Source organism: Chryseobacterium kimseyorum, assembly GCF_025971945.1.
GTDB classification, from domain to species: domain Bacteria; phylum Bacteroidota; class Bacteroidia; order Flavobacteriales; family Weeksellaceae; genus Chryseobacterium; species Chryseobacterium kimseyorum.
This window is the reverse complement of the sequence record NZ_JAPDHW010000002.1, coordinates 286,471-343,561: the sequence shown is the minus strand read 5'-3', so window position 1 is coordinate 343,561 and position 57,091 is coordinate 286,471. Positions and strand designations below refer to the sequence as shown.

Annotated in this window: 60 protein-coding genes (2 of these 60 running past the window's edge); 28 read left to right on the top strand and 32 right to left on the bottom strand. The window is 36.4% G+C overall.

Translation table 11 applies throughout. From position 1 onward, the window contains the following. Positions 1 to 260: the beginning of a BaiN/RdsA family NAD(P)/FAD-dependent oxidoreductase gene (locus tag OMO38_RS04185; protein WP_264748963.1), read on the bottom strand. The gene continues 943 nt to the left of window position 1, outside the view; only the first 260 of its 1,203 coding nucleotides appear in the window; the start codon lies at positions 258 to 260; the stop codon falls past the left edge of the window. A gap of 497 nt (positions 261 to 757) precedes the next feature. Here OMO38_RS04185 and OMO38_RS04180 point away from each other — a divergent pair, with 497 nt between their 5' ends. From OMO38_RS04180 to OMO38_RS04160, 5 genes are all read left to right on the top strand, one after another. Continuing rightward, positions 758 to 1,252, top strand: coding sequence for an acyl-CoA thioesterase (locus OMO38_RS04180; protein ID WP_264748962.1), 495 nt, complete (start codon positions 758 to 760; stop codon positions 1,250 to 1,252). A gap of 76 nt (positions 1,253 to 1,328) precedes the next feature. Next, a complete protein-coding gene (gene thiL, locus OMO38_RS04175; RefSeq protein ID WP_264748961.1) occupies positions 1,329 to 2,393 on the top strand; it encodes a thiamine-phosphate kinase in 1,065 nt (354 codons plus the stop codon). Between the two features lie 241 nt (positions 2,394 to 2,634). After that, positions 2,635 to 2,856, top strand: a complete 222-nt coding sequence (locus OMO38_RS04170; protein ID WP_264748960.1) for a hypothetical protein — start codon at positions 2,635 to 2,637, stop codon at positions 2,854 to 2,856. Beyond that, complete coding sequence (locus OMO38_RS04165; RefSeq protein WP_264748959.1) at positions 2,857 to 3,483, top strand: hypothetical protein; 627 nt, start codon at positions 2,857 to 2,859, stop codon at positions 3,481 to 3,483. A gap of 164 nt (positions 3,484 to 3,647) precedes the next feature. Then, on the top strand, positions 3,648 to 4,040 hold the full coding sequence (locus tag OMO38_RS04160; protein WP_264748958.1) for a hypothetical protein: 393 nt from the start codon (positions 3,648 to 3,650) through the stop codon (positions 4,038 to 4,040). A 12-nt stretch (positions 4,041 to 4,052) separates the two neighbouring features. On the opposite strand, the gene pepT is transcribed toward OMO38_RS04160, so the two are convergent. Next, positions 4,053 to 5,300: a peptidase T gene (gene pepT / locus OMO38_RS04155; protein ID WP_264748957.1), complete on the bottom strand. Its 1,248-nt coding sequence runs from the start codon at positions 5,298 to 5,300 to the stop codon at positions 4,053 to 4,055. A 187-nt stretch (positions 5,301 to 5,487) separates the two neighbouring features. Here pepT and OMO38_RS04150 point away from each other — a divergent pair, with 187 nt between their 5' ends. From OMO38_RS04150 to OMO38_RS04140, 3 genes are all read left to right on the top strand, one after another. Then, positions 5,488 to 6,336, top strand: a complete 849-nt coding sequence (locus tag OMO38_RS04150) for a hydroxymethylglutaryl-CoA lyase (protein ID WP_264748956.1) — start codon at positions 5,488 to 5,490, stop codon at positions 6,334 to 6,336. A gap of 32 nt (positions 6,337 to 6,368) precedes the next feature. Beyond that, entirely contained in the window at positions 6,369 to 6,770 is a 402-nt protein-coding gene (locus tag OMO38_RS04145) for an OsmC family protein (RefSeq protein ID WP_264748955.1), read from the top strand. A gap of 86 nt (positions 6,771 to 6,856) precedes the next feature. Then, entirely contained in the window at positions 6,857 to 7,714 is an 858-nt protein-coding gene (locus OMO38_RS04140; protein WP_319804179.1) for a sulfurtransferase, read from the top strand. A 167-nt stretch (positions 7,715 to 7,881) separates the two neighbouring features. Here OMO38_RS04140 and OMO38_RS04135 read toward each other — a convergent pair whose 3' ends face one another. Genes OMO38_RS04135 through OMO38_RS04125 form a run of 3 tightly spaced genes read right to left on the bottom strand, consistent with a single transcriptional unit; the run spans position 7,882 to position 9,308 of the window. After that, positions 7,882 to 8,208, bottom strand: a complete 327-nt coding sequence (locus tag OMO38_RS04135) for an SUF system Fe-S cluster assembly protein (RefSeq protein ID WP_264748954.1) — start codon at positions 8,206 to 8,208, stop codon at positions 7,882 to 7,884. Between the two features lie 3 nt (positions 8,209 to 8,211). Further along, a complete protein-coding gene (locus OMO38_RS04130; RefSeq protein WP_264748953.1) occupies positions 8,212 to 8,913 on the bottom strand; it encodes a 3'-5' exonuclease in 702 nt (233 codons plus the stop codon). Positions 8,914 to 8,960: 47 nt separating this feature from the next. Next, positions 8,961 to 9,308, bottom strand: a complete 348-nt coding sequence (locus OMO38_RS04125; protein WP_264748952.1) for a tRNA-binding protein — start codon at positions 9,306 to 9,308, stop codon at positions 8,961 to 8,963. A gap of 124 nt (positions 9,309 to 9,432) precedes the next feature. On the opposite strand from OMO38_RS04125, the gene OMO38_RS04120 reads away from it, so the two are divergent. Continuing rightward, positions 9,433 to 10,968 carry a YifB family Mg chelatase-like AAA ATPase gene (locus OMO38_RS04120; RefSeq protein WP_264748951.1) on the top strand — a complete coding sequence of 512 codons (1,536 nt, stop codon included), beginning with the start codon at positions 9,433 to 9,435 and terminating at the stop codon, positions 10,966 to 10,968. A gap of 136 nt (positions 10,969 to 11,104) precedes the next feature. On the opposite strand, the gene OMO38_RS04115 is transcribed toward OMO38_RS04120, so the two are convergent. The 3 genes from OMO38_RS04115 to OMO38_RS04105 all read right to left on the bottom strand — a co-directional run bounded on the left by OMO38_RS04115 (position 11,105) and on the right by OMO38_RS04105 (position 15,370). Further along, positions 11,105 to 11,767, bottom strand: coding sequence for a hypothetical protein (locus OMO38_RS04115; RefSeq protein ID WP_264748950.1), 663 nt, complete (start codon positions 11,765 to 11,767; stop codon positions 11,105 to 11,107). A 616-nt stretch (positions 11,768 to 12,383) separates the two neighbouring features. Continuing rightward, a complete protein-coding gene (locus OMO38_RS04110; protein ID WP_264748949.1) occupies positions 12,384 to 13,082 on the bottom strand; it encodes a hypothetical protein in 699 nt (232 codons plus the stop codon). 86 nt (positions 13,083 to 13,168) lie between these two features. Beyond that, positions 13,169 to 15,370 (bottom strand): S46 family peptidase, encoded by a 2,202-nt coding sequence (locus OMO38_RS04105; protein WP_264748948.1) that lies wholly within the window; start codon positions 15,368 to 15,370, stop codon positions 13,169 to 13,171. Positions 15,371 to 15,455: 85 nt separating this feature from the next. Here OMO38_RS04105 and OMO38_RS04100 point away from each other — a divergent pair, with 85 nt between their 5' ends. Beyond that, positions 15,456 to 15,890, top strand: a complete 435-nt coding sequence (locus tag OMO38_RS04100) for an META domain-containing protein (RefSeq protein ID WP_264748947.1) — start codon at positions 15,456 to 15,458, stop codon at positions 15,888 to 15,890. A gap of 71 nt (positions 15,891 to 15,961) precedes the next feature. On the opposite strand, the gene OMO38_RS04095 is transcribed toward OMO38_RS04100, so the two are convergent. The 3 genes from OMO38_RS04095 to OMO38_RS04085 are packed head-to-tail and all read right to left on the bottom strand — an operon-like array spanning position 15,962 to position 19,405. Beyond that, positions 15,962 to 16,366 (bottom strand): hypothetical protein, encoded by a 405-nt coding sequence (locus tag OMO38_RS04095; protein ID WP_264748946.1) that lies wholly within the window; start codon positions 16,364 to 16,366, stop codon positions 15,962 to 15,964. A 7-nt stretch (positions 16,367 to 16,373) separates the two neighbouring features. Next, positions 16,374 to 18,920, bottom strand: a complete 2,547-nt coding sequence (locus OMO38_RS04090) for a beta strand repeat-containing protein (RefSeq protein ID WP_264748945.1) — start codon at positions 18,918 to 18,920, stop codon at positions 16,374 to 16,376. A gap of 5 nt (positions 18,921 to 18,925) precedes the next feature. Further along, the gene (locus OMO38_RS04085; protein WP_264748944.1) at positions 18,926 to 19,405 is read right to left on the bottom strand and encodes a T9SS type A sorting domain-containing protein; all 480 of its coding nucleotides are present in this window, start codon (positions 19,403 to 19,405) and stop codon (positions 18,926 to 18,928) included. 207 nt (positions 19,406 to 19,612) lie between these two features. On the opposite strand from OMO38_RS04085, the gene hflX reads away from it, so the two are divergent. From hflX to OMO38_RS04035, 10 genes are all read left to right on the top strand, one after another. Then, a complete protein-coding gene (hflX, locus tag OMO38_RS04080) occupies positions 19,613 to 20,845 on the top strand; it encodes a GTPase HflX (RefSeq protein ID WP_264748943.1) in 1,233 nt (410 codons plus the stop codon). Further along, positions 20,845 to 21,480 (top strand): DUF4919 domain-containing protein, encoded by a 636-nt coding sequence (locus OMO38_RS04075; RefSeq protein ID WP_264748942.1) that lies wholly within the window; start codon positions 20,845 to 20,847, stop codon positions 21,478 to 21,480. Before hflX ends, OMO38_RS04075 begins: the two co-directional genes overlap by 1 nt. Positions 21,481 to 21,492: 12 nt before the next feature. Beyond that, on the top strand, positions 21,493 to 22,779 hold the full coding sequence (locus tag OMO38_RS04070) for a cation:proton antiporter (protein ID WP_264748941.1): 1,287 nt from the start codon (positions 21,493 to 21,495) through the stop codon (positions 22,777 to 22,779). Positions 22,780 to 22,882: 103 nt separating this feature from the next. Beyond that, a complete protein-coding gene (locus tag OMO38_RS04065) occupies positions 22,883 to 23,311 on the top strand; it encodes a DUF4919 domain-containing protein (protein WP_264749124.1) in 429 nt (142 codons plus the stop codon). A gap of 142 nt (positions 23,312 to 23,453) precedes the next feature. Next, complete coding sequence (locus OMO38_RS04060) at positions 23,454 to 24,176, top strand: DNA alkylation repair protein (protein WP_264748940.1); 723 nt, start codon at positions 23,454 to 23,456, stop codon at positions 24,174 to 24,176. 80 nt (positions 24,177 to 24,256) lie between these two features. Next, positions 24,257 to 24,925 carry a hypothetical protein gene (locus OMO38_RS04055; RefSeq protein WP_264748939.1) on the top strand — a complete coding sequence of 223 codons (669 nt, stop codon included), beginning with the start codon at positions 24,257 to 24,259 and terminating at the stop codon, positions 24,923 to 24,925. Positions 24,926 to 24,939: 14 nt separating this feature from the next. Then, positions 24,940 to 27,006, top strand: coding sequence for a hypothetical protein (locus tag OMO38_RS04050; protein ID WP_264748938.1), 2,067 nt, complete (start codon positions 24,940 to 24,942; stop codon positions 27,004 to 27,006). A gap of 31 nt (positions 27,007 to 27,037) precedes the next feature. Beyond that, positions 27,038 to 28,264, top strand: a complete 1,227-nt coding sequence (locus tag OMO38_RS04045; RefSeq protein ID WP_264748937.1) for a hypothetical protein — start codon at positions 27,038 to 27,040, stop codon at positions 28,262 to 28,264. Positions 28,265 to 28,267: 3 nt separating this feature from the next. Beyond that, positions 28,268 to 28,606 carry a DUF6122 family protein gene (locus OMO38_RS04040; protein WP_264748936.1) on the top strand — a complete coding sequence of 113 codons (339 nt, stop codon included), beginning with the start codon at positions 28,268 to 28,270 and terminating at the stop codon, positions 28,604 to 28,606. A gap of 65 nt (positions 28,607 to 28,671) precedes the next feature. Continuing rightward, complete coding sequence (locus tag OMO38_RS04035) at positions 28,672 to 29,742, top strand: calcium:cation antiporter (protein ID WP_264748935.1); 1,071 nt, start codon at positions 28,672 to 28,674, stop codon at positions 29,740 to 29,742. Between the two features lie 42 nt (positions 29,743 to 29,784). On the opposite strand, the gene OMO38_RS04030 is transcribed toward OMO38_RS04035, so the two are convergent. Next, a complete protein-coding gene (locus OMO38_RS04030; RefSeq protein WP_264748934.1) occupies positions 29,785 to 30,165 on the bottom strand; it encodes a group III truncated hemoglobin in 381 nt (126 codons plus the stop codon). Between the two features lie 142 nt (positions 30,166 to 30,307). Between OMO38_RS04030 and OMO38_RS04025 the strand changes: the two genes are divergently transcribed. Beyond that, on the top strand, positions 30,308 to 30,796 hold the full coding sequence (locus tag OMO38_RS04025) for a YkgJ family cysteine cluster protein (RefSeq protein ID WP_264748933.1): 489 nt from the start codon (positions 30,308 to 30,310) through the stop codon (positions 30,794 to 30,796). A 113-nt stretch (positions 30,797 to 30,909) separates the two neighbouring features. Then, entirely contained in the window at positions 30,910 to 32,358 is a 1,449-nt protein-coding gene (locus OMO38_RS04020) for a hypothetical protein (RefSeq protein ID WP_264748932.1), read from the top strand. A 250-nt stretch (positions 32,359 to 32,608) separates the two neighbouring features. Here the strand turns inward: OMO38_RS04020 and OMO38_RS04015 are convergent, their stop codons facing one another. Then, complete coding sequence (locus OMO38_RS04015) at positions 32,609 to 32,977, bottom strand: iron chaperone (protein WP_264748931.1); 369 nt, start codon at positions 32,975 to 32,977, stop codon at positions 32,609 to 32,611. Between the two features lie 132 nt (positions 32,978 to 33,109). Between OMO38_RS04015 and OMO38_RS04010 the strand changes: the two genes are divergently transcribed. Next, on the top strand, positions 33,110 to 33,550 hold the full coding sequence (locus OMO38_RS04010; RefSeq protein ID WP_264748930.1) for a hypothetical protein: 441 nt from the start codon (positions 33,110 to 33,112) through the stop codon (positions 33,548 to 33,550). 149 nt (positions 33,551 to 33,699) lie between these two features. Here the strand turns inward: OMO38_RS04010 and gdhA are convergent, their stop codons facing one another. From gdhA to OMO38_RS03995, 3 genes are all read right to left on the bottom strand, one after another. Further along, complete coding sequence (gdhA, locus tag OMO38_RS04005) at positions 33,700 to 35,058, bottom strand: NADP-specific glutamate dehydrogenase (RefSeq protein ID WP_047443247.1); 1,359 nt, start codon at positions 35,056 to 35,058, stop codon at positions 33,700 to 33,702. Between the two features lie 191 nt (positions 35,059 to 35,249). Further along, on the bottom strand, positions 35,250 to 36,359 hold the full coding sequence (dprA, locus tag OMO38_RS04000) for a DNA-processing protein DprA (protein ID WP_264748929.1): 1,110 nt from the start codon (positions 36,357 to 36,359) through the stop codon (positions 35,250 to 35,252). Between the two features lie 37 nt (positions 36,360 to 36,396). Beyond that, on the bottom strand, positions 36,397 to 37,164 hold the full coding sequence (locus tag OMO38_RS03995; RefSeq protein ID WP_264748928.1) for a rhomboid family intramembrane serine protease: 768 nt from the start codon (positions 37,162 to 37,164) through the stop codon (positions 36,397 to 36,399). A 216-nt stretch (positions 37,165 to 37,380) separates the two neighbouring features. Between OMO38_RS03995 and OMO38_RS03990 the strand changes: the two genes are divergently transcribed. Further along, on the top strand, positions 37,381 to 38,298 hold the full coding sequence (locus OMO38_RS03990; protein ID WP_264748927.1) for a DUF3078 domain-containing protein: 918 nt from the start codon (positions 37,381 to 37,383) through the stop codon (positions 38,296 to 38,298). A 71-nt stretch (positions 38,299 to 38,369) separates the two neighbouring features. On the opposite strand, the gene sufD is transcribed toward OMO38_RS03990, so the two are convergent. The 4 genes from sufD to OMO38_RS03970 all read right to left on the bottom strand — a co-directional run bounded on the left by sufD (position 38,370) and on the right by OMO38_RS03970 (position 42,619). Then, a complete protein-coding gene (gene sufD / locus OMO38_RS03985) occupies positions 38,370 to 39,677 on the bottom strand; it encodes a Fe-S cluster assembly protein SufD (protein WP_264748926.1) in 1,308 nt (435 codons plus the stop codon). A 104-nt stretch (positions 39,678 to 39,781) separates the two neighbouring features. Then, positions 39,782 to 40,525: a Fe-S cluster assembly ATPase SufC gene (gene sufC / locus OMO38_RS03980; protein WP_047443242.1), complete on the bottom strand. Its 744-nt coding sequence runs from the start codon at positions 40,523 to 40,525 to the stop codon at positions 39,782 to 39,784. 249 nt (positions 40,526 to 40,774) lie between these two features. Continuing rightward, entirely contained in the window at positions 40,775 to 42,223 is a 1,449-nt protein-coding gene (sufB, locus tag OMO38_RS03975; RefSeq protein ID WP_264748925.1) for a Fe-S cluster assembly protein SufB, read from the bottom strand. Positions 42,224 to 42,289: 66 nt separating this feature from the next. After that, positions 42,290 to 42,619, bottom strand: a complete 330-nt coding sequence (locus tag OMO38_RS03970; RefSeq protein ID WP_264748924.1) for a HesB/IscA family protein — start codon at positions 42,617 to 42,619, stop codon at positions 42,290 to 42,292. 145 nt (positions 42,620 to 42,764) lie between these two features. Between OMO38_RS03970 and OMO38_RS03965 the strand changes: the two genes are divergently transcribed. Then, on the top strand, positions 42,765 to 43,601 hold the full coding sequence (locus OMO38_RS03965) for a GLPGLI family protein (RefSeq protein WP_264748923.1): 837 nt from the start codon (positions 42,765 to 42,767) through the stop codon (positions 43,599 to 43,601). A 41-nt stretch (positions 43,602 to 43,642) separates the two neighbouring features. Here OMO38_RS03965 and ypfJ read toward each other — a convergent pair whose 3' ends face one another. Continuing rightward, positions 43,643 to 44,497, bottom strand: coding sequence for a KPN_02809 family neutral zinc metallopeptidase (gene ypfJ, locus OMO38_RS03960; protein ID WP_264748922.1), 855 nt, complete (start codon positions 44,495 to 44,497; stop codon positions 43,643 to 43,645). 46 nt (positions 44,498 to 44,543) lie between these two features. On the opposite strand from ypfJ, the gene OMO38_RS03955 reads away from it, so the two are divergent. The 3 genes from OMO38_RS03955 to OMO38_RS03945 all read left to right on the top strand — a co-directional run bounded on the left by OMO38_RS03955 (position 44,544) and on the right by OMO38_RS03945 (position 46,488). After that, positions 44,544 to 44,891, top strand: coding sequence for a hypothetical protein (locus OMO38_RS03955; RefSeq protein ID WP_264748921.1), 348 nt, complete (start codon positions 44,544 to 44,546; stop codon positions 44,889 to 44,891). After that, positions 44,891 to 45,223: a hypothetical protein gene (locus tag OMO38_RS03950; protein ID WP_264748920.1), complete on the top strand. Its 333-nt coding sequence runs from the start codon at positions 44,891 to 44,893 to the stop codon at positions 45,221 to 45,223. Before OMO38_RS03955 ends, OMO38_RS03950 begins: the two co-directional genes overlap by 1 nt. A 104-nt stretch (positions 45,224 to 45,327) precedes the next feature. Next, the gene (locus OMO38_RS03945) at positions 45,328 to 46,488 is read left to right on the top strand and encodes a glutathionylspermidine synthase family protein (RefSeq protein ID WP_264748919.1); all 1,161 of its coding nucleotides are present in this window, start codon (positions 45,328 to 45,330) and stop codon (positions 46,486 to 46,488) included. A gap of 33 nt (positions 46,489 to 46,521) precedes the next feature. Here the strand turns inward: OMO38_RS03945 and ribH are convergent, their stop codons facing one another. The 11 genes from ribH to OMO38_RS03890 all read right to left on the bottom strand — a co-directional run. Then, the gene (ribH, locus tag OMO38_RS03940; protein ID WP_264748918.1) at positions 46,522 to 47,037 is read right to left on the bottom strand and encodes a 6,7-dimethyl-8-ribityllumazine synthase; all 516 of its coding nucleotides are present in this window, start codon (positions 47,035 to 47,037) and stop codon (positions 46,522 to 46,524) included. A 3-nt stretch (positions 47,038 to 47,040) separates the two neighbouring features. Beyond that, positions 47,041 to 47,748, bottom strand: coding sequence for a YfgM family protein (locus OMO38_RS03935; RefSeq protein WP_264748917.1), 708 nt, complete (start codon positions 47,746 to 47,748; stop codon positions 47,041 to 47,043). A gap of 140 nt (positions 47,749 to 47,888) precedes the next feature. Continuing rightward, positions 47,889 to 48,578 carry a hypothetical protein gene (locus OMO38_RS03930; RefSeq protein ID WP_264748916.1) on the bottom strand — a complete coding sequence of 230 codons (690 nt, stop codon included), beginning with the start codon at positions 48,576 to 48,578 and terminating at the stop codon, positions 47,889 to 47,891. A gap of 43 nt (positions 48,579 to 48,621) precedes the next feature. Further along, positions 48,622 to 49,158, bottom strand: coding sequence for an adenine phosphoribosyltransferase (locus tag OMO38_RS03925; RefSeq protein WP_264748915.1), 537 nt, complete (start codon positions 49,156 to 49,158; stop codon positions 48,622 to 48,624). A 1-nt stretch (position 49,159) separates the two neighbouring features. Continuing rightward, positions 49,160 to 50,353 (bottom strand): hypothetical protein, encoded by a 1,194-nt coding sequence (locus tag OMO38_RS03920; RefSeq protein ID WP_264748914.1) that lies wholly within the window; start codon positions 50,351 to 50,353, stop codon positions 49,160 to 49,162. A gap of 50 nt (positions 50,354 to 50,403) precedes the next feature. Further along, on the bottom strand, positions 50,404 to 51,420 hold the full coding sequence (locus OMO38_RS03915; protein ID WP_264748913.1) for a hypothetical protein: 1,017 nt from the start codon (positions 51,418 to 51,420) through the stop codon (positions 50,404 to 50,406). Positions 51,421 to 51,541: 121 nt separating this feature from the next. Beyond that, positions 51,542 to 52,873, bottom strand: coding sequence for a quinol:cytochrome C oxidoreductase (locus tag OMO38_RS03910; RefSeq protein WP_264748912.1), 1,332 nt, complete (start codon positions 52,871 to 52,873; stop codon positions 51,542 to 51,544). Between the two features lie 8 nt (positions 52,874 to 52,881). Continuing rightward, positions 52,882 to 53,574 carry a c-type cytochrome gene (locus tag OMO38_RS03905; RefSeq protein WP_264748911.1) on the bottom strand — a complete coding sequence of 231 codons (693 nt, stop codon included), beginning with the start codon at positions 53,572 to 53,574 and terminating at the stop codon, positions 52,882 to 52,884. Beyond that, a complete protein-coding gene (locus tag OMO38_RS03900) occupies positions 53,567 to 54,088 on the bottom strand; it encodes a DUF3341 domain-containing protein (RefSeq protein ID WP_047443227.1) in 522 nt (173 codons plus the stop codon). Before OMO38_RS03900 ends, OMO38_RS03905 begins: the two co-directional genes overlap by 8 nt. Beyond that, complete coding sequence (gene nrfD / locus OMO38_RS03895; RefSeq protein WP_264748910.1) at positions 54,075 to 55,472, bottom strand: NrfD/PsrC family molybdoenzyme membrane anchor subunit; 1,398 nt, start codon at positions 55,470 to 55,472, stop codon at positions 54,075 to 54,077. Before nrfD ends, OMO38_RS03900 begins: the two co-directional genes overlap by 14 nt. 25 nt (positions 55,473 to 55,497) lie before the next feature. Next, positions 55,498 to 57,091, bottom strand: partial view of a TAT-variant-translocated molybdopterin oxidoreductase gene (locus tag OMO38_RS03890; RefSeq protein WP_264748909.1) — the 3' portion only. It continues 1,451 nt past the right edge of the window; the window shows 1,594 of its 3,045 coding nt (coding positions 1,452-3,045); its start codon lies beyond the right edge, outside the window — the gene reads right to left on this strand; its stop codon occupies positions 55,498 to 55,500.

Below are 57,091 nucleotides of genomic sequence, written 5' to 3'. Positions count from 1 at the left end.
AACCAATCCATCGTGTCGCCGGGTTGAAATTTGGTGAAAACGCTCAACAATTCTTTGTTTCCGCGGGGATAGAACTGAACCAATTCTTTAGGATCAAAACAGGCGTGGGTAACGTTACATCTTCCGCCTCCTGAAATTTTCACTTTCTGAAGTACGTCTGAGTTCTGCTCAAGAATGGTGATTTTATATTTCTTTTCGTCAAGATTTGCTGCACAGAAAAATCCTGCGGCACCGCCTCCGATAATGATTATTTTCTTCATAGTTTGATATTAACCACAAAATGCACAATAGTTTTTGATTTAATTACCGATCAAGAAAGTCATTGATTTCGCCCTTTCAGGGCTGAGAAAACTTTGGGTAACTTTATTCATAGGGCTTTACCTTATGCTTTTGATGTCACCGCTTCGCGGCTTCTCTTCTTATTTCTTGTTACTTGATAAAAAATATTTAATCTTTTATGCAATGGATTATTTATGCAAAATTACAATTTTTATAAACCATCTTATTTGAGTAATTTTGATGATTGTAATTTTTGAATTTTAAAGCTCAAAATATAACCACAAAAGAATTATTTACTTTTTAATCCTTGAGCATCAATATTCAGTCAGTTTATCTTTGACTTCGTCGAATCTTCGATTTCCGTAGTAATCTCTGCTGAGTTTTGAATGACGATGTTTAGATTCCTACGGAATGACAAACAAAAGGTTAGATTTTTTATTTTTTGCTTTAAAAAAATTCAAATTAAAACTATTATTAAATGACTTTCTATCATACTTTTGAAGTTCGCTGGAGCGATCTTGACGCCAATAAACATCTTGCCAACTCGTCTTATGTGCAGTACTGTGCGCAAACGAGAATGGCTTTTATGAAAAAAGAAAAAATGGGAGTTACCCAAATGAGCAGATGGGGAATTGGCCCTGTGATTATGCACGAAAGATTTTCGTTTTTCAAGGAAATTTTCGCTGACCAAAAAGTCATTGTGAGCCTTGAAATCGACGGATGTGCAGAAGATGCAGCGATCTACCGTTTTATGCACAAGTTTTACCTTCCTGACGGTTCACATTGTGCGACTTCAGAAGCGACAGGTGTGTGGATTGATACCATGCTGAGAAAAATGACTTCTCCACCTGATGATGTGGTTGAAGCGATGAATAAGTACAAAACTGCTGAAACCATCTTGATGACGAGAGAAGACTTTAAAAAACTTCCTTTCCGCCCGGAAAATATTGACCCGGCGATTTTTAATAAATAAATGATCATCGATAAATGATGACTGATTTTTTTGCCATCAATTATCACTGATCGACCATCAATTATATAAAAAAGATATGTTTGAAGATAAAGAACCAGAATTAACACCCATCTCTAAATTGGGAGAATTTGGATTAATAAAACACTTAACAGAATTTTTTCCTTTGTCCAATGAATCTTCGGAAGTTGGAGTAGGAGATGATGCGGCTGTGATTAACCCCGGAAACAAAAAAGTTGTTTTAACTACTGATGTTCTGGCAGAAGGTGTTCATTTCAATTTAGGATATGTACCGTTAAAACATTTGGGTTACAAAGCCGTTGTGGTGAACTTGAGTGATATTGCAGCGATGAATGCAACGCCTACGCAGATTTTGGTTTCTCTTGCGGTTTCGAACCGTTTTCCGGTGGAGGCTTTGGAAGAACTGTATTCAGGAATTCAGGCAGCTTGCGGAAGATATAAAGTCGATTTGATCGGTGGAGATACAACAAGTTCAAACGCAGGTTTGGTGATGAGCATTACTGCGGTTGGAATTGAAGATGAAGAAAATATTGTGAAAAGAAGCGGCGCAAAACCGAACGATTTGCTGGTTGTTTCCGGAGATTTGGGTGGAGCTTATATGGGACTTCAGATTTTGGAAAGAGAACATGCCGTTTTCTTAGCGGATCCCAATATGCAGCCTGAGATGGAAGGTTTCGATTATATTTTAGAAAGACAGTTGAAGCCGGAAGCAAGAACCGATGTAAAAGGAATTTTAGAGCAGTTGGATATCAAACCAACTTCTATGATTGATGTTTCAGACGGTCTGGCTTCTGAAATTTTACATCTTTCTGATCAGTCAAAAGTAGGATTCAGATTGTATGAAGAGAAAATTCCGATGGATAATCTGACGATTACAACGGCGGACGATTTGAATTTAAATCCAGTGATGACGGCATTAAGCGGAGGTGAAGATTATGAATTGCTGTTCACGATTGCTTCAGAAGATTTTGATAAGATAAAAAACCATCCGGATTTTACGATTATCGGTCATGCTGTTGAGAAGGAAGAAGGAAATTTCATGGTTGCGAGAGGTTCTAACCAATTGGTAGCTTTAACGGCGCAAGGTTGGGATGCTTTTTTAGGAAATCAACAAAATGATTAAAATTTAATTTAAATATTTTGAAGCCACTGCATTTTTGTAGTGGTTTTTGTTAATTTTAACGGGTGAAAAGTCATTCATGCAGTGAATTCGCAATGCATTGATGCAGATATTTCTTAAGTTAAGAAAAACGCGTTGCACAAAATAGTATGTATTCGTGATTATAATTAATCTATTTTACAAAAAATTATGTAAAAAATCTAAATAGGAATATATTATTGTAGTGCAGGTAAAAACATCTTTTATGAAAAATATTATTATAATTTTAAGTTGTCTGATTATAGGATTCATTGCTGGATATCTAATATCTAATTTATCAAAGGATAAATATTCTATGATGAGAGTCCCTGATTCAGGTAGTAGCTATGGAGATTTAATTATTTTAGATAAAGAAACAGGCGATATCTATGTGGGTAATGAAAGTGACGGATACAAAAATTTTGAAAAAAGGAAAGTAATAAAATAAATGAAAAAACTAATTATACTTGCATTATTTACTGTATCATTATCTGCTACAGCACAAAAGCAAATTTATGAAGCAGATAATCTAAAGGAAGTGATTGCAAGGCATAAAAGGGTTGCAATACTACCTTTCTATGTGGCCATCACACACCGGAAGCAAAATGAGGCACTGAGCGCAGAAATGAATCGTCAGCAGGAACAAACAATGGCGAAAAGCATACAGACTAGTATGTACACTTTTCTATTAAGAAAACGTAAAGAATATACCGTAGAATTTCAGGACGTAGATAAGACAAATATTTTACTTAAGCGTGCTGGAGTGCTGGATAAATTGGAAGACTTAACAAAGGATGAAATTGCTAAAATACTTGAAGTAGACGCAATAATCAGCGGAAAATTTGAAAATGAACAAACGAGAAGTGACAGGCAGGCGCGTAATAATGCTCTATGGTTAGGTACAGGTGGTAAAACAGGTTCAGGAACGCTTACAATGGTTTTAAATGAAGGTGCTACTGGTGAGATGGTTTGGAGGTTTTACAAAACTATGGATGACAATTATAGAAAGAGTACCGATGATCTAGTCGAAAGTATGATGAGAAAACTTTCAAGAAATTTTCCTTATACAAAATAGTTTTAATGTGTTATTTTAAAATTTTCGGAATAACTTTGTGAATTTTCCAATTATGTTGGAAGGCAGAACAACGATTAATATTTAATGTAAATATTGTGAAGCCACTGCATTTTTGTAGTGGTTTTTTGTTTTAAATAATTAATTTGCAAATGAAAATTTGTTGGATGAAATTAATAGTTTATTCTCTTTTCTTACTTTTTATTTCGTGTAAAGGGATTGATGAAAATGAAGTTTACGGAAAATATTATCCTGTATCATATAATAATACTTTTGATACAATAATCATTAAAAAAGAAGGGAAATACAGAAGAGTACTTTACGATAAGATGAAAAGAAAACTATTAGATTATGAATCTACATATAGTTTAGATGCTAATTCGATTAAATTTGAAAGTTTCTATTTTAATCTAGATAAAAATTTAGTTGCTTTTCCAGATGATGTTAAAGATGTTGATATGACTTTTAGTACATATTTTGAAGAAATTGACGGAAACCTGAGCCTCTGTTTTGGCTATCATGAAGGAGAAAATTGCTACAAAAAATTGCTAAGCAAATAAATTGAAAAATTATTAAGCTTTCACAATATTCACAATCACCTCCAGCGCTTTTTCCATACTTTCCAGGGCAACATACTCGTACGGTCCGTGGAAATTCATTCCGCCTGCAAAAATATTCGGACAAGGCAGTCCCATATACGATAATTGCGCTCCGTCTGTTCCACCTCTGATGGCTTTGATTTTCGGTTCAATATTCGCTTCTTTCATTGCTTTTGCAGCAAGATCAACGATGTGCATTTTTCCTTCGAACTGCTGCTTCATATTGCGGTACTGTTCTTTAATCTCCACTTCAGCCGTACCTTCACCATACTTTTGGTTAAATTCAGCAACTTTTTCCTCCATGAATTTCTTTCTCACTTCAAATTTCACTTCGTCATGATCACGGATGATGTATTGAAGTTTAGCTTCAGAAATATCAGCAGTGATATCCATTAAATGATAAAATCCGTCAAAACCTTTTGTTGTTGCCGGAGTTTCATTCGCAGGAAGTAACTGAATAAATTCTGCCGCCAAAAGACCTGCATTCACCATTTTTCCGAAAGCATAACCAGGATGCACGCTCAAGCCGTGGATTTTCACGATAGCTCCAGCTGCGTTGAAGTTTTCATATTCCAGTTCTCCAACTTCACTTCCGTCCATTGTATACGCAAACTCTGCCCCAAATTTAGCTACATCAAATTTGTGCGCGCCTCTTCCGATTTCTTCGTCAGGAGTGAAACCAACGGCCATTCTTCCATGTTTAATTTCAGGATGAGCAATTAAATATTCTGCAGCCGTTACGATCTCTGCACAACCTGCTTTGTCATCAGCTCCCAAAAGTGTATTTCCGTCAGTTGTAATGATAGTCTGACCGATATATTGTTTTAAACTTTCAAATTTTGCAGGAGATAAAGTGAAGTTCGTTTCTTTATTTAAAACCAAATCTTCGCCCTGATAATTTTCCCAAACCTGAGGTTTTACGTTTTCACCATTGAAATCCGGTGAAGTATCGTAATGCGAAATAAATCCGATGGTTGGCTGACTGTCGTTTTCCAGATTTGATGGAACATAAGCCATAATGTAACCATGATCGTCGATAGAAACGTCTTCCAAACCGATAGTTTTCAGTTCTTCTACAATGTAATTGGCGATGTCCCACTGTCTTTCAGTAGACGGTGTTGCTTCACTTTCTGCGTCGCTGGTTGAATATATTTTTACATAGCTGAGAAAACGGTTCAGTAGTTTTTCTCTCCACATTTCGTTGAATTCGATTGTACTCATTAGATGTCTAAAATTTTAACAAAGTTAGCAAATTTGATGCTGAGAACATGTTTTTTGTATTTGAATATGAGGTATTGAAATTATGAATCAGATATAAATTATTGGTTATCAAAAGAATCTTAGCTTTGTTTTGTACAACAAACGAATTGTTTTAGTTTTATTATATTTGAGAAAATCAAAAGTGAAAATGTTTCTTACAGAATGTCCTAGAGATGCCATGCAGGGTTGGGGAGAATTTATTCCGACTGCCAAAAAAATCGATTATATCAACTCACTGATGGAAGTGGGTTTTGATGTTTTAGATTGTCTGAGTTTTGTTTCTCCAAAAGCAATTCCGCAAATGGCTGATTCTGCTGAGGTTGCCGAAAATATTGACAAGTTTTTATCCAATACCAAAGTTTCTGCCATCATCGGAAATTATCGTGGAGCTGAGAAAGCATTGGCGCATCAGTCGGTGGATATTTTAGGGTTTCCGTTTTCTATTTCTGAAACTTTTCAGCACAGAAATACCAATAAAAATCAGGAAGAAGCTTTTGATGAAGTAGTTAAAATGCTGGAGCTGACTAAAAGCGAAGGCAAAGAACTCAATCTTTATTTCTCCATGGCATTTGGAAATCCGTACGGCGAAATGTGGAAATGGGAAGATGTAGATTTCTGGGCAAAGCGTTTTTCTGAAATTGGAATTAAAAACATCTTACTGTCTGATACTACAGGAGTTGCAACAGCGGAAACGATCTCTGTGTTGTTTGAAAAAATTCCTTCAAAGTATCCGAATATTGATTTCGGAGCGCATTTTCATAACCGTTACGAAGATTCTTATTCTAAATTAAAATCTGCTTACGATAAAGGATGTAGAAGATTTGATTCTGCCATCAAAGGAATTGGTGGCTGCCCGATGGCAAAAGATGATTTGGTGGGAAATATGCCGACCGAACAGGTTATCAACTTTATGAGCGTAGAAAAAGCGGAACACAAATTGAATTTACTAAATTTCGAAAGTTCTTATAACAGAGCGAAAGATATTTTTCATTTCTGAGATAACGTCTCATTTATTTTAATTAAAAAATTATGACATCAAAAATAACATACATCGGCGGACTAAGATGTTCAGCAGAACATTTACAGTCAGGCACCGTTATCGAAAGTGACGCGCCTACCGACAACCACGGAAAAGGAGAAAAGTTTTCACCAACCGATCTTTGCGCGACTTCTTTAGCAGAATGTGCTTTGACAACCATTGCCATTTTAGGAAAAGACAAAAAGATCAATATCGACGGAGCGTACTGTACACTTCAGAAAATTATGAAAACAGAGCCGAGAAGAATCGGGGAAATCGTATGTAACTTTGTTTTTCCTGACTCATATTCAGATAAAGAAAAAGCGTTCATCGAAGAAACCGCTCATAACTGTCCGGTAGCCAGAAGCCTTCATCCGGAATTGGTACAGACCATGATTTTTATTTATCAATAAAACAGACCGCAGAGATTTCTGCGGTTTTATTTTTACCGTACAATGATTTTTCGGATTTGAAAGATTTAAGTAAATCAGAGTCATCTGTGCAAAAAATTATTTTAAATATGCTTCCGATTATTTCATCACAACAATTAAAAAATCTCACCTCTGAAAATCTCATCATTCTCGATGCAAGGGTTGGTAAAGATGCACGCCAAAAATATCTTGATAAACATATAAAAGGAGCAGGATTTATTGATTTAGATAAAGATTTGGCAGAAACAGGAAAAGACGCCGCATTTGGTGGAAGACATCCGCTTCCAACCATTGACAAGTTTGGAGAAACAATTTCCCATTTAGGAATTTCTGAAGATGCTCACATTGTAATTTATGATGATAAAAACGGAGCGAATGCTGCAGCGAGAGCTTGGTGGATGCTGAAATCTTTTGGGTTAAAAAATGTTCAGGTTTTAGATGGCGGTTTTCAGGAAGCAGAAAAGAACGATTTAGAATTTTCATCTGGCGAAGAAACTTTTAAAAAAACTGAAATCAATAACAGGAAAGAATGGCTTCTGCCAATTTCTGAGTTGGAAGATGTTGAAAATGAATTGGTAAACAATTCGGCAACAGTAATTGATGTTAGAGATTCATATCGCTTTAAGGGTGAATCTGAACCGATTGATTTAGTTGCGGGACATATTCCGGGTGCCATTAATATTCCTTTTTCTGAAAATCTAGATGAATATGGATGTTTCCATAAACCTGAAATTCTAAGAGAAAAATATTTAAAATTATTAGAGAATAAGCCTGAGAAATTAATCATTCACTGCGGTTCCGGAGTTACAGCCTGTCACACAATTTTAGCTTTGAATTATGCCGGTTTTGCAATTCCGGATCTGTATGTAGGCTCGTGGAGTGAATGGAGCAGACGAGAAGGGAAAGAAGTTGCAAAGGAGATTTAGATTAAACTATACTTTGTCATTCCGCAGGAATCTAAGCTATTATAATTAAACATTGCCGAGATTTCTACGGAATGACAACATATATTTAAAGAATAAAAAAATCAGGATTTGTAAGAAGCAAAAAAAGCTGCCAAAATCTTGACAGCCTCATTTATTTTTACGAAAATTTAGAGCATTCCCAGCTCAAATTTTGCCTCTTCACTCATCATATCTTTGTTCCAGGTCGGCTCAAAAGTAAGCTCGAGTTCTACCTCTTTTACGTTTTCTACTTCTTTCACTTTGTCTTTTACCTCTTGCGGAAGGCTTTCCGCAACGGGACAGTTTGGGCTCGTTAAGGTCATGATGATTTTCACATCAGCTTCTTCCGAAATCTGAACGTCATAAATCAATCCCAATTCGTAAATATCCACCGGAATTTCCGGGTCGTAAACGGTTTTCAGTACTCTTATAATTTCTTCACCGATGTCGGCAATCTGATCGTCTGTAAAGTTCATTTGTTAATCTAAATTGATATTTCTCTGCAATAAATCTTCCTGGCGCATACGTCGGAAAATGTTTGCCAAAGTTAAGACATCTTTTTCACAATAGTCAACAATTCGCTGCAAGTCTTTTTCTATGTAGTAAATTGATGAAACCATTGAGCCGTCGATGTCATCTTTCGGGGTTGGAATTCCAAAAACATGCGCTAATAATTCCAGAGAAATAAAGCTTTTGTAATCCCCAAATTTCCATAATTCCATAGTGTCGAGATGTGGAATCTCCCAAGGTTTTTTCCCAAACATCTGAAAAGGCGAAGGTGGCTGCATTCCGTTAATCAAAAAACGTCTGGCTATCCATGGAAAGTCAAATTCTTTCCCATTATGAGCGCAGAGAATCACGTCGCGAAGTCTAGGACTGTTGAACAGTTCGCCAAATTCCTGCAGCAGTTTTTTCTCGTCATCGTTGGCAAAACTCTTTATCCTTAGAGTTTCATTTTTCTCGAGCATCCCAATGGTGATGCAGATGATCTTTCCAAACTCAGCCATAATTCCGGCTCGTTCGTAAAACTCTTCTGCTGAGAATTCATCCTTACGCTGAAATCTTGTTTTTTTATCCCAAAGTTTTTGCTCGGTTTCCGGAATTTCATTCCAGTTTCCGTACAATGGAACAGTTTCAATATCAAGGAATAAAACTTTTTCTAAAGGAATGTTCTGTATCATATTTGTGTATGATTAATCGATTTTAAAAACTATTTTTTAATTAAGATCTATCCAACCTGCAATCCGTTTTTTGTTGGAAGAGAAGGTGATAAAAGCGTGACATCTTTAGCATCTTCACCATAAACGCCCAAGACCAGGCATGCGCTGAAGAAATTGGCGATCTGCTTTTTAGGAAAATTCACGACGGCTAAAATCTGTTTTCCAACTAAATCTTCTTTTTGATAAAGCGTGGTAATCTGAGCGGCTGATTTTCTGATTCCTAAATCTCCAAAATCAATTTCAAGCTGATAGGAAGGATTTCTCGCCTTTTCAAAATCATTTACGGAAATAATTGTTCCGCACCGGATATCTAATTTTTCAAAATCTGCCCAGGATATTTCAGGTTTAACATTCATGATGAATAGGTTTTCTTAATGAAATTAAGTGTTAAAACAAAAGTATTAAAATTTAGATTTAAAATTTAAGCAAAACTATCAGATAGCACACGAAAATTTTTTAATTTTACTTAAAACACAAAATATGCTGATCAAAATTTATGGAAGTTCCATCTTCGGGGTCTCTGCGCAGACCATCACTATAGAAGTAAACATTGATACGGGCGGAGTAGGTTATCACCTCGTCGGTTTACCTGATAATGCAATCAAAGAAAGCAGTTACAGGATCTCGGCTGCACTGAAGAACGTCGGCTACAAAATCCCGGGAAAGAAAATTACGATAAATATGGCGCCTGCAGATTTGCGGAAAGAAGGAGCTGCCTACGATCTGAGCATTGCCATCGGGATTTTGATTGCCTCAGATCAGATTATGGGTGAAAATGTACAGGACTACATTATCATGGGAGAATTGTCGCTTGATGGAAGTCTGCAACCCATAAAAGGAGTTCTGCCGATTGCTATTCAGGCAAGGGAAGAAGGTTTTAAAGGAATTATTCTGCCGAAACAAAATACCAGAGAGGCCGCCATCGTCAATAATCTGGATGTGTATGGCGTAGAAAATATTAAAGAGGTTATTGATTTCTTTAATGAAGGGAAACCATTGGAGAAATTTGTTTTAGATACGCGTAAAGAATTTCAGGATAAAATAAACAGTTTTCCGTTTGATTTTTCTGAGGTAAAAGGTCAGGAAACGGCTAAGAGGGCGATGGAAGTTGCCGCTGCCGGCGGACATAACATTATCCTCATCGGCCCTCCCGGAAGTGGAAAAACGATGTTGGCGAAAAGAGTTCCGAGTATTTTGCCGCCACTTACTTTGAAGGAAGCATTAGAAACCACAAAAATTCATTCTGTAGCCGGAAAAATGGGGACGGAAACTTCATTAATGACCGTTCGTCCTTTCAGATCACCTCATCACACAATTTCTGACGTCGCACTTGTCGGTGGTGGCAGTTATCCTCAGCCGGGCGAAATTTCATTGGCTCACAACGGTGTTTTATTTCTGGATGAAATGCCTGAATTTAAAAGAACGGTTTTGGAGGTGATGCGCCAGCCATTGGAAGACCGCGAAGTAACGATTTCGAGAGCAAAATTTACCATCAATTATCCCTCAAGTTTTATGTTGGTGGCTTCAATGAATCCGAGTCCGAGCGGATATTTTCCTGATGATCCGAATAATACTTCGTCATCCTTTGAAATGCAACGCTACATGAATAAGCTTTCGGGACCGCTTTTAGACAGAATTGATATTCATGTTGAAGTTCAGAAAGTTGAGTTTGAACAACTGGCAGAAAAAAGAAAAGGAGAAAAAAGTGAGGATATCAGGAAACGTGTTTTGATAGCACGTGAGATCCAGAACGAGAGGTATAAAGATCTGTCAATCAGTTATAATGCTCAAATTGGTTCCCGTGAACTGGAGAAGTTCTGTGAGTTGGATGAATCCTGTTTTAGCCTCATCAAAACAGCCATGGAGAAACTGAATCTTTCTGCGAGAGCGTACGACAGAATTTTAAAAGTGGCAAGAACGATTGCAGATTTGGAAGAAGCTGAAAATATTCAGTCACATCATATTTCTGAAGCCATACAGTACAGAAGTCTGGATCGCGAGTTTTGGAATGTTTAAATAAAAATGTGCTAGGACAGCTTTTTTGATTTCAAAATAAGTTTAAAGCAAGTTCATTAAAAAATGATTCGGACTGCGACTCAGCATCATCAAAGAATTAACTAGCGCCTATAATCTATTTCAAAATAAGAGATTATCAGTTTAATCTTCTTGTAAGAAGCACATTTAAAAGAAAAGTACCTTGCCAACTGTTTGTGAAATTATCAACACGAACCACCACCACATTAAGTCTTGTTTTCCCTCCCGTCCCATTATTATTGATAGAAACCATATTGGCATTGTAAACATCCGGAAGCGAACTGCTGTTGCCAACAGTTAATTGTGGATAGAGGCCTGTCGTATTAAACTGGTTACCCTGAAATTCATATACAATACTCATTTTTGCGGGGGTGCCAGTACCTGGAATTGTTGAAGTTTTGGAAATAACCCACCAATTATCACTATCAAAGGTTGTGTTGGTGTGAGCTGAGAAATCAGGTGTAAATGAATTATGTGGAGGTATTTTCAGTTGACCACCATAGATATCGACATTTGTCGACCTGATAGGCTGCCATACTCCAGGTGCAGGAAGAATAGTGGTGTCAAAATAGTAAAACCCCGGCGAGCCGATATTTACCGCTGATCCAGTTGCTGTACCTGTCGTACTGTCATTGATGTATATAAGTGTTGAGAGTGCGGTAGCGGGACTTGTGTTGTTCCCGATAGCCTGTGCCCGTTCTCTGTCTAAATTAGGAATGATAATACCATCCTTGTTTTCGGGATTTAAAGTGCCGGTTGGGCGGGCTGCAGTAATATCCAAGGTGCTTTTGGGCGATTGATTGTTAATTCCAACTTGTGCAAATGTGTGGGAATTAATGGCCAAAAGTAAAAAGAGGTAAACTTTTTTCATTTATGTAATTTTAAAATTTGTGTAATTATTGAATTTTAAACTTATTACTGATATTGCTTTGTTTCTTTATTATTCATAAAATCTGGAAATGAAATTATGAACAAGTCAGTAAGGTCGTTATAGCACTTGTCTTATAAGATTAGCTATTTATTTACTTACACCAAAACACCATACTTTATTGGCTATCAATGTCATGGTGGTTTTTGTTGACTGTGCTTCAAATAAAATCTACCTCATCTAATGCTTCTCCAAAAGTGGAGATATTCGTAATAATCCTGTAATAATTTTTCAAATATAATAAACTATAATGAATTACGAATGCGCTTAAAATAATTTTTTTTAAGTGATTTAAATCTTATTCTGATCGATTTGGAAATCTGTTTTTTTTAAAATTTAGGATTTTATTGCAGATTTTTTGATGTATTTATTACTTGTTGAAACTGTAATCAAAGTGCTTGACTTTTAATTATTAAGAAAAAACAATAGAATACAAAAGTCGTGATCAGAATTGATCATTCTTTACAATCTAGCACAAAAGCCACCACAGAACAAACTCTTCAAGTTTACCGTCTTTAAAATAAAATAGAAAAGCATCATCCCTATCTTTACCGACAGAAATCCTGTACCGGAATACATTTTTTTGATCTGTAATTTCTTTTTTCAACTGGGGAAATAATTTTTGAAATTCTTCAATCGTTGTATTCTGATTGAGTAAAATGTGATGGGATTTTATTTCAAAATTATTCTTTGCAGCATCAGCGGAATTAAACAGAACAATGTGTTTGTTTGAATTAAATTCTGCACTGTGGGTATACACTGAACTTATCTTTCCGTCAAATCTTTCGAAAGTTCCAGACTGAGAATTTTTTCTGCCGTAGGTTTTGATCATCCAGTTTTCGTCTAACCATTCAAACGGGCTTCCGCATTCCCATACATCCGTTTTCAAAGAATCTTTTGTGGGATACAGTCTGTCAAATTCAGCTAATGAAAGGACTATTTGGTGACCATTGATTTCAGCATCTTCAATTTCTAAAAAATCTTTCGTAAATGCCTGTGATTTCGGGAGAGTGATTTCCTTTAATTCCGTGTTATTGTTTGGTTTTACGCTTGAATCAGTTTTACTTTTAATTAAATTTTCAGTAATGACGGAACTTTTATCATTTTTCTTCTGACAGTTGAGCAGAACGAATACAATCGAAAGAGAAAATAATTTAATAAGTTTCATAATGGTGGAGATGATTTTTTTCTACTTCAATTTAATAAAAAAACCGTGAAATAAATTCCACGGTTTTCAATATTATTTTAGAAAAATTATTTCTTTTTCTTTTTTGCAGGAGCAGCAGTTTTAATTTTAGATGCGCCTGTATCAGCTGGAGTATTTTCGTCTCTCACTAATTTCAATTCGTCAACCAATCTTCTTGCACCAGCATATTTGTCGATTGTCCATAGAACAAAACGAATATCTACGCTGATGGTTTTTTGCCACTGATCTTCAAATACGATGTCACCACTTAAAGCTTCGCTGTTTCCGTCGAATGCGATACCAATTAAGTTTCCATCACCGTCAATTACCGGAGAACCAGAGTTACCACCTGTAATATCGTTGTTTGACAAGAAGTTTACCGGAAGGTAACCTGCTTTATCAGCATACTGACCGTAATCTTTTGCATTTTGAAGCGCAATCACTCTTTGTGGAAGATCAAATTCTTCGTCGCCTGCCTTGTATTTACCTACTAAACCTTCCATTGTTGTGTAATAGTTTTCTGTTACACCGTAATAGTTTCTGTCTGTTCTTACAGGCAAAGTATCAATCTGTCCGTATGTTAATCTCATAGTAGAGTTAGCATCCGGATAGAATTTTTTCTCAGGCATTGCTTTCATCAAACCAGCTAAGAAAAGACGGTTGTTGTTTGCAAAGTTATCATCGATTTTTACAAATCTTTCTCCAGAAGCTTTCTGATCTTCAGCTACTCCTCTCGCAATTTTTAAAAGCGGATCTGCATCCAGTTTCAAACGGTCTGGGTTTAGAACAAAATTCGTTACTGAAGTTTTGTTTGCAAAGATTGATGAGAATGCCACAGTAGATAAACTGTTAGCATCCAAAGCCATAATTGTTGGTGATGCAACATCTGCTTTTACTCTTGTTTTATAAAGATTCACCAAAGAATTCAGCATTTCTCCTTCCAGTTCAGGGTTGATGTTATCGTAAGCATCTTTAATCGCTGCCTCAACTTTAGGTTTCATAGCCAATCTTCCTGCCATATCCTGTTTTGCATAAGCATCAAGAGCCGGAGCCAATTGGTATGCTAAAGCGATATATTTTGCATTTCTGGTAAGAAGTGAAGCGTAATTTCTTTCAACATTTCTGTCAGACACCTGTCTGTAGTACGTGTTGATTTGATCTAAAACACCATCATACATCTCGTTACCAGGCTGTGCAGACCATTGTCTGAATGTTTTTTCGATATTCTGTTTGTCAGAGATTGTTCCGTTTTTGATAACGGCATCAATTGTTCCCTGTCTGTTTTTCCAGTAGTTAGCAACAGAAGCGTACTGAGAAGCATAAGCCAACTGAGTGGTCTTATCTTTATCCATGTACTTCTTCATTACATCCATTGCCATTTTAGAAGTTTCTACCCAAGCCGGATAATCTTTAGAAACCATTTGGTTGATTCCATAAGAAGTCAGGTAACGGTTGGTTCTTCCTGGGTAACCTAAGATCATTGAGAAGTCACCTGGCTTAATTCCTTTAATAGAAACGGGTAAAAAGTGTTTAGGTTTCAAAGGAACGTTGGTAGGAGCAAATTCTGCTGGGTTTCCTGCTGCGTCTGCATACACTCTGAAAACTGTGAAGTCTGCAGTATGTCTTGGCCATTCCCAGTTATCTGTATCACCACCGTATTTTCCTAAAGCTGATGGTGGTGCACCTACTAATCTGATATCTTTATAATCCTGATATACGAAGAAATAAAATTCATTTCCGTTGAAGAAATCTCTTACAACAACGGTATATTTTCCGTTTTCAGAATTTTCTGTCTGAATTGCTTTTGTTTCAGCATCAATTACAGCTTTTCTCTCAGCTGCAGTCATGTTGTTGTTTAGTTTAGAATTGATTCTCTGCGTAGCATCATCCATTCTCACCAAAAATCTTACATAAAGATCTTTTGCATTAAACTCGTCTTTTTCTTTCGTTGCCCAAAAACCGTTTTTCAGGTAATCTTTTGAAGGTGTAGAAGCAGCTGCTACAGCGCCGTAACCACAGTGGTGATTGGTAAAGATCAACCCTTTGTCGGATACGATTTCTCCGGTACAAAATCCTCCAAAGCTTACAATCGCATCTTTCAGACTTGAGTTGTTCACAGAATAGATTTCTTCTGGAGTAAGGTGCAGACCTTCTTTCTGCATATCAACACCGTTAAGTCTTTTGATGAGCATTAACAGCCACATCCCTTCATCTGCCCTCATCTGGGCAAAACCTAACAAGAAAGTGAATAGTAAAAATATTCTTTTCATTTTTAAAATAATTATTGTGGGGCTAATTTACTAATTTTTACGATAATCCATCCGTAATTGGTATGAAAATGGGTGACTGAGTGGTATGAAAAACATTATTCTGAGTTTTTTTGCTGTTTTTATTTTGACAGCAGTTACAAACTGTTCCTCCACTCAGGTCAATAACCAACATTATCAGAGAGAATGGATGATGGTTTCTTTTGATAAATTTACGAAACAGGAACTTATTGAAAACGAGGCTGGAATCAATTTAACGGGTGAAACAACCGGCACAGAAATAAAAGGGACTGCAAAAATGGGATGCAACCGAATTTTTTTTAAAGCTAAACTGAACAACAAAGGAAAAATAAAAATTTCAGGATTGGGAGGTACAGAAATGGCCTGTACAAATATGGAACTTGAAAACACTTTCATGAAAAAATTTAAGAAGATGACCCATTATGAGATTGAAGGTCATCGCTTGATGCTTTCTGATGATTTAGGAAATGAAATGAAATTCGTTGCAGCCGATTGGGATTAAATCTTTTAAACATAAAAATCAGGAAGTCCGCACTTGTTGCGGACTTCCTTAGTATAAAAGTGGTTATCAGTTTAGTTTTTTGGAATCGTTTTTTTAATTTCTTCTAAAGTGCTGGTGCTGGGAATTCCCTGAATTTTTACAGCATGATTTGCTGAGGCTCCCGTTTTTTTTGCATTTTGCCTGTTCGGAATTGTTGCAAAAACTTCTTCAAGGCTCGCCGTATTAGCAATCAATTTTCCCTGATTGGTTTCCTTTTGCGCTGTCTGGGCTTGCTGCTTCACTTCTGAAGCTTGGTCTGAGGCTAAAACATTGTCTTTTTTAGTGGCTTTCGATTCGTTTTGACTCTGCATTTTCTTTTCAAATGCTTTGGCGTCTTTCAAAACCTGTTCCTGATCCTGAAGTTCTGCAGATTTTTTTTCCTGAGCATAAAATGTTGCGCTCAACAGTAAGAATGGGATGATGTATAATGATTTCATGGTTTTTTTATTTAATGTTAACTAATACTTTTATTTTTCCAATTGAGCTTTGGTCGTAATCCTGAAGAGCTTTTCCGATAACCTGACCAATTCTCACCTTTTTAGGATTGGCTTTCATCGCAACTCCGGATTTTGATGAGGTTACCAAAAGATCACCTCTTTTTATATTTCCGCCTTCCAGACAGACTTTGGTTGGAATAACCCCGACAACTCCCATGGGAACCTTACCAATCAATTCCGAATCAATATTTTCTTCTGTTAAAAGAACACCTGGTTTGGTAGCGTAAACTCCGGCAACCAAAGTGGAGTAGGCTTTTGATGATTTTTCTACAGTTCTGTCTGTGTCTGTTGAGATCACAAGAATGTCTCCCGGCTCATATTCTGAACTGTTTCCTTCTACATCAAATGCTTCTGCTAAATCGGCACCGCTGTTTTGAGTTCCGCCGTTGAAAAATCCTTTTCCTGTTTTATCAATACGGGTAACGTTGGCACTTGCACTCTGAAAAACGGCTATGTTTCCTGACGGACCGGTATGGTTTACAAAAACTCCCGTTCCTGTTCCTACATTGGTGACAGATACTACTGCCTGAGAATTTGCAGTATTAAAGTTTCTGAAATAAGCTGCGCGACCGGTTCCGTAATTAGGAACCCAACCGTAGATGGCACTACCTGTTCCGTCTACCGTTGCTTCTACACCATCACCGGTATTTTTTGCATTCGCTGTGATACCGTTTCCGTTTCCGTTCGCAAGAGCCATTAATGCAGGTCCGTTTCCTGACGCATTACTCGCATAAAATAAACCTGCGAAACCGCCTGTTCCTGCAGACTCACCATACACTCCTGCAGTTCCGAAGTTGGCAAACTGAGAATTGACTTTTCCTTTCACTGCGGGTGAAGTTCCATTTGTATTGTCTACGAAGAATTCTCCTGCGATACCGTTTCCTAATGTGGTTGAGGAAAGAGCTGTTGATGTATTTGCGGTGTTGAAATTTTTAAATTCTGCCGCCTTACCAGTACTGAATGTTGGAACCCAGCCGTAGATGGCTCGTCCTGCTCCGTCAACATTTGCTTCTATAGCATCACCGTCTTTTCCGGCATTGGCAACAATTGCGTCACCATTTCCGTCTGTCAGGGCAACTAAAGCGCGTCCGTTTCCCGTTGCATTTGAAGAATAAAACAATCCGCCGAAGCCTCCCGTTCCGGATGATACTCCGAAAATACCAGCCGCTCCAAAGTTTCCGAAAATAGTTTTCACTTCGCCTCTTACTGCTGCACTTACACTGTTTGTATTATTAGAAAGAAAAGATGAGACGTTCCCTAAAGTATTATCAGGAATGTTTCCTGCTCCGTTAGATTCTACCTCAAAAGTATTTCTGTCGTTTGCAGTATTTGTATTTTCAAATCTTCCTGCTCTTCCTTTGCCTGAATTGAGACCAACCTGGCCAAACACTCCAATGCTTGTTCCTGTTGTGTTTCCGGAAACAAATCCTCGCACACCATATCCGGCACCATTATTTCTTCCGACTACAGCTCCGGCAATACCACTGTTTACGATACCGACCACAGCTTCTCCGCTCCCTGTATTTTCTCCGTAAATTCCCGCAGAACTCTGTTGATTTGTAGTTCCCTGTACGGCAAATCCTGTACCTGTAGAACTTACCACACCAGCTCCTGATCCTGTACTTGAAACATTAATCACTGTTCCGTTACCCAAAGTATTCGCAGTAAGAACCGTGCTGTTGTTTGCGTTGTTGGATATCGAAATGCTGGCAGCTGGCCCATTGGTGCTGGTGGCACTTAAACCTGTTCCGGTATTGCTATTGGCGTAAACACCATATCCCGCTCCTGAAGAATTTCCATAAACTCCTAATCCCGTTGCAGTCACACCATAAACTCCCCATCCACTTCCTGCCTGTGACCCCCAAACTCCGATTCCCAAACCACCTGTTCCGTTATTAATTCCGCGAACGGCTGATGAAAATCCTCCTGGCGCTACATTTGTCACAGTTCCTCTTACTGCTGCAATGCTTGATGTTGTGGTGTTGTTGATTCCTTCCAGAGAAGTTCCGTCTCCGTCATTGGTTATCGTGAAAAGATTTGAGGCGTTGTTGACGGTAGCAGAATATGGTAAAGTGAAACCTCCGCCTGAACTGCCTGAAGACTTGGCGTACATCGCGTAAGGAACGCTTAAAAGCTGACTGGTTCCCGTAATGGTGTAAGATGTTCCACCTGTAGGATCTGTTTCTGTTTTTAAGAAATAATTTCCCGAAGGCCAGTTGATCGTAGCGTATGTTCCTGAAAGTACAGTTCCGGTTCCGATTTCCAGACTGATGAGTCCGTTGGCGTTGGTTACACCGGTTAATCTTTCTGAGTATACAACAGTTCCTGAAGCCGAACCCTGTAGAATGCTGACTTTAACACCGATATTCTGACTGGCAAGTAATTGCCCTGTTGCACTTCTCATCACAGCCTGGTAGCTCATTTTTTCTGGAGCCTGGGCAGAAACCAAATGAAGGCCAAGCATCATTCCTACGGTTAGTAAAATTTTTTTCATGGTGATTATTTTTTAATGATTTTAAATGTTTTGATGTTTTTTCCATTCTGATTGACTCTTACGATATACATCGCCGATGGAAGCTCTGAAAAATTAAATTCTGATTTTGATTCTTTTATTTTAGTTTCTTTTAAAAGCTTTCCGGAAGAATCGAATAGTTGGAATTCAGAATTTCGGTAGTCGTTTGTGGCAAAATCCAAAAAAATGAAGTCTTTAAAAGGATTAGGGTACAATACAATGTCTTTTCTGTCGGCGCCAGTTGTTTCTGTGGTGGAAAGTGTAATGATTTCGTAAGCTTGCTGTACACCTTCATTTACCTGACTGTTAGGTCCCTTACTAGTGTAATCAATCTGCCCTACACTGTAAGAAACAGAGCCGCTACTCCCTGTTGCGTTTGATCCTGCTGCAAGAAGTGTTTTCTGGGCATTGACTTCTGATAATGAGCAAAGAATCAAAAAAGAGCCGTAAATAAAAATTCTTTTCATGTTAAGATAATTTCTGGTTAATATGAGTTTTGATGTTATCATCTGTTATTGAGATTTTTACGGTGTAAAGGTACATGCAGACGGATGAGGTAAACCAGAGGAAAAGAACTAGAATAAAAAAGGGATAATCACTGTATTTGAAGACTGGGTTTGCATTTATTAATTAAAAACGTTATCTTGTAAATCTTATAAATTATACAGAATTTAATGTTAGAAAAGAAACAACATAGTTACGAAAAGGCAGTTTTGGTAGGCGTTGTAACCCAAAATCAAGATGCTGATAAGTTGCAGGAATATATGGACGAGTTAGAGTTTTTAGCTTTAACGGCAGGTGCTACGGTAGACAGACGTTTTACTCAAAATTTAACTCAGCCCGATTCCAAAACTTTTGTGGGAAGCGGAAAAGCGCAGGAAATCAAAGAATATGTAAAGGAAAACGAGATAGGAACCATTATATTTGATGACGAACTGTCGCCTTCACAGCTTAAAAATCTTGAAAAAGAAATTGAGGTAAAAATCTTAGACAGAACGAATCTAATCTTGGATATTTTTGCCCAGAGAGCGCAGACTTCATACGCTAGAACACAGGTGGAACTGGCACAGTATCAATATTTACTTCCCAGATTAACGAGAATGTGGACCCACCTTGAAAGACAGAAAGGAGGAATTGGAATGCGTGGTCCTGGGGAAACGGAAATCGAAACCGACAGAAGGATTATCCGTGACAGAATCTCATTATTAAAAGATAAACTGAAAGTCATTGACAAACAGATGGCAACTCAGCGAAACAATCGTGGTAAAGTGGTTCGTGTAGCTTTAGTGGGATATACCAACGTAGGAAAGTCTACCTTGATGAACGCAATTTCTAAATCTGAGGTTTTTGCAGAAAATAAACTTTTTGCAACGCTTGATACAACCGTGAGAAAAGTGGTCATCGGAAACTTACCTTTCTTATTGACGGATACGGTAGGTTTCATAAGAAAATTGCCGACGCAGTTGGTAGAGTCTTTTAAATCTACTTTGGATGAGGTTAGAGAAGCGGATCTTTTGATTCACGTGGTTGATATTTCTCACGAAAGCTTTGAGGATCACATAGAATCTGTAAATCAGATTCTGATGGAAATCAATGCGCATCAGAAGCCGATGATTATGGTTTTCAACAAAATTGATGATTTCAGCTACGAGAAAAAAGACGAAGACGATCTTACACCGGGTTCAAGTAAAAATGTTTCGCTGGAAGAGTGGAAGCGCACGTGGATGAATAAATCTAAGCATCCCGCGGTTTTCATCTCCGCTCTGAAGAAAGAAAATTTCCCTGAAATGAAAAGGCTGATCTATGATGAGGTGATGAAAATTCATATCTCAAGATTCCCATACAACGATTTTCTTTTCGAATATTTTGATAACGACGAAGACGAAGCATCAGAAAAAGAAGATTAATGAATTACAAAATACTCGTTTTTCTGCTTGTTATTCCGTTTTTTGCATATGGCCAAAAGACTAAATTAGATCTGAAAAGTATTGAGAAAAACCTCAAAAATTCCAGCTCGCCTTACAATTATGAAAAACTGATTTTTAAATTTAAAGGTCTTCCAAAATCACTTGACAGTGCAGAAGCACAGCATTTATACTACGGAAGAAATTTCATAAAAGATAAAGTTTCCCAGACTGGCGACGAGTTCAAAAGTCTGGCTGAAGCTTTTAAAAACAATAATTTTGCAGACTGTATCAGGCTGGGCAAGATTCTTTACAATAAAGATTCCACCAATCTTGATGTCATTCTTATTCTCCTTCGTGCCTACGATCAGACCAAAGATGTAAGCAATTTCACGCATCATATTTCGCAGTTGAGACTTCTCACAGATGCAATCAAAAATTCCGGAGACGGAAAATCTGAGAAAACCGCTTATAAAGTAAACAGTGTAGGCGATGAATATATTTTTCTGAACGTCATGAACATCGGACAGGATTACACAAGAGGTTCAAGACCTCTGAAAGATGGAGTAATAGACGTTTGGGAAAAAGGCGACAGTAAAATTTATATCAAAGTATTATATCTAGACTTAATCTTTTAAAAAAACAATTCATTGGAATTATATTATTCATTTTCAGCGCTTATCGTATTAGCATCCATTTTTGCATATATTAACTACCGGTTTTTAAAACTTCCGAGCACCATCGGAATTATGGTTATTGCCATTGTGGTGTCTATCATATTGGTTTTATTTGGTGAAAACTTTCTTCCTAAGACATTCGGTCATCTGAATGATTTAATGAACAGTATAGACTTTACCGAAGTTCTGATGGGAGCAATGCTTAATTTCCTGCTCTTCGCCGGGGGAATTCATATTAATATTAATGATTTAAAAGAACAGTTTCGTCCCGTCCTCATATTTTCAACAGCAGGTGTGATTATTTCAACTTTTATTGTAGGATTCGGGATGTTCTATTTGCTGCCTTTGGTAGGATTAAAAATTCCTTTTATCTACTGTCTGGTTTTTGGAGCATTAATTTCTCCTACAGATCCGGTGGCGGTTTTAAGTGTTTTAAAACAGGCTAACATTTCTAAGTCACTAGAAACAAAGATTGCCGGTGAATCACTGTTTAACGACGGTATGGCTGTTGTGGTTTTTACAGTTGTATTGCAGCTTGCGGTAGGTAGAGAAGTAGATTTAGGTGTAGAAAATATCACCATTTTACTGATGAAGGAAGCTGGTGGAGGACTGCTTTTGGGAGTGCTTTTAGGATGGGTAACTTCTAGATTAATGCGAGAAGTCGATGATTATATAATTTCAGTTTTGGTGACGCTTGCTGTGGTAATGGGAGGTTATCTTGTTGCCAGACAGATGCACGTTTCCGGCCCGTTGACAATGGTTGCTGCCGGTTTATTCATGGGTAATTTTAATGTTAAATTTAAAATGAAATCTGTTACTCAGGATTATTTAATTAAATTCTGGGAACTAATTGATGAAATTCTGAATGCTGTCTTATTTCTCTTTATTGGTTTCGAATTATTGATGATCAAAGACTTAAATCATTATGTGATTCCAGGTTTACTGGCGATTGTTGTGGTTTTGGTGGCGAGATTTATTTCCATCTGGGGACCTACGAAATTTATGTCTTTCAGAACGCGGTTCAGTCCACAGACGATTAAGGTTCTGTTTTGGGGAGGAATAAGAGGTGGTGTTTCCATCGCTTTGGCAATGTCGATCCCGAAAAATGAATACAGTAATGCTATTTTAAGTATTACTTACTGTGTAGTTGTATTTTCTATTATCGTTCAGGGACTTACAATTGCAAAAGTTGCCAATCCGAAAAGGATTGCTGATGAAGAAAAAGAGTTGGAAAGTATCGCTTTAGAAGAAAGTCATTAATTGTTTGTTAATCAGAATAAATTAGATGTGAAGAAGCTGTTATTTTATTATTGTTTTTTGAATTTTGTCTTCTCAGGTAAACATTGACCAAATAAAAATCGATGTGACAAGTGATCCTAAAAAGTTTTATTATGATAATCTGGAGATTTTTAAAACTGATCCCAAATCTTTGAATCAAGAACAGCTCAATTACATTTACTATGGAAACAATTATGTTGATCATGGCTTTAAAAGAGGTGATTTTATGACCGATCTTGGTGAAGTTACCAAGTTTTCAGATAGAAATATTTCATTTAAAAAAGCAACAGAGATTTTAGAAAAAGCAAAAATCCTGTATCAGAAAAATCCTTTGCAAAAAGAGCTTTTATTGGATCTTCAAAAATTACATTATAAAATTAAAGAAGAAGATAAGGGTGATTTTCATTTTAGTCAATATCAACTTTTATTAAAGACAATAAATAATAGCGGAACGGAGAAATTATATTTTTCGCCGCTTGTAGTTACAAATTTTCAGATCAAATGGTTGCATTAGAAAGCTCTGAAGTTTTTGTCCCAGGATTAACGATTATCCTTTCAATCTAAAGTTCTGGCTGATGGTTCTTGGCTTAATATTTATAAGTACAGACAGGATCTGCTTTTTGTAAGAACAACTCACCATAAAGACTTTTTCAAAGATGACAAATAATATTCTTAAAGAAATCAAAGAATCACTGGCTGTTTTATCTATTCCGGAGAAAGCAGCTTTTCTTCCGAAATTTTTCAAGACAGGAAAAGGAGAATATGGTGAAGGTGATTTGTTTTTGGGTGTAACGGTTCCGGATCAACGGTCTGTTGCCAAAGAATTTTATTCAAAGATTAGTTTAAAAGAGTTAAGCGAATTGCTTTCTTCAACTTATCACGAACACAGATTGACGGCTCTTCTGATGTTGGTTTCTAAATTTGAAAAAACAAAAGATCAGGTTGTAAAAGATGAGGTTGTAGAATTTTATCTCAATCATCTGCAGAATATCAATAATTGGGATCTGGTCGACACCAGCTGTTATAAGATTTTGGGTCGGTATGCATTTGAAAATCAAAAGGAAAGCTTGTTCAGAGATCTTTCGAATTCTGATCAGATGTGGCACAAGAGAGTAGCGGTTGTCGGAACGATGCATTATATTAAAAAAGGTCATTTTGAACTGACTAAGGAATTTGTAACCCATAATTTAAACCATCCACACGACCTAATGCACAAAGCAAATGGCTGGATGTTGCGGGAAATGGGAAACAAAAATAATAATGAATTAATCACATATCTCAACCAGCATTATAAAAAAATGCCGCGAACCTGCCTTCGCTATTCAATCGAAAAATTAGATGAAGAACTCCGACAGGATTATCTAAAGGGCAGAATTTAAGATTTCATTGGTGTGCAAAGGTTTATTTCGCAACGTTAATTCAATCAAAATTAAGTAAGTTTGTTACTTAAACCAAAATCATGAAAATCATCCTTAAGTGTCTTCTGTTGGTGCTTCCCCTTTTATTTTTGACAAGCTGTTTTGATATTTTAGATAAAGTGAACGTGAAAGCGGATGGCAGTGGCGAATATTCTCTGATTCTCAATGCCAGCAAAAGTAAAACAAGACTGGCCTCCATCTCAAAAATGGAAACAGTCAACGGTAAAAAAGTTCCCAAAAAATCAGAAATAGAAGCCAAAATCAACGAAGCTGCAAGAATTTTCAAAACTGTTCCCGGCATTTCCAACGTAAAAACTTCGATGGATTTTGATAACTATATCATCAAACTGAGCTGCAATTTCAAAAAAATTGAAGATGTCAACTCCGGTTTAGAACAGCTGAAAGCTAAAAATATTGTAGGAAAAATGATTCCTACCAACATCTACAGTCACAGTCCCGCAAAGAAAACTTTTAGCAGAAATAAAATTAATACTTTCAAAAGTGACTATGACAAGCTGAGCTCTGCTGACAAAGAAGTTTTTAATAATGCGAAATATACTTCAGTTTTGCAGTTTGAAAATACAGTAAAATCCCAGTCTAATGCTTCTTATCAACTTTCACCCAACAGAAAAGCAATGAAGCTGGAAGGCAATATTTTAGATTTTATCCTTCAGAGAAAGCAGACTCAAAATACTATTCTATTTCAATAATCCCCATTTATAATATGAGATCATTTTTACACAAATTACAGAAAATCACTTTTTTGCTCTTCGGTTTTGCCATTGCTTTTGCGCAAAACAGCATGAAAGTTCCTTCGGATGCCGTATTTTATATGGAGATCAACGGAAAAGAGCTTAATAAAAAGATAAATTGGGAAAAGTTTAATCCTTTTTTACAGCAAATCGACAAAAAGGAAAAGGGAAAGCCTTCGTGGAATGACTATTCCAAGACGGGTATTAAGTATGATGCTACGCAGTATCATTACGCGCAAATTTCAGATTCTGTGCAGTCTTATACGGCACATTTTGTTTTAGATAACAAACTCAAGTTTCAGGAATTCATCAATTCGACCAAGAAAAAAGGACTGGAGCCTTCTAAGAAAAAAAACTATTCCTACATTGATCTTGACGACAATCTTTTCGTTGCATGGAACGATCAGCGAGCCGTTATCACTTTGGTGAATTACAGAAAACGTTCAAAAGATATTTGGGATGACGATATATATGCGGTAGACAGTACGGCAGCTGCGTTTACCGACAGTGTAATGGTAGATATAGACAGTGCTGTAGTAGTAGATATTGAGGAAAAACCATTCGATTACAAAGAAGAAATTCAATATTTAAAAGATGAAATTAAATATCTGAAGGATAATATCAAATCGAGCAATACTGAAATTGCCAGACATCAGAAAGATATTAAATATCTCGAAAAACATCACAGATATCCGGAAGAAAAAAAAGAGTTTGAAAAGACAACAGATTCTCTGTATCCGGAAGACAGTTCAGAAACAATGGCTCCGCCAGCTTCTCAGGATGATTATGTAGAAACAGAAGCTTATCCGGCAGACGCTGAGTATCAAAAAGAAATGGACTTATTCAATATTGAAAAATATAAAACTGCAAAAGCAATCGCAGAAAGAAGTTTTGACACTTATTTCAACACAAATTTGCAGATTGAAGCGTCAAAAGAAATGCTGAGTTTCAGAGATGGTAATTCTGATGTTTTTGTTTACGCCAATTACGAAAAACTGATTAGCAAAGGACTGTATGATAAAATGTACAGCAAATATAACTTTGGCAGTATTCTGAGTAAAATGTACAATTCAAACTCTGCATACAATCTTTATTTCGACAAAGATCAGGTTAGATTGGTCAACAATTATCAGCATAAAGATGGAGAAACACAGAAAAATATTTCAGCCGTTTATCAGGGAAAGAAGAATAAAAAACTGACTGCGTTAATCAACGACAGAAGCATCGGTTATTATGCGATGAATGTGAATGGCTACAAGTATTTTGATATGATGTACAGTCTGCTTCAGGATGCCGGCGACAAAGAATATCAGAAAGAAGTTAAGCTGGTTATCGAAACCATGAAAATCGTTCTTGATGAGGAAGCGATTGCTAAAATCGCACCCGGAAACGGAATTTTTGTTTTGAATGAATTGAAATCTAAAAAAGTAGGGTACACAGATTACGACTACGATGAAAATTATAACGAAAAAGAAGTAAAAAAGACCAAGGATGTCATGGTGCCGGATTTTACTTTTGCTTTTGTGACTGAAAATGAAGGATACTGGAAAAGAATCTTTGACGTTCTGACAACCAATAAAGATTTCGCCAAAAAATTCACTAAAAACGGTGATGTATATTCCTTTAAAGAAGAGAAAAGCAACGGATATCTTGATCAGATATTTTTCACCGTGAAAAACGGTGTTGTTTATCTTACGACTTCTACACAAAATCTGACTGAAAAAAGCCAGTCTTCAGTTTCCGGAAAATGGATGAAAGATTCTGCGAAGTATCCTCTTTCAGGAAGATTGGATATTCAAAAATTACTGCTTGGTTTGGAAAAGGAATTCAAATCAGTTTCTGAAAAAAGGACATTGAATTCTTTGAGAAAAAATGTGGGCGATGTCTATTTTAAAACTGAGGTTAAAAACGAAAGCATTCAGACTGAAATAGATTACCAAATAAAAAATTCTTCAGAAAACAGCCTGATGTATTTCTTTGATCTGTTTGACGAGATGTTCAAGAACAGGGAATCTGATAAAGAAGCAAAGACTCTGTAATCAGCTGGCCGGATTTTCTAATTAAAAATTAATGAAGAAAAAATATATTACTGCCATTATTGTACTTGTGCTTTTAACAGGAATTTATTTTTTGCTTTTTCACCAGAACCGAAGCTTGAAATTTATTCCTGAGAATGCTGATGTTGTGATTTTGGTAGACACAAAGAAAGCGAAAAGACAATATATTTTCAGCGTATTGACACATCCTTCGAAATGGTTTGAAGGAGATAAAAAAGATAAAAATAAAATTTCCATCTCAGATTCAGGAGTAAAGATTCCGGATTTTCTACAGATTTTTCACTTAAAAAACAGTAAGTTTTCAAATTATTATACGATTTTAGAATTAGATGATTTTCAAAAGTTCTGTACTCTTCTTAAACAAAATCAGTTTATTAATAAAGGAGCTCAGGGCTACGTAAAAGACCATTATGTCGTTTATGTAAATAAAAAATATGCTGTTATAGGAACTTCTAATGATGAATTTATATACATTGCAGATTTTCTGAAGAAGAATCCGTCAAATAAAAATACGAGTGCAGACCGGTTTATTAAGGGAAGTTTAGGAAGTTTAAGTTTGATCTCTGGGAAGGATATTCAGAATTTTGATATTAATCTGAACGATGACGAAATTGAAATAAAAAATGAAAAGAATTCTGCTGATTTCAACTCAATGATTTCAGATTTGCATAAGAAAGCACAATTTTTTGTAGCCGAATTAGATTCAGAAAACATTGGGAAAATAAGTGCTGTCTTCAAAGAAAATATTACAGAATCAACATCTGTAAATCATTTGAAAATGAGTGCAGATCTTGTAGAGGTAAATGATACCATCGTGAGCTATGGATATGATGACAACTTTAATGAGATTGAAAAAGTCACTTATCAAAAGATCATTCAGCCCAATTATGAAATTTTTCTTCAGACATCAAATCCCGATAAAACATGGAATTATTTTCGGCACAAAAAATGGATTAATGCACAAAGTCAGTTTACAGCAATTCCTTTTCAACCTAATACAATAAGTCAAAATAAAAATACAATTTCTATAAAGTCTGTCGGGAAATTTGCAAAATTGAATGAGATTAAAAATCAAAATTTTGTCTTCATCCGAAATAATGCTTTGCTGTATTCTTCTTTTAAATTTTTAAACAACTCTGTTTTGCGTGATGTAGAGTATGTATTTTATGGAAATAAAAGCAGCGATTACACGGTGAAAATTAAATTCAAAAAAGAAAAATATCCTTTAATTTTAAGATAAAACATGTGTCCACCTGAAATTGCTTTACTCAAAACTTTTACGCATTATTTTCTGCATCTGGCATTTCCGGCGCTTATTGCTTTTGTATTTTATCGTAAGGAATGGAAGAAAGTATACTTAATTCTTTTGGCGACAATGCTTGTAGATCTTGATCATCTGTTTGCAGATCCTGTTTTCGATCCCAACAGAATGAGCATTGGTTTTCATTTTTTGCATTCCTATTATGCGATTGCGGTGTATTTTTTGCTGTTATTTTTCAAAGGAAATTTAAGGATTATTGGCATCGGTCTGCTCCTTCATATGCTAACCGATTTTCAGGATTTTGAGCTTTGGTGTCATTAAAATATTATTAATATTTTCTTTTGATAATTTAAAAACCATAGTTTTTTTGTATTTTACAGTCACTTATGAAAATAAAAGAATTTTTACATTATACTTATATTTTTCCTGTTTTTGCGGTGATTTATTACTTCAGCGGATTAATGGGAACCGGAGTTGTTTTTGATATCATTGCTGGAATATTATTAACCGGAAGTGTACTGTCTGCAGTTCATCACGCAGAAGTGGTTGCTCACAAAGTTGGCGAGCCTTATGGAACGATTATTCTCGCACTCTGTATTACCATAATTGAGGTTGCATTAATTGTCTCATTAATGGTTGCTGGTGGCGAACAGGCGCTGACCTTGGCAAGAGATACAGTTTTTGCTGCCGTAATGATTATTCTTAACGGTATCATTGGGATTTGTATTCTTGTAGGTGGAGTTAAATATTTCGAGCAGTTTTTTGCGCGGACATCTGCGACTACTTACCTGGTGAGTATCGTATCAATTCTCGTAATTACTTTGGTCTTACCTAATTTCACATCGAGTGTTAACGGTCCTTACTATAACAATGCACAGCTGGTTTTTGTTTCTATAGCATGTCTTGTAATCTATGGAGTGTTTTTGATGGTGCAGACCGTCAGACACAGAAGTTATTTTATGCCTGCTGACGGAACTGCCGAAGAATATTATATCCCAAATAAAACTCAGGCAATTGTAAGCTTCCTTTTTCTGGTGATTTGTCTTGTCATCGTCGTTCTCTTGGCGAAAGGTCTTTCAGGAACCATTGAAGATATGGTGCAGAGTATGGGAGCTCCAAAATCTTTAGTGGGAGTGATTATTGCCGGGGTTGTACTTCTTCCGGAGGGTGTGGCTGCAATTCGTGCAGCGAGAAATAATCAGATACAGTCGAGTTTAAATTTAGCATTAGGTTCAGCTTTAGCGAGTATTGGACTAAGTATTCCGGCGATCTCTGCAGTCAGTATTATGTATGATATTCCTTTGGTTTTAGGATTAGATAAAAAAGATATTATCCTGCTAACTTTATCCGTCTTTATCGTTATGCTGTCGCTGAGCCGCGGAAAAACAAATGTTCTCTACGGAACTGTTCTTCTCGTCAATTTAGCAGCCTATATTTTTACGGTGATTGTGCCATAAAATACACGCACAAAATACTCTTTACAAGAGTTCTAAAAACATTTAATGTTTTCTCGCCATTTCCATTTTGTAAGACATCAGGTTGGCAATGTTCTCAGATTTGGTAATCGCCATATCTGCGTTATAACCGGTGAAATTTTCCTCTATGGTCTGTTTCCAAAGTTTTAGCCACTGTGCGAAATGATGTTTTTCCATCGCTTCAAGGTGGTTGATCGGGAAATGTACTGCCATGGGGTTTCCTTTATAACTCATCTGACCAAATAATATGCTTTCCCAAAAAGAATACATTTTGGGTAAATGCTTTTGAAAATCAACTTTAATAATGTCTTTAAAAAAGAAACCGATCGTTTCATCCTGTACCACTTTATCGTAAAATGAGTTCACCAATAATTCTATATCTTCTCTTGATTCTAATTTTTTCATTTCACCTTTATTTAATTGGAACTTAAAATGATACCTCAAATTTAGTTTAATTCTAAATCTTTAAGAACATGTGGTGATTGATAAAATTCATGAAAACAATATTTTATCTTTGCACTCTGCTTTCACATTTAAAATATTAGAATTGAATTTAGACTTTTACAAAACTCAGGCATTACAGAAACAGAAGGAGCATAAGAAGTTTTTGGAAGGTTTAAAGAAAAAACCACCAAAAAATCTCGACTATCTCGTTCAGGAAACCCATGAAGAAGTTTTCGAAAAAATAGACTGCCTTCAGTGCGCCAACTGTTGCAAGACAACAGGGCCGCTTTACACCGAAAAAGATATCGAGCGAATTTCTAAGCATCTGCGAATGAAACAGGCTGATTTTGAAGCAAAATTTCTGCGTGTAGATGAGGAAAACGATAAAGTTCTGCAGAATCTTCCATGCTATTTTCTGAATGATGATAATACCTGTTCAATCTATGATGTCCGTCCAAAAGCATGCAGAGAATATCCACATACAGACCGAAAAAAGATTTATCAGATTAATAATTTAATGATACAAAATACGGTGATTTGCCCGGCGGCTTTTGAGTTTGTAGAGAGTATGATGAAAAATCTGAGCAAATAATTGAATATTAAATTTCGATCAAATTGATAAAAATCTCCAAACCTTGAGTAATCCTCAGGGTTTTTTTTATATTTGTTACTTCAAAAAAACACACAAATTTTTAATTTAAATAAATGATGAAAACTAAATTAGTACTCATTGCAACGATGTTTGCAGGTATTTCCTTTTTCGCACAGGAAATAAAAATCAAAAAAGGAGAGGTGTCTCTGGATGAAAAAGTGGTTGCAAAAGTAGATGACAAAGGCAGAATTTACAAATTCAGCGATCTCGGTAATAAACTGCAGTTTACTGCAACAATCATTAACGGCAGAACCATTGGCACGCAATCTGACAATGGCTGGATAGAATACACAGGCACAAATAATGTCGTTAAAGAATCTAAACATGCAGAAGGTGCATTTACGCTTAGTATGGGTAAACTGATTGTTCAGAGTGCTCTCGCAAATGGTCTTATCACTAAAGACGGAATTGACGAAGCAAAAGTAAATGAGTTTTTCGCTACGGAAGACCGCTCGCTATCTGAAGCTAGAAAAAATGGAATCACCGCTCAAAAGACAGAAGCAGTGAATGAAGATGCCACAGGGATTTCAATCGACTATGACGGGAATATTAAAGATAATACCGGAAAATTTATTGGTACTGTCACCAGAGCAAATATTGAAGCTTCGCAGTCAAAATTCAAAAGCAAATCAATGATGGACAAGTTTTTGGAGTATCGTGTTTTTGATGTCAACAAAATCCTTATCGCTAAACTTCCGTGTTCTGATAGTGATATGACAAATGAAGATAAGGGATTGGTAATTTATACCTATGACAACAAAGAAATACCCATGACAGCTAAAAACGGGATGGAGTTTAAAATTCCAATAGCAGTAGATAAGATTGCCAGCCGAATGGTAAAAAAGCTGTACGCCAATGGATATACTTTGGGCGACATGAAGCCCACAATTGAAGCTGCTGCCAAAGATAAAAGAGATGCTGCCAACCAAAGATCAGTAGATGCTGAAAACAAAGCGAAGGCAGAATCCAGCAATATATACAATCTGCCGGGATATGTAATAAGCAAAGAAGGTGTGAAGAAAGAAGGCGCTGTAACCATAGAATTTGAGTCTATTGACGCAAAATTGGGAAGAGAGAAAGGTATAAGTGATCTGACAAATTACGGAGGCACAGTGACAGTAAATTTGGATGGCAAAAATGAAGTGTACAAGGCAAAAGATAATGTAAAATTTTGTGCCGGAGAAAAATGCTTTTTAGGCGTTTCAGGCACAAACACGTTAGGTAAAAGTGAGTTTTGCGAAATTGTCTCAGAAAATGATGGAAACTATATCTTAAATGACGTGAAAAGTCCTGAAGATTATTACATAAAATTAACAAGCCAGCCAAAAGCAGTCTACCTAGGAGAAAAAGGTGCTTTCGGAAAAAGAAAGACAGAAAAAATAAAAGCAGCTTTTGACGAATATATGAAATGTCCGGCTTTAGATTTTTCTAAATACGATACCAAAACTAAAGATGGACTGGTACATGTTCTCGCTGACTATTCTGCTCAATGTAAGAAATAACCTGAATCTTATAATTTCCGAAATACGATCAAACTGCTGTTTGTTTTTATATTTGTAAAGTCTGATGAAAAATCTGAGCAAATAATTTGAAATCTTAATTCCTTATAAAATCTTATAAAGTTTAGTTAAAACAATGGTGAATTATAATTTTACTTAAAAGACTGCGTTACAGTAATAAATCAATCCCCAATTGGTTTAAATAGAAGTAGTTTTTTATATAAGTAAAAATGGAATCCTGAAATGTAATGTTTCAGGATTTTTTCTGATATATTTCCATCATTCTAAACTGCACCATTTTTTCAATTAAATCTAAAGGCAGATTTTCAGTCAAAGGAAACTGAACTGCTCCTTTTGAGAATTTATATTTTCTTTCTTTAAAATGACTTTCAAAATGAATAATTGCCTCAGGAAGCGGATAAAATCCAATGTGATTTTTGTACGCAGCAAAGTAAACCAGAGGCTTTTTCTTATACCTGAACGCCGGCATCTGATAGCCGACGTATTCCTCCAGTTCTGGAGTCTGAGCGTGAACGGTTTTTCTTAAAGCTTCAAGCTTAGTCTGAACATCTTTGGGGAAAAGAAGAAAATATTCTTCAAAATTTGTAAATGTGTTTTTCATTGTAAGTTTTTATTAAAAATAAAAAATATGAAATTCTAAATCATTAAAAACTAAAAAAAAAATTAATTTCATTAATGATCACAGAGTTGTACGCTATTTGTATAGTATTGATTATCACCAAAATATTATATTATGAAAAGATTAATTTTAGCAGCTTTTGCTATGGGAGGTATATTTGCTGTATCTGCACAGACAACACCTCAGAAAACAAATACAGGCTCAACCACTGTTACAACTCCATCAACAACTCAGAAGGGTGTGATAATTCCCAGAGGAAACCTTAACTCAGATGTGAGAGCGTTGAATAATAATCAATTAGGCACCGGGAACAATCTGCAGGGAACTATGAATAACAATATGGGCACCATGAATAACGGAACCATCAATTCTCCCAACCCAAACGGAACACTTCCTTTGAATACAGGCACTGTCGATAATAAAGTTTTATCGCCTGGTAATGTCAACATCGGAACTACCGGCAGTCTCAATACAAGCGGAAACGTAAATACGAGTGTTAATAAGCCTTTGCCGGGATCCGGAACTGTAAATACCAGCACTCCAACCACGCCTTAAAAAAGACAAAATAAGACAATTTTGTATCAAAAAAAAAGCATTGAACTGGACATTCAATGCTTTCACTTTCACTATTACTTTTTCCCATTTATAATCCCGGGACAGGTTTTCAGAAAAAAGGTCGGGAAAATTTCCCGACCTTAATATTTTTATACGACTCCCTGAGCCAACATTGCTTCTGCTACTTTTACGAATCCGGCGATGTTTGCACCTTTTACGTAGTTTACATAACCGTCTTCCTCTTTACCGTAGTCTCTACAAGCTTTGTGGATTCCGATCATAATCTCTTTCAGTCTTGCATCAACTTCTTCAGAAGTCCAGTTTAATCTGATTGAGTTCTGAGTCATCTCTAAACCTGAAGTGGCAACACCACCAGCGTTAGAAGCTTTTCCAGGAGAGAACAATACTTTGTTTTCAAGGAAATAATTGATTGCATCTAATGTAGAAGGCATATTTGCAGCTTCTGTTACACATACGCAACCGTTTTCTACCAATAATCTTGCGTCTTCCAGGTCAAGTTCGTTCTGGGTTGCAGAAGGGATGGCAACATCACACTTCACTTCCCAAGGACGTTTTCCAGCGTGGAATACTGCTGACGGATATTTTTTAGCATAATCCTCAGCTCTGTTGTTTCCTGAAGATCTTAATTCTAATAAATAATCGATCTTCTCACCATCGATTCCGTCTTTATCATACACATAACCGTCCGGACCGGATAGAGTAACCACTTTTCCGCCAAGTTCGTGTACTTTTTTAATAACACCCCAAGCTACGTTACCGAAACCTGAAACTGTTACCGTTTTATCTTTAAATGTCTGTCCGATAGTCTTCAGCATCTGCTCAGCAAAGTAAACAACTCCGTAACCAGTCGCTTCAGGACGGATTAATGAACCACCGTAAGCCAAACCTTTGCCGGTAAGAACTCCTGTAAATTCATTTCTGATTTTCTTATACTGACCGAATAAATATCCGATTTCTCTAGCTCCTACGCCGATATCTCCCGCAGGAACATCCGTTTCAGGACCAATATGCTTGCAAAGTTCTGTCATGAAAGCCTGGCAGAAACGCATTACTTCCATATCAGTTTTTCCCTGTGGATCAAAATCTGAACCTCCTTTTCCACCTCCCATTGGAAGTGTAGTCAGAGAGTTTTTGAAAACCTGCTCGAATGCTAAGAATTTAAGTACAGAAAGATTTACCGTCGGATGGAAACGGATTCCCCCTTTGTAAGGTCCAATCGCAGAGTTCATCTGAATTCTGAAACCTCTGTTAACCTGAATTTCTCCTTTGTCATCAACCCATGGAACTCTGAAAATAATAATTCTTTCAGCTTCAGCCATTCTCTCAAGAAGCTTCATGCCGGTATATTCTTTTCTGGTTAAAATAAACGGAATTACAGTTACAGCAACTTCTTTTACTGCTTGTAAGAATTCCGGTTCGTTAGGATTCTTCGCCTCAATTTTGGCGATAAACTCCTGGATTTTCTGGTCAATATTATATTGTTCCATATTAGGTAGGGTTGAATATTATGTCAACAAATTTAATTTTTTTTTCAAGATTCACAATAGCTTATTTAATATTTGCTGAAAATTCAATAATAATGAAACAGAATATTATTAAATTGATAATTATGATTTAAATTTTGTTAAAAATTAAATGTTATATATGAAATAATGAAATATTAAGAAATCATTAAATTTCAAATCGCTACAAATTGTCTCCCGGAAAATGATTTTACTTTCCCCAAAAGCTCCAATTCCAAAATCACAGGCAATATTTTGTGTGATGCCACCGAAATTATATCTGCCAAATCATCTAATGAAACATGAGGGTTTGCTGCGATATTCTGATATATTAATTCTTGATTTTCAGATAATTGAATTGAAGTCTCACTGTATGGAAAAAGTTCTTCCATTTTGTCTTTTGGGTCATTAAAGCCAACTAAATTTAGCAGGTCTTTGATTGTTGAAATTGCCGTAGCTTTGTTCTGAAAAATAAGGTGATTACATCCCTGGCTATATTTGTCGGTAATCTTTCCCGGTAAGGCAAATACATCTCTGTTGTAGTTATTGGCAAATGTTGCAGTACTTATAGAACCGCCACCAAAAGCCGTCTCAATCACAATCGTTGAAGGGGAAATTCCGGCTACAATTCTGTTTCTCTGGATGAAATTTTCGCGGTCGGGTTTTCTTGAAGAATTAAATTCTGTAAGCAATCCACCATTTTCTTCGATGATTTTCTCCGAAAGTTTTCTGTTTTTCGATGGATATAAAGTATGAAAACCATGCGCCAAGACACCAATCGTGGGAATCAGATGTTGTAAAGAATGTTCGTGAACTTCTTTGTCCACACCCAATGCCAGACCACTTACTGAAATGAATGCATGCGATTTTGCTTCATCAAAAAAATCTTCAATAAACTTTTTACCGTAAGCTGTAATATTTCTCGTTCCAACTAGACTGACAGCTTTTAAATTGGGATCAAAGTTTCCTTTCTGATATAATATTGCCGGTGCATCATCACATTCTTTGAGTAGAAATGGCAGTTCATTCTGATGTCTTAAATTGATTTTTATGGAATTTTTTTCACAGAACAAAAGTTCTTTTTCTGCAAATTTCAAATGTTCAGAATTTCCAATATCTGATACTGTTCTTGTACCAATTCCGTCGGTTTTACTGAGTGCTTTCTTAGTGGATTTCCAAACATTTTTTGCGCTCCCGAAACTGCGGACCAATTTGAAAAAATTAATATCACCTATAAAATTACACTCGCGGAGAGCGATAGAGTAGAGATGTTCTTCAGAATACATTTGTGTGTTATTTTATTCAAATGTAGGGAATTAGGATTTATTTTCTTCTTATTTCTTCCAAATGATCCCAAAGATCTTCATTTTTTTTGTAGGGCAATTCCAAGAAATCATCCGGATGATTTTCTTTGTATTCCTGCCAGAGTTTATCATCTTTCTCGCTATAATAATTGGGGAATTCCCAAATAAACCTTTTCTTTTTGTCGCCTATATTTTTAAAAACAAATGCTAAAATGCTTCCGACCAAAGCACCTGATAAGTGAGCCTGCCAGGATATTTTACTGGGCTCAGGCATATTGTAAAAAAGCTCTTCCGGAAACATTCCCCAAATTAAACTTCCGTAATACAAAACAACAAGAAGAGAAATTGTAAGCAACGTCATATTCCACTTAAAAACTCCACTGAAAAAGAGAAAAAATGCCAACACATAAACAACGCCACTGGCTCCGATCGTACAGGTGTACATATACTCGCCGGTCATCATGTCAATGGGCGGAAGTATCCAAAGTAAAAGTCCTGTTGCGAGCCAGCCCATGACAAAAACTTTATTGGCCACCAAAGGGTAAAACTGATAGAGCAGGCACATCAAAACAGCAATTGGGATGGAATTTCCTACAATGTGATCAATGCTCCCGTGAAGCAATGGTGAAGTGATAATTCCAAGCAAACCTTCCGGCAACAGCGGAATAATCGCACCAAAGCAACTGGAAAAAAAGCCCTGCGTCTGTAGAAAATATCCCAACCACATGGCTCCCAGCATAAGCAGAGGATTGATGATTGCGTTTTTGTGAATTACATTTTTTAGCATACCTGAAAACTGTCAAATCAAAAGCCAAGTATAAATTTCGGAAAATTTGTCGATGATTTTATTTTTAAAAGAATATTTAAGACAAAAGGTAAGGTTTTCTATATTATTTTGTTTTAAAATCATGACGCGGTAAAATTTCTAATAAACCTCTGAAAACGTGTAAACTTGCTGTTTCACATTATATTCCTATTTTTGCACTTGGAAAAATTGAGATTTATGAGAAAGATTTTCGTTTTACTTTTTACGTATCTGAGTGCGCATTCTTTTGCGCAGGTAGTCATCAGTGATTCAGCCGCGGTAGATACCATCAAAAAACCACGACATTGGTCTGTTAATGCGAAAAATAGCGTGATGTTTAACCAGGCAGCCTTCTCTAATTGGGTTGGTGGTGGCGCCAATAACGTAGGATGGCTGGCGAGTGCAAATTACAATCTGGTTTATGAAAATGGCCGTAATCTTTGGGAGAATATTATCATCTTAAATTATGGACAAAATACAACGAAAGGTGTTGGTACAAGAAAAACGCAGGATGTTCTGAATATTTCCACCAACTATGGTCTTCAGTTTTCAAAAAGCTGGTATGTGTCAACGGGAGCGAGTTTACTGTCACAGTTTTCCGGCGGATTTGAGGACGGAAATAATCCTGAGGCAAAGAAAATTTCAAATTTTATGGCACCAGGTTATGTGAATGCCGGTGTCGGGATAACGTACAGACCAAACGAAAATCTGACCGTGACCTTCAGACCTGCCAACGGAAGATTCACCTTTGTTTTGGATAAAGAATTACAGTTCGTAAAGTCTGACGGTGATTTTTTCCTGATGCAGATGGGTTTCCTGGCCTCAGCAATCTATAAAGTAAAACTGATGGAAAATATTGAAATGACCAACACAGGATCTGTATTTTCCAACTATCTTGAAAATCCTGACCATATGGTTTTGTCGTATAATATGCTTTTGAATATGAAAATTAACAGGTTTGTATCTTCAATTATTACTTTAGATTTGATGTATGACCATAATCAGATTCAGAAAACACAGCTGAAGCAGACTTTAGGAATTGGTTTTGCCTACAATATTGATAACGGTGTGAAGCGTTCTGACCGAAAAGACAGTCAGTGGTGGTTAAAGAAATAGATTTGATATCATTATAAAACAACAAAAGCACTTCAATTGAAGTGCTTTCCTTTTTATGTTTAAATGGAATTTTAAAATTCCATGGTAACTTCAAGTTTCTCAGCTAAAAGCTGCTCGATTTTTACTTTTAACGGCTCAATGTCGATGTTCTGCATTGCGTCATTGGCAAAAGCGTAAAGCAGTAATGCCTGAGCTTCTTTTTTAGAGATTCCTCTTGCTCTCAAATAAAACAAAGCATCTTTATTCAACTGACCAACCGTACAACCATGAGAACACTTCACGTCGTCTGCGAAAATCTCCAGCTGAGGCTTAGTATCGATTGTTGCACCTTCGCTCAGTAAAACGTTGTTATTTTGCTGATACGCGTTGGTCTTCTGAGCAATTTTATTTACAAATACCTTTCCATTAAAAACCCCGTGAGATTTATCTTTAAAAATACCTTTGTAATTCTGGTAACTCTGACAGTTCGGCGTATTGTGGTGAACTGCCGTGTGGTGGTCTACCAACTGATCTTTCCCGATAATGGTGATTCCGTTCATGAAAGAATTGATATTTTCTCCGTTATGAATAAAATCAAGATTGTTTCTGATGATTTTCCCTCCGAATGTAAATGTATTTACTGTAGTTAAGCTGTCTCTTTCCTGTTTTGCAAACGTATGATCTACTAAATAAGACGTATCGCTGTCGTTCTGAATTTTGTGCCAGTCTGCTTTTGCATTCTGATAGGTGAAAATTTCAGTTACTGAATTGGTAAACACAAAACTCTCATCAAAATTATGGTGACTTTCAATGATTTCAACTTTTGCACCTTCTTCTACAATCAGTAAGTTTCTCGTGTTGTAGAATGTGTTTTCTTCCTGATTTTGCGAAAGATAAAAAACGTGAATCGGTTTTTCGATGATCACATTTTTCGGAACTTTTAAAAAGAATCCGTATTTGCAGTATGCCTGATTTAAATTGGTAAAAGCTAAATCTTTTGCAGCAATTGTATTAAAATATTTGTCGAAAACATCTTTGTGATTCTCATCATTCAGAGCGTAATTGAAAGACAGAAATTCTGCATTTTCGATAGAAATGTTTGAAAGCTCTTTGCGAAGCTGACCGTTTACAAAAACAATCCAGTCAAAATTTTCTTCTCCCAAATGCAACTCATCAAGCTGTTCTTTGGTGATGTTGTGACTTTCTTTCGGGAAAAAATTATAATCTTTCTCCGTGATTTCTTTGATGTTGGTATACTTGTATTCTTCGTCTTTCTTTGTAGGAAAACCTTTGATTGCAAATTTTCGTAAAGCTTCAATTCTCGTTTCATCTAAAAAACGATGGCGAAGTGTGCCAAGAAATTCAGTGTGATTATGTAAAATTTGTTCGTTTAAACTCATTATTTGAACGTTTATTTTGCCATCGTGATAGAAGTTTAGATTCCTACGGAATGACAAAAATGCCGTTTAATTTTTTTAATTTTTAAATGCTTTTAATCTTTAAATTAATTTAAAAGCCAATCGTACCCTTTGCTTTCCAATTCTAAAGCTAAAGATTTATCACCTGTTTTAATGATTTTTCCGTTTGCTAAAACGTGTACATAATCAGGCTCAATATAATTCAGCAATCTCTGGTAATGCGTAATTAAAAGCACTGCATTTCCTTCGTTTTTAAACTGGTTTACACCGTCTGCAACGATTCTTAAGGCGTCGATATCCAATCCAGAATCGGTTTCATCAAGAATCGCCAATTTAGGATTCAGCATCATCATCTGGAAAATCTCATTTCTTTTCTTTTCACCTCCCGAAAATCCTTCGTTTAATGATCTTGAAAGGAAATCTTTTTTAATTCCAAGCTTTTCAGATTTTTCACGAATCATGGCCAGCATTTCTTTCGCAGGCATGTCTTCAAATCCGTTTGCTTTTCTGTTTTCGTTTAAAGCAGCTTTAATGAAATTCGTCACAGAAACTCCCGGAATTTCTACCGGATATTGAAAAGAAAGGAAAATTCCTTTGTGCGCTCTTTCTTCAGGAGCATCTTCAATAATGTTTTCACCTTGAAAAAGGATTTCTCCCTCTGTAACTTCGTAATCCTCTTTTCCTGCTATCACAGAAGAAAGAGTAGATTTACCTGCTCCGTTGGGTCCCATGATCGCATGAACTTCGCCCGGCTTGATTTCAAGATTAATACCTTTTAATATTTGTGCGCCATCTTCAATTCTGGCATGTAAGTTTTTAATGTTTAACATAAACTTTATTTATCAGTCATTAAGCAATACTTAATGCTTTTATTATTTTATTAATATTAAGAATTTAATCAATTCCTATGTTTAATTTTATTATCAATCTATTTAAAATTATTCTAACAATTTTTAGATTTTCAAGGCATTTTTGTCATTCCGTAGGAATCTCAACAGCATTGAATTTCTTTGTTGAGATTCCTACGGAATGACAAACAAACTGCTAATAGTTTGTAAAATTTAGACAGAATCTTAATTTTATCCTACAGAACCTTCCAAAGAAATCTCCAATAATTTCTGAGCTTCGATGGCAAACTCCATTGGTAATTTATTTAAAACTTCTTTACTGAAACCATTTACAATTAAAGCAATTGCTCTTTCTGTGTCGATTCCTCTTTGGTTACAGTAGAAAATCTGATCTTCACCGATTTTTGAAGTCGTAGCTTCGTGCTCCAACTGAGCTGTTGGATCTTTAATTTCGATGTAAGGGAAAGTGTGCGCTCCACATTCGTTACCCATCAATAATGAGTCACACTGTGAGAAGTTTCTTGCCCCTTTTGCGGAAGGCATTACTTTTACCAATCCTCTGTATGAATTTTGAGATTTTCCTGCAGAAATTCCTTTAGAGATAATCGTTGATTTTGTATTTCTACCGATGTGAATCATCTTTGTACCGGTATCGGCATACTGATGATTATTGGTTACTGCGATAGAGTAAAACTCACCAATCGAACCGTCACCTTTTAAGATGCAAGAAGGATATTTCCATGTTACTGCAGAACCTGTTTCTACCTGCGTCCATGAGATTTTTGCTTTGGTTTCGCACAATCCTCTTTTGGTTACAAAATTGAAAACTCCACCTTTTCCTTCTTCATTTCCAGGATACCAGTTCTGAACAGTTGAATATTTAATTTCAGCATTATCCAGAGCAATCAACTCAACAACCGCAGCATGAAGCTGGTTTTCGTCTCTTGACGGAGCGGTACAGCCTTCAAGATAAGAAACATAACTTCCTTCATCTGCAATCACAAGCGTTCTTTCAAACTGGCCTGTCCCAGACTGATTGATACGGAAATAAGTGGATAATTCCATCGGGCATCTTACCCCTTTTGGAATATAGCAGAAACTTCCGTCAGAAAATACTGCGGAATTTAATGCTGCATAAAAGTTATCTCCTCTTGGAACCACTTTTCCAAGATATTTTTTCACCAAATCCGGATGATTCTTAATCGCTTCGGAAATTGAACAGAAAATAATTCCTTTTTCTGCTAAAGTGTCCTGAAAAGTTGTTTTTACAGAAATCGAATCGATAACAATATCAACAGCAACATTTGAAAGCCTCTTCTGTTCTTCAATGTTGATTCCTAACTTGGCAAAAGTTGCCAGTAATTCAGGGTCCACTTCATCTAAGCTTGCCAGTTCCGGTTTAGCTTTCGGTGCAGCGTAATATTTTATCGCCTGAAAATCCGGTTTTTGATATTTGATGTTTGCCCATTCAGGCTCAGTCATTTTCAACCAGATTTTGAAAGATTCCAAACGCCATTCTGTCATCCATTCCGGTTCTTCTTTTTTAGCAGAAATAGCACGGACGATGTCTTCGTTTAATCCTGTTGGGAAATCTTCGTAATCGAGTATCGTTTCCCAGCCGAATTCGTATTTTTTATTTTCTAAATCGACTCTTAAGTCGTCTTCAGTATATTTACTCATTTTATTAGATTTTAGAAATTAGATTTAAGATTTAGAGTATTCTAAATCAATACTTCCAATGTCTAATTATAAAGAAAAACTCTCACCACAACCACACGTTCTGGCTGCATTAGGATTGTTAAAAACAAATCCTTTTCCATTCAACCCTCCTGAGTATTCCAGGACAGTACCTGCTAAATAAAGAATAGATTTTTTTTCTACCACAATTTTGATATCATTGTCTTCGAAAATCTGATCGGTATCTGTTTTTTTGTTGTCGAAACCCAAAACATATTCCAAACCAGAACAACCTCCGCTCTTTACCCCAACTCTTATATAATCTTCTGCCGGATTAAAACCATCTTCTGTCATCAGTTGAATGGCTTTTTCCTTAGCATGATCTGAAACTTTTATCATTGTATTTATTTAGAATGATTTAATGGTGCAAAAATACGAACAATAATCAGTATATAAAAATCGACGTTTTTATTTTATCGATTTTTATCATCGATGGTTTAACTTTGGTGTATATTTAAAATCAAAACTATAAATCAGGAAAGAAATGAAAAAATTAGGCATTCTTGCTGCAGTCTTGCTTGCACAGGCTACTTTCTCCCAAACCAACAGATTTGTTTACCAAGTCACTTCAAAGCCGGATATCAGTAATAAAGGTGATATTAAAACAGAAAATGCATATCTGGATATCTCTGCAGAAAAATCAATGTTTTACTCTGAAAACAGGATTAAAAGAGATTCTGTAATGAAAGCTAATTTTCAAAGTGGTGGAGCGAGAGGTTTTAACAGAGAGCAGATGGAAGGTTTGAGAACGAATATGAATTATTCGATTGAAAAAGATAAGAAAAACCAGAAGACTTTGTATAAAGACCGTTTGGGAAGAGACCAATATGCGTATGAAGAAGATCGGCCTCTGGATTGGAAAATTTTATCTGAAACTACTAAAATCGGCGAATATAAAGTTCAGAAAGCAGAAACAGAATTTGGTGGCAGAAAATGGACCGCATGGTTCACAACCGATCTTCCTTATCAGGATGGACCGTATAAATTCAGCGGACTTCCCGGTTTGGTAGTGAAAGCAGAAGATGCTGACGGAGATTATTCATTTGATTTAATGAAAAACTATAAAATCTCTGAATTTCCCGAAATGACAACATTTGGAAATGTTATCAAAGTAAAAAGAACAGATTACGTAAAGCAGCAGGAAAAATATAAAAGCGACCCAGCTTCTTTTATGAACAGTCAGCGTGGCGGCGGTGGAATTTCAGCTCCAATGAGAATCGGAGGTGGTGGAAACCAAAATCCTGCAGACATGAGAAAGCGAATGGAGGAAAGGGCTAAAGAGGAAGCAAAAAGAAACAGCAATCCTATCGAGCTGAAATAAAAATAAAAAGGTCTGAAGAATTTTCTTCAGACCTTTTTATTTTATCTTAAAAGTTGATTAAAAGTATCTCCCTGTTTGATGTCTCCGGAATTATAACCTTTCATAAACCATTCTTTACGCTGTGCAGATGAACCGTGAGTAAAACTTTCCTGATTCACATATCCCTGTGATCTTTTCTGAATATTATCATCACCTACCGCTTCTGCTGCCTCCACTGCAGATTCTAAATCTCCGGGTTCAAGAAATTTCTCTCTTTCGTTAGAATATCTTGCCCAAAGTCCTGCGTAAAAATCAGCCTGAAGTTCGGTTGCTACAGAAACCTGATTAAGCTGCGTTTCAGAATATCTTCCGCTTTTTCTCAATTGGTCTGTTTTATCCAAAGTACCTAAAAGATTTTGCACATGATGTCCCATCTCGTGAGCCATGACATAAGCGATGGTAAACTCTGTAACTTTTGCGCCGAATTTTTCCTGAAGCTCCTGAAAGAAACTCATATCCATATAAACAGATTGATCGGCAGGGCAATAAAATGGTCCCATTGCAGACTGCGCTTGTCCACAACCGGAATTTGTACCTTCTCTGAACAAGACCACTCGGGCCGGTTTGTATTGCATACCGTTTTCGGCAAAAATTTTAGTCCAGGTTTCTTCGTTTTCAGCGGTAATCATTTTAACGAATTCACCAACTTGCAATTCCTGCTGACTCAATTCTCTCTGCTCCGTGCGTGGAGATGAATTTCCACCTGAGGAAAGGATCGCCGAAGGATCTCCACCAAGGAAAAATACAATTGCGGCAATAATGATGGTACCTAAGCCACCACCTACAATAGCACCTCCGCCACCGCCGGATCCTCTTCTGTCATCTACGTTGCCGCTTCTATCGTCTGTCCATTTCATTTGTTTGTTATTTTTATGTGTAAATTTAAAATATTAAATAATATTTTTGTCAAAAATTACAATTAAAGTGAGAAAAATTCAAATTGCTCTTTTGCTTTTAAGTTTAACAACTGTTACCGCTTGTAACGAAAGCGAATCTAAGGAAGATGAAGTACAGAATGTAGACAAAAAATCTGCTATAGAAACCGAGCTTTCTGTGAAACACATTGATACTGCCGATGTTTTGATTACAAAACATAAGATCTGGAAAAACAACAAACTTTTCAGAGAAATTATAAAGACAGATACCATTCCGAGTTTGGGAGATACCTTACAGATTGTGGAAGATGAAGGAGGAAATGAGCACAGTGCGAAGGTGAAAAAAGACTACGAATTTTATATAACCGTTCAGTAATGAAAAAATCAAGTTCTGTAAAATTACTTTTCGTCACAGGAATTCTTGCTGCGTGTACTCAGGAAAAGCCTAAAGAAGAGTGGGGAAAAGAAAAGAAAGTTTATATGAGGTCAGATACTACAGCTTCATATTCAAGATCGCACGGTTTTATTGCCGGCTTCCTTTTGTATCATGCATTTCGTCCTTATGGCGCATACAGCAATGGTGCTTATCAGCGTGCGGGATATTACAGTGATGCCATCAGCTCAAAATCGAATATTGGCAGAAGTTCTTACAAAGGAAATGTTGTGAGAGGTGGATTGGGAAGAAGTGGTTTCAGAGCATCATCGTAATGATGAAATTGCTATGATTTGGAACATAAATAGGAATGAAGGCTCAGCGATTGTATTGCGTGCCCTGGCGGTTCGGGTGGACCTTTAAAAACTAAAATTTTCATATGAAAAGAGTACAGTCACAATTCCGGAAAAACTGGGAACATAAACTTGAAAATCTAGGTTTTGGCTATCATTCTCTGGAAGGACTTTACTGGGATGAAAGTCATTGCTATGAATTTTCGATGGATGAAGTCAACAAAATTGAAGCTGCAACAGCTGAGCTGTGGCAAATGTGTCTTGAAGCTGTTGATTATATTATTGAAAAAAATCTTTGGGACAAATTCAATATTCCGGAATGGTTTAGAAATTATATTGTTACAAGCTGGGAAGAAGATCATCCGTCAATCTATGGAAGATTTGATTTTGGTTTTGACGGTGAAAATCTGAAGCTGCTTGAATTTAATGCCGATACGCCGACTTCTCTGTATGAAGGTTCAGTAATTCAATGGTATTGGCTGCAGGAAATGTTTCCTTATAAAGATCAGTTCAATTCCATTCACGAAAAGCTGGTGGATTACTGGAAGTATCTTAAAAAGTACATGAATCCGCATTACATTTATTTTGCTTCATTAACGAATATCGAAGATGTAACGAATGTGGAATATTTGCGGGACTGTGCAACGCAGGCCGGTTTTGAAACAGAATTCATTCCCATCCAGGATATTGGCTGGGCAGAGGATATTCAAGAGTTTATTGCCGGAGACAAAACCATTATGGAATATATTTTTAAACTATATCCTTACGAATGGATTCTGCAGGATGGTTTTGGCGAAAAGCTGGTCAGTAATAATTTCAGATCGCAATGGATGGAACCTGCCTGGAAGATTCTTCTTTCCTCAAAAGCTATTTTGCCGGTGTTGTGGGAAATGTTCCCGAATCATCCTTATTTACTGGAATGTTATTTTGAACCGAAGCATTTAAAAGATTTCGTTAAAAAACCAATCTATTCTCGGGAAGGAGCTAACGTCAGTTTGTTTAAAAATAATGTTGCAGTTGAAGAAAATGACGGCGATTACGGAAAAGAAGGTTTTATCTATCAACAGTTATTTGATCTGCCAAACTTTGACGGAAATTATCCGGTTATAGGAAGTTGGGTAATTGGTCAGGAACCTGCGGGAATTGGTATTCGTGAGAGTAATCATTTAATTACCAATAATCAAAGTCGGTTTATTCCTCATCTGATTGATTCAAATAAAATTTACATAAAAGAAAAGGAGCTGTAAAATCAGCTCCTTTTTATTTTAACAGGTTTTAGTTTATTTTCCAAAACCGATGTTTCCTTTTTTATCAGAAAGATTTCTTTTAAACTGGATCATACTTAATGCGGTTACTGCAGCTTCTACACCTTTGTTTCCCAGATCTCCGCCACTTCTGGCAATCGACTGTTCTTTGGTATCATCAGTCAGCACGCAAAAGATAGTTGGGGTATCTGTCAGAATATTGCAGTCTTTAATCCCCTGGGCAACTGCGTCACACACAAAATCAAAATGTGGGGTTTCACCTCTAATTACGCATCCGATGGCAATTACCGCATCAAACGTTCGCTCTTTACAAAGCTGCATACTTGCGTAGTTTAGTTCAAAAGCTCCGGGAACGGAAAATAATTTGATGTTTTCAGACTTTACGCCTTCTTTTTCAAGAATTTCTAAAGCCGCATCACGTAGATTATGTGTTACAAAGTCATTCCACTCAGAAAAAACAATGCCGATAGAAAAATCCTCGGCATTATTTATATGAAGTGGCTTGTAATCTGAAAGATTAACTGTTGCCATGTTTTAGTAATATTTAGTCATTTCAATATAAGAATCAGACATTCCGTTGTCGTAGTCCTGATATTTTTCGTCAATAGTTGCGAAATATTTTTTAGCTTCTGCATTTTTCTTCATTCCTAAAGCTACGATTCCGGCTTTTCTTGTGAAGAAGTAAGAAGTGTAAGGATCATCTGAAGCTGAAGCTGCCTGATCTAATAAAGATAATGCTTCGTCATTTTTATTCAGTCCAGATTTAGCATCTGCCATTGCGCCATACTTCATGGCCATCAATGTTTTGTTGTCAGAAGAAAATTTATCTAAAAGATCAAAGGCCTCCTGGAATTTTCCTTCTTTAAATTTCAATAAACCTGCATTGTAAGCAGAAAGTTTACCGATTTTAGTTGAAGAATATTCGTTGTACGTTCCCAGGTAACCAGGATTAGCAGCAGATTTTCCACCTAGAGCGTCTTTATCTTTACCTTCTGTAAGATTTTTTTGAGCAGCTAAATACGTTTTTACAGCTTCAGCATTTTTTGGAGCTACCACAAATTGCTGGTATCCGAAAAAGCCTAAAACTCCTAAAACAAGTACTCCAAAAACGATACTTAACGGTTTCTGATATTTTTCCAGGAATCTTTCTGTGTTTAAAGCCTCTCTGTCAAGATCTTTAAAAAATTCCACTGTTTCTTTACCTTCTTGCTCATTTGGAGCATTCTTACCCAATTTTGCCATAAATTCTTAAAAAATTGAACTGCAAATTTAATTGTTTCTGAGTGATTTACAAAATACTTTGCAGGTATTATTAATATTATTTAAGTTGAAAGTAGATTTTTCAATTTCAAATAGTTAAACGAAAAAATGATTGATGTATTTTATTGTAAAAAGTCGCAGTTAAGCTTATTACTTTGTAGTTTACCTGTGAAAAATGAATAATCTTTCATTTCCTCTTTTTGCTCTGGTGTTAATATATCATACGCACAATTGTTAATTTCTATTAAAAGCTCAAACCTATATCTTTTGTCTGGTTTGGTATCATATCTATATACAAAATAAAGCTCATTAGATATGTTTTGTAGATCTGTTAGCAATCTGAATTTTATTTTCTGATTTGGCTTTAGAAATATTAAATTGTTATAGATATAGTAATTTAATTCAGCAGCTTTTTGGTCTTTGATTTTAAATTTTTGCTGCCATTTCTTCAATTCTGAATTTATGTTATAGCAATCATTATTTTTCTTTAATTCTTTCTCTATAAAATCAAAATCTAAATTTACGTGAGTATCTTGTGGTTCTAAGGCAATATTAGTCTTTGAATCAGTAAGTTTTAATGAAAATGATAATTGATGAGACTGACTATGATAATATGATAACGTTTCACAGGAGTTTTCGCCTTCCCAATATGGTTTTAGATTTGTCATTTCTAAAGGCAGAACGTAATTTTTGGAAGAATGATTTGTGATGGTTACTACCACACTTTTTCTATCTAATTCCGTGAAGAAACTTACTCCTATTTGAGACTTGATGAAAAAAGGAAAGAATATTAGAAAAAAAAGTTTATTCATTTTCTAAGAGTATAATTGTTACAATAAAAATTATGAAAAGTATTTAATATTCTAAAGTATGATAAATTTCTGCATCAAATTTTTTGAGCTTTTCTTTACCTTTTAAATCTTTCAATCCAATTAAAAAACTAAACTGAACAACTTCTGCGCCTTGTTTCTTAACCAATTTTGCGGCAGCTTCTGTAGTTCCGCCAGTCGCTAAAAGATCATCGTGAATTAAAATTCTTTGACCCTTTTTAATCTGACCTTCACGGGTTTCTATTTCTGCACTGCCATATTCCAGATCATATTTCTCTGATATAATCGGTGGCGGAAGTTTGCCTTTTTTTCTGATCAGGATAAAAGGAACGTCCAGAGCTACTGCAATGGCAATTCCGAAAAGATAACCGCGACTTTCAATTCCACAGACTGCATCTACTTTTCCTTTGCTGAATGTCACCAAGTCGTCGATGACTTCCTGATACAGTTTGGGATCAGCAAAAATTGGCGAAATATCTTTAAACTGAATTCCCGGAATCGGAAAATCAGCAATATTTTCAATCGTGTTATCCAGTTTTTGTATCAGCTCCTGTGAGGCCATTTTAAGGATTGATTTTATAGCTTGAAATTTTCCATTCGCCATTCACACTTTTTAATCCAAAAGTTGCTCTCAGTGAAGTTGTTTTCCCATTTTTATCTGTAACATCGTACGTAGCACTTACGCTGGAAACGTTTGGATTCGTTGCGTTGGTAGTAATATTTTTTACACTTACATTTTTCACCGCTCCAAACCCTGAGGTTGGGTTTGAGAACGACTCGTAGCTTCCCCAGCTTGGATTGCTTGACGCATCAAAAGCAGCTTTTAAATTTTGTGAACTTACATTATTTAAAAATTTGCTTACTGTATTTTTAGGGTCTGCAGTTGGCTGCTTTGGCTGAGTTGGAGTAGTGGCATTAGGATCAGTCACTGTTCCCGGCGTTGTTCCTGTAGGATTGGAAGGATCAATAACCGCATTCGGATCTTGCACAATCACTGTAGAATCTGTTTTTGGAGCCACAGGAACTTTTAATGCATTAGGATTTACATCCAAACCGATTTTAGACATTTTAAAAGTCTTTGCAGTGGTTTTTACAGAAACGGTAATGTCAATCTTGTTGTCAACAATTTTAGAAGCCAGCAAAGATGAAAATTTAAGATTAAATCCTCTGAAGTTATTGTCCTGCATTAGATTTTTAGCGGTTGAAAGTTTCACGCCGTTACTGAAAACTTCCAGAGTCGTTTCTAAAGCTGCACCAGTGAATGAAACAGGATTTCCTGCGTTATCTACCAATCTTGGAATGATCTGCATTGACGTAGGTCCGTTACCTGTATCACCAGATAATTGCGCGGCAAGATTTAGAGAAGATGCACGTACGTCATTCGGATCACTTTCCTTGGCAGACTCGTCGCCGAAGATATTCATTTCTCCTAATGAAGGTGGGGCAGTACTTGCCCATTCGATACCATTTTTCTGTGCTACCTGATCTGCCAACGATAATATTTCAGGAACTTTTTTTCCGTCGATTAATTGTCCCAAAGCCTTCAGTTCGTTCACATCACCTTCGGCTTCTACACCGAATGTTTTTAAAATATAAAGAGCTTCATTAAATTTTATCTGCTTGATCGTTGTAAGGCTTGAAGCCATATCATTAATGCTCGACTGCAAAGTCTGAGTGGTCGTTGCATCTACATGATCTTTTTTACAAGATGTAAAAAGAAGCAAACTAAATAGCATTAGAAAAGTTAGCTTTTTCATTTTATATGGTTTGATGCAAATTTAGTAAAACCTTTATGAATACAGATTTTTTATTTTTTGTTTTCTTTTTCCTTTAAATCTTCTTTAAAAAATGAACTGAAAATAGTCTGCATATTTGGGAATGATGCATCTTGCCAATAGTTTGTTTTGTATTGACTGATGTCTTTGTCAAACTTCACTTTTTCAACATCGTTTTTATCACTGAAATCTAATTCTGTAGGATAAAAGTTTCGATAACTTATCACCTGATTGTATTGTGGCTCAGTTTTATGCTTTAGTTTCATAAAATAGATTTCATTTGATTCAATAAAATCTCTCAATGTTTTTTTTGAATCTTTCTCGTAAGATATATTTAAAATGCTTTTTATATCATATAAGCGGTAACCAAAAAATGCAACTTCCTTCTGCTGAAGTGCTTGACCCGTAATTTCAACTTCATCTTTCGCATTTCCCTTCAACTCTTTTATTTTCAATTTTTTTGATTTGAATTCTCCAATATTTCCCACATCTCTCAGCTTCGGAAATTCAAGTGAAGAACTGTAATCCCACGAACCCATTTGTTTGAGATCGTTTTTTGCAGTTTCCAGATAATAAATACGGTACTGCTCCACGTTGGTACTTTTTACTTTCTTGGTTTTGTTGTCGAAAACGTAAGTGGCAACTCCATCAACATAACAGTTCAGTTTACCATTCACCGTTACGTAAGCATTGAAGTTTCCTTTTACCAAAACATATTTTGCCGGCTTGTTATTTTTGATAACCACAGCTTCAATATCTTTTACTCTGTCATTTAGTTTTACCACATCTTTATTCAGTTCAGCATAAGAAAATGTTCCGAGTGATAAATTTTCATACACTAACTGAAATTTTTCCTGGGAAAGATTTAAGGTGTTTCTCTCAATTTTTCCGTCAATGTCTGAATAGGCAATGATAGTTCCGTCTTTTCCAAATACGGAAACTTTAGGAAGGGGCTGGTTTGTTTTTTCTGAAAGAAAAGTGGTGGTCTGTGCACTTATAAAGGTGAACAGCAATACAAACAGTAATGAAAGGAGTTGAGTTTTTTTCATGGTTTATTATTAGTTTTATTTATTATAAGACGGTTTATTTTAGAAAAGGTTGCCTTAAAGCACAAAAAAAAGACTGATATATTTCAATCAGTCTTTTAAAGTTTTATTTTGTTACAAGTCCTTAGAAAGGATACTCATAAATTTCAGATTCGTGAAGGAAAGGGTTTCCTGTAGGAATTAATTTCAGTTTAGATAATGCAGACATTACTGTAAAGATAAATAAACCTGCAACAAATAATACTGAACCCAATACCAACAATAATACTTCAGGAGTGTTCCAGTAAGGACCAACTGTTCCCGGCATTACCATATTGAAGTAATCTAAAAGGTGACCTAAGATTACAACTACTGCCATGATCGTAACCACTTTGTAGTTTCTCTTGATGCTTGAACTTACCAATACCAATAATGGTAATAAGAAGTTGATGATCAACATTGGCAAGAACGTAACTCCGTAGTGTTGGAATCTTCCGAAGAAGTAATTTACCTCTTCCGGTACGTTCGCATACCAGTATAACATAAACTGAGCAAACCATGTGTACGTCCAAAGCATACTTGTAGCAAAAAGGAAAACTCCTAAATCGTGCAAGTGGTTGTCATTGAACTGTGGCAAGAATCCGTTTTTCTTAAGGTAAACACTTAGTAAAATAATTACTGCGATACCACTAGAAAGACAGCTCACCATAGAATACCAGATGTACATAGTAGAATACCAGTGAGGGTCAATAGACATCAACCAGTCCCAAGCCCAAGCTGCAGAAGCAAACCCGAAGAATGCGATATATCCTACTGCCCATCTGTAAAGGAACTGATACTCAACCAAAGATTTTGTATCATCTACTTTTTTAGACTGTGCTTTCAGTTTCCATGCGAAGAATGAAGCTCCGATAACGTAGATCAAAGTTCTGATTGCATAGAAAGGAATATTTAAGAATCTTTTCTTTTCAAATAAGATCACATCAAAGTGTGCAGAGTTTGGATCTGTTAAATCCGGATCCATCCAGTGGAATAAGTGACCTTGGTGTAAAATGTTTAACAACATAATGATAACCAAGATAGCACCACCGTAAGGGATGTAAGAAGCAATAGCTTCCATTACTCTTGTAATAATAATTGGCCATCCTGCGTGAGCTGCGTGCTGAATACAGTAGAAAAACAATACCGCACAACTAACTCCGAAAAAGAATACTGCTACAAAATGAATTGATGCTAAAGGCGAATTATGAATCTGCAATGTCGCATGTTCAAGATGTGAATCGTGATCCTGAGGACCTATCATCTCGCTAGAGTGAGTAGGAGCATCGTGACCGGCAGAGTGTACTGCTTCCATCATGTGCTCGATTCTTTCTGTACTGATCCCGTGATTAAGGAAGAAACCAATACCAAATAGAACTAAACCTACAACAAGAAGTATGATAGAAGTTGATTTTAATTTTGGTGAAAAACTATACATTTCTTTTCTTATTTTTTAGTTGCGGTAGAATCTGTTTTTGCTGCTGTGGCTGTAGTTGAAGCTGCTGCCGGTGCGCCTTTTTTGAAAGCATTGATCACGTACATTGCAACTCTCCATCTGTCTCCAGCGTTCAGTTGTCCTGCATAAGAACCCATTGCATTTCTACCGTTAGTTAATACATAATGAACAGAACCTACAGTGATTTCTCTATCTGCATAATTTGGTACACCAGAATATGCTCCGCTTTGAACGATTGGTCCCTGTCCGTCACCACCAGTTCCGTGGCAAGCTGAACAAGTACGGTCAAATAACATTTTACCTCTTTCGATATCTTTCGTAGCGTTAGCCGGATTTAATGGAGAAGAAGTTAATGATTTTGAAGCATCATAACCTGCGTTATATTCATCCGGGTTTTTTGGAAGTTTACCTTCTGCAAAAACACCATCTTTATTTTGAGCTACTGATCCTTCTACTGGAGCAAGACCTGTCGCAAAGCTGTTATTAGCAAACGCCGGAATTTCATTTTCATGATCTGAATACGCATCCTGAGCTTTCATCAAAGGATCGTAAGCTACCGGAAAGTACATGTCTGGGAAATATACCAATGGTGCATTTTCTTTCGGTCCACAAGAATTAAGTAAAACTGACGCTAAACCTAAAACTGCTGTAATTTTTAGTACATTCTTTTTCATTTTAAGCATCTTTAACAGTTATTTCTTCAACTCCCGTATCAACAAGCAGCTGCTTAATAGATTCTACATCTTCAGTAATAAATTCCATCATGAATTTATCATCTGTAGTTCTTGGGTCTGGGTTCTGAGCCGGAGCACCAGGATACATTTTGTTTCTAACCAGGAAAGTTAAAGACATCATGTGTGCTGCACAGAATACCATTAATTCAAACATTGGAACTACGAATGCCGGCATGTTGTGTGCCCAGTCAAAAGCCGGTTTACCACCGATATTCTGAGGCCAGTCATGATTCATTACGTACCAGGTAACTGTTGCGCCAATACTTACACCATATAAAGCGTAGATAAATGCAGCATCAGAAATTCTTGTTTTCTTTAAACCTAAAGCTTTATCTAGCCCGTGAACCGGGAATGGAGTATAAACTTCATTTATTGCGATTCCTTTATCGTTGAATGCTTTAACTCCGTTCATTAGATCGTCGTCATCAGCATAAAGTCCGTATACAATTTTAGTGGTGCTCATCTCCTTCTTTTGCTTTATAAGTTTCACCTGAGATTTTCAAAATCGATTTTAATTCGGCCTGTGCAATTACAGGGAATGTTCTTGCATATAATAAGAATAATACAGAGAAGAATCCGATAGTTCCTAAGTATACACCTACGTCGATAATAGTTGGTTTAAACATCGTCCAAGATCCTGGCAAGTAATCTCTTGAAAGGTTGATAACGATGATATCAAAACGCTCGAACCACATACCGATGTTGATGATCAATGCGATAATAAATGTAGCAATGATGTTTGTTCTTATTCTCTTGAACCAGAATAATGCAGGGATAACAAGGTTACAGATAATTAGTGACCAGAAAGCCCACCAGTAAGGCCCTGTTGCCGCACCTGGAGAAAGATAAGTAAAGTCTTCATATCTAGAGCCAGAGTACCATCCGATGAAATATTCAGTTGCGTAAGCTACTGTTACCATTCCACCTGTTAAGATGATTACGATGTTCATAATTTCGATATGATACATTGTGATATAGTCTTCTAAGTGACAAACTTTTCTAGCGATCAACAATAGAGTCTGTACCATTGCAAATCCTGAGAAGATTGCTCCTGCAACGAAGTAAGGAGGATAGATCGTAGAGTGCCATCCTTTAATTACTGACGTAGCAAAGTCAAAAGATACCGTGGTGTGTACCGAGAATACTAGTGGAGTAGCCAAACCTGCAAGAACCAAAGATAGTTCTTCGAATCTCTGCCAGTGTTTTGCTTTACCACCCCAACCGAAAGCCAGGAATGTATAAATTTTTCTTGTCCAAGGAGTTTTTGCTCTGTCTCTGATCATTGCAAAGTCAGGAATCAATCCCATAAACCAGAATACTGTAGATACTGAGAAATACGTAGAGATTGCAAATACGTCCCAAAGTAGAGGAGAGTTAAAGTTCCCCCAAAGAGAACCAAACTGGTTAGGAAGAGGGAATACCCAATATCCTACCCAAACTCTACCCATGTGGATAACCGGGAAGATTGCTGCCTGTACAACTGCGAAGATCGTCATCGCTTCCGCAGAACGGTTTACAGACATTCTCCAACGCTGTCTAAATAATAATAATACTGCGGAGATAAGAGTTCCGGCGTGACCGATACCTACCCACCATACGAAGTTGGTAATATCCCAACCCCAGTTAATAGTTCTGTTAAGCCCCCATGCTCCAATACCTGTCCCGATAGTGTAGGCGATACAGCCGAATCCGTAGATGAATAGAACTAAGGCTGCATATAGTGATACCCACCATAATTTTCCTGCTCTTTCTTCGATAGGTCGTGCAATATCTTCTGTGATATCGTGATAAGTTTTGTGACCAATAATCAGAGGTTCCCTTATCGGAGCTTCGTAATGTCCTGACATTTTTTACCTATTTATTATTTAAACTTTAATTTTCTACTCTGTTTCTTACTTTAGTATGATAGAACACGTTTGGTTTTGTTCCGATCTCTTCAAGTAAATGATATCTTCTGTTGCTAGAATATAATTCTCTCACTTCAGATTCTTTGTCATTCATGTCTCCAAATGTCATTGCTCCGGTAGAACAAGCAGCAGCACAAGCACAAGAATTTTTAAATTCGTTGTCTGTTACTTTTCTGTTTTCTCTCTTAGCATTCAAGATAGTAGCCTGAGTTTCCTGGATACACAATGAACATTTTTCCATTACCCCTCTTGTTCTTACAACAACATCTGGGTTCAATACCATTCTTCCTAAATCGTTATTCTGATTGAAATCAAAACGGTCATTCAGGTTATAAGTAAACCAGTTAAAACGTCTTACTTTGTACGGACAGTTGTTTGCACAATATCTAGTACCGATACATCTGTTGTAAGCCATGTGGTTTTGACCTTGCTTACCGTGTGAAGTAGCCGCTACAGGACATACTGTTTCACAAGGAGCGTGGTTACAGTGCTGACACATTACCGGCTGGAAGATCACATCTGGACTTTCATTCGGTTCAATTAAAATGTCATATAACTGAGGAACATTTAAGCCTCTTTCTACACCTTCTTTAGTCTCGATTTTTTCTTTTGCAGAATAGTAACGGTCAATTCTCAACCAGTACATATCTCTGGACATTCTGATCTCTTCTTTACCAACAACAGGAACGTTGTTTTCTGCCTGACAAGCAATAATACATGCTCCACAACCAGTACAAGAGTTCAAGTCAACAGATAAGTTGAAGTGAGGACCGTCTGTATCATCAAATGCATCCCAAAGGTCAATTTTACCTGCTGGCAATGCACCGCTGATGGTGTGATATTCCAATGGCTTGTTCCATCCGTGGTGTTCGTCATCAAAAGCAACATTTAAGAATTCTTTTAACGGAACTTCTTTAGCAATATCATAACGACCCATTAGAGTGTTTTGAAGCTGGATACCTGCAAACTCGTGGCTTTCTCCTGTTTTTTCTAATTTAACATTAGAAATTACAAGGTTAGAACCATCAAATAAAGGATAAGCATTTACCCCGGTATCTGCAGTTGCTCCTGAATCTTTTTTACCATAACCAAGCGCAAGACCTACTGATCCGTCTGCCTGTCCCGGTTGAATAAATACAGGAACGTCTTTTATTGTTACTCCGTTTACGGTAAGATTTACAATAGATCCGTCTAACTGCATTCTTGCATTCAGGTCGTTTTCTATTTCTAATCTCTGAGCATCTTTCGGAGAAATTGTCAAGTAGTTATCCCAAGACATTCTTGTCAATGGATCTGGTAATTCCTGCAACCAAGGGTTGTTTGCCTGAGTTCCGTCACCGATTGAAGTCTTAGTATATAAAACCAATTCTAGGTCTGAAGCTTTAAAGTTTCCTAATTCGGCAACAGCCTGTGCAGCGTTTCCGCCAGCATAAGATAAAGTAGTTGCGTTAGCAGAAGCTACGATACCGTTATATAAAGCTTTGTTGAATGAAGTTCCACCTAAGACAGAAGCTGAATTTGCTTTTAAATAATCGTAATAGTTGTTTGCTGCATTGTTC

What these genes read in the sequence shown, in the direction of transcription:
- OMO38_RS04030 (WP_264748934.1), bottom strand. Translation starts at nt 30,165, where the DNA reads ATGAAAAAATTAGAATCAAGAGAAGATATAGAATTATTGGTGAACTCA.
- OMO38_RS04160 (WP_264748958.1), top strand. Translation starts at nt 3,648, where the DNA reads ATGAAATTAATAGTTTATTCTCTTTTCTTACTTTTTATTTCGTGTAAA.
- sufC (WP_047443242.1), bottom strand. Translation starts at nt 40,525, where the DNA reads ATGTTAAACATTAAAAACTTACATGCCAGAATTGAAGATGGCGCACAA.
- OMO38_RS04170 (WP_264748960.1), top strand. Translation starts at nt 2,635, where the DNA reads ATGAAAAATATTATTATAATTTTAAGTTGTCTGATTATAGGATTCATT.
- OMO38_RS04100 (WP_264748947.1), top strand. Translation starts at nt 15,456, where the DNA reads ATGAAAAACATTATTCTGAGTTTTTTTGCTGTTTTTATTTTGACAGCA.
- sufD (WP_264748926.1), bottom strand. Translation starts at nt 39,677, where the DNA reads ATGAGTTTAAACGAACAAATTTTACATAATCACACTGAATTTCTTGGC.
- OMO38_RS03905 (WP_264748911.1), bottom strand. Translation starts at nt 53,574, where the DNA reads ATGCTTAAAATGAAAAAGAATGTACTAAAAATTACAGCAGTTTTAGGT.
- OMO38_RS03995 (WP_264748928.1), bottom strand. Translation starts at nt 37,164, where the DNA reads ATGCTAAAAAATGTAATTCACAAAAACGCAATCATCAATCCTCTGCTT.
- ypfJ (WP_264748922.1), bottom strand. Translation starts at nt 44,497, where the DNA reads ATGAAATGGACAGACGATAGAAGCGGCAACGTAGATGACAGAAGAGGA.
- OMO38_RS04010 (WP_264748930.1), top strand. Translation starts at nt 33,110, where the DNA reads ATGAAAAGATTAATTTTAGCAGCTTTTGCTATGGGAGGTATATTTGCT.
- OMO38_RS04120 (WP_264748951.1), top strand. Translation starts at nt 9,433, where the DNA reads ATGCTGATCAAAATTTATGGAAGTTCCATCTTCGGGGTCTCTGCGCAG.
- OMO38_RS04110 (WP_264748949.1), bottom strand. Translation starts at nt 13,082, where the DNA reads ATGAAACTTATTAAATTATTTTCTCTTTCGATTGTATTCGTTCTGCTC.
- OMO38_RS03910 (WP_264748912.1), bottom strand. Translation starts at nt 52,873, where the DNA reads ATGTATAGTTTTTCACCAAAATTAAAATCAACTTCTATCATACTTCTT.
- hflX (WP_264748943.1), top strand. Translation starts at nt 19,613, where the DNA reads ATGTTAGAAAAGAAACAACATAGTTACGAAAAGGCAGTTTTGGTAGGC.
- OMO38_RS04075 (WP_264748942.1), top strand. Translation starts at nt 20,845, where the DNA reads ATGAATTACAAAATACTCGTTTTTCTGCTTGTTATTCCGTTTTTTGCA.
- OMO38_RS03970 (WP_264748924.1), bottom strand. Translation starts at nt 42,619, where the DNA reads ATGATAAAAGTTTCAGATCATGCTAAGGAAAAAGCCATTCAACTGATG.
- sufB (WP_264748925.1), bottom strand. Translation starts at nt 42,223, where the DNA reads ATGAGTAAATATACTGAAGACGACTTAAGAGTCGATTTAGAAAATAAA.
- OMO38_RS04015 (WP_264748931.1), bottom strand. Translation starts at nt 32,977, where the DNA reads ATGAAAAACACATTTACAAATTTTGAAGAATATTTTCTTCTTTTCCCC.
- OMO38_RS03965 (WP_264748923.1), top strand. Translation starts at nt 42,765, where the DNA reads ATGAAAAAATTAGGCATTCTTGCTGCAGTCTTGCTTGCACAGGCTACT.
- OMO38_RS04040 (WP_264748936.1), top strand. Translation starts at nt 28,268, where the DNA reads ATGTGTCCACCTGAAATTGCTTTACTCAAAACTTTTACGCATTATTTT.
- OMO38_RS04135 (WP_264748954.1), bottom strand. Translation starts at nt 8,208, where the DNA reads ATGAACTTTACAGACGATCAGATTGCCGACATCGGTGAAGAAATTATA.
- gdhA (WP_047443247.1), bottom strand. Translation starts at nt 35,058, where the DNA reads ATGGAACAATATAATATTGACCAGAAAATCCAGGAGTTTATCGCCAAA.
- OMO38_RS04180 (WP_264748962.1), top strand. Translation starts at nt 758, where the DNA reads ATGACTTTCTATCATACTTTTGAAGTTCGCTGGAGCGATCTTGACGCC.
- OMO38_RS04125 (WP_264748952.1), bottom strand. Translation starts at nt 9,308, where the DNA reads ATGAATGTTAAACCTGAAATATCCTGGGCAGATTTTGAAAAATTAGAT.
- OMO38_RS04035 (WP_264748935.1), top strand. Translation starts at nt 28,672, where the DNA reads ATGAAAATAAAAGAATTTTTACATTATACTTATATTTTTCCTGTTTTT.
- OMO38_RS04060 (WP_264748940.1), top strand. Translation starts at nt 23,454, where the DNA reads ATGACAAATAATATTCTTAAAGAAATCAAAGAATCACTGGCTGTTTTA.
- OMO38_RS04145 (WP_264748955.1), top strand. Translation starts at nt 6,369, where the DNA reads ATGACATCAAAAATAACATACATCGGCGGACTAAGATGTTCAGCAGAA.
- OMO38_RS03915 (WP_264748913.1), bottom strand. Translation starts at nt 51,420, where the DNA reads ATGAAAAAAACTCAACTCCTTTCATTACTGTTTGTATTGCTGTTCACC.
- OMO38_RS03925 (WP_264748915.1), bottom strand. Translation starts at nt 49,158, where the DNA reads ATGGCCTCACAGGAGCTGATACAAAAACTGGATAACACGATTGAAAAT.
- OMO38_RS03900 (WP_047443227.1), bottom strand. Translation starts at nt 54,088, where the DNA reads ATGAGCACCACTAAAATTGTATACGGACTTTATGCTGATGACGACGAT.
- pepT (WP_264748957.1), bottom strand. Translation starts at nt 5,300, where the DNA reads ATGAGTACAATCGAATTCAACGAAATGTGGAGAGAAAAACTACTGAAC.
- OMO38_RS04105 (WP_264748948.1), bottom strand. Translation starts at nt 15,370, where the DNA reads ATGAAAAGAATATTTTTACTATTCACTTTCTTGTTAGGTTTTGCCCAG.
- OMO38_RS04050 (WP_264748938.1), top strand. Translation starts at nt 24,940, where the DNA reads ATGAGATCATTTTTACACAAATTACAGAAAATCACTTTTTTGCTCTTC.
- OMO38_RS04085 (WP_264748944.1), bottom strand. Translation starts at nt 19,405, where the DNA reads ATGAAAAGAATTTTTATTTACGGCTCTTTTTTGATTCTTTGCTCATTA.
- OMO38_RS04090 (WP_264748945.1), bottom strand. Translation starts at nt 18,920, where the DNA reads ATGAAAAAAATTTTACTAACCGTAGGAATGATGCTTGGCCTTCATTTG.
- OMO38_RS04150 (WP_264748956.1), top strand. Translation starts at nt 5,488, where the DNA reads ATGTTTCTTACAGAATGTCCTAGAGATGCCATGCAGGGTTGGGGAGAA.
- nrfD (WP_264748910.1), bottom strand. Translation starts at nt 55,472, where the DNA reads ATGTCAGGACATTACGAAGCTCCGATAAGGGAACCTCTGATTATTGGT.
- OMO38_RS04165 (WP_264748959.1), top strand. Translation starts at nt 2,857, where the DNA reads ATGAAAAAACTAATTATACTTGCATTATTTACTGTATCATTATCTGCT.
- OMO38_RS03930 (WP_264748916.1), bottom strand. Translation starts at nt 48,578, where the DNA reads ATGAATAAACTTTTTTTTCTAATATTCTTTCCTTTTTTCATCAAGTCT.
- ribH (WP_264748918.1), bottom strand. Translation starts at nt 47,037, where the DNA reads ATGGCAACAGTTAATCTTTCAGATTACAAGCCACTTCATATAAATAAT.
- OMO38_RS04095 (WP_264748946.1), bottom strand. Translation starts at nt 16,366, where the DNA reads ATGAAATCATTATACATCATCCCATTCTTACTGTTGAGCGCAACATTT.
- OMO38_RS04055 (WP_264748939.1), top strand. Translation starts at nt 24,257, where the DNA reads ATGAAAATCATCCTTAAGTGTCTTCTGTTGGTGCTTCCCCTTTTATTT.
- OMO38_RS03935 (WP_264748917.1), bottom strand. Translation starts at nt 47,748, where the DNA reads ATGGCAAAATTGGGTAAGAATGCTCCAAATGAGCAAGAAGGTAAAGAA.
- OMO38_RS04020 (WP_264748932.1), top strand. Translation starts at nt 30,910, where the DNA reads ATGATGAAAACTAAATTAGTACTCATTGCAACGATGTTTGCAGGTATT.
- OMO38_RS03990 (WP_264748927.1), top strand. Translation starts at nt 37,381, where the DNA reads ATGAGAAAGATTTTCGTTTTACTTTTTACGTATCTGAGTGCGCATTCT.
- OMO38_RS03950 (WP_264748920.1), top strand. Translation starts at nt 44,891, where the DNA reads ATGAAAAAATCAAGTTCTGTAAAATTACTTTTCGTCACAGGAATTCTT.
- OMO38_RS03920 (WP_264748914.1), bottom strand. Translation starts at nt 50,353, where the DNA reads ATGAAAAAGCTAACTTTTCTAATGCTATTTAGTTTGCTTCTTTTTACA.
- OMO38_RS03945 (WP_264748919.1), top strand. Translation starts at nt 45,328, where the DNA reads ATGAAAAGAGTACAGTCACAATTCCGGAAAAACTGGGAACATAAACTT.
- OMO38_RS04045 (WP_264748937.1), top strand. Translation starts at nt 27,038, where the DNA reads ATGAAGAAAAAATATATTACTGCCATTATTGTACTTGTGCTTTTAACA.
- dprA (WP_264748929.1), bottom strand. Translation starts at nt 36,359, where the DNA reads ATGTATTCTGAAGAACATCTCTACTCTATCGCTCTCCGCGAGTGTAAT.
- OMO38_RS04130 (WP_264748953.1), bottom strand. Translation starts at nt 8,913, where the DNA reads ATGATACAGAACATTCCTTTAGAAAAAGTTTTATTCCTTGATATTGAA.
- thiL (WP_264748961.1), top strand. Translation starts at nt 1,329, where the DNA reads ATGTTTGAAGATAAAGAACCAGAATTAACACCCATCTCTAAATTGGGA.